Genomic DNA, 56685 nt, shown 5'->3' on the forward strand with positions numbered 1-56685 from the left:
CACCCGTTCCCATACCGAACACGGAAGTTAAGCTCTCTAGCGCCGATGGTAGTTGGGACCTTGTCCCTGTGAGAGTAGGACGTTGCCAGGCAAAATGGAGGATTAGCTCAGCTGGGAGAGCACCTGCCTTACAAGCAGGGGGTCGGCGGTTCGATCCCGTCATCCTCCACCATATATGTCGGAGGGGTAGCGAAGTGGCTAAACGCGGCGGACTGTAAATCCGCTCCTTCGGGTTCGGCAGTTCGAATCTGCCCCCCTCCACCATTCTTAATTAATGGGCTATAGCCAAGCGGTAAGGCAACGGACTTTGACTCCGTCATGCGCTGGTTCGAATCCAGCTAGCCCAGCCATTAAGAGCCATTAGCTCAGTTGGTAGAGCATCTGACTTTTAATCAGAGGGTCGAAGGTTCGAGTCCTTCATGGCTCACCATTTTAATGAAATATGCGGGTGTGGCGGAATTGGCAGACGCACTAGACTTAGGATCTAGCGCCTTTGGCGTGGGGGTTCGACTCCCTTAACCTGCACTTTTAATAAAATAACTCATACATGTCTTGCGGAAGTAGTTCAGTGGTAGAATACAACCTTGCCAAGGTTGGGGTCGCGGGTTCGAATCCCGTCTTCCGCTCCAATTTTCAATATGACATGCCGGGGTGGCGGAACAGGCAGACGCACAGGACTTAAAATCCTGCGGTGGGTGACCACCGTGCGGGTTCGACCCCCGCCCTCGGCACCATATGCGCCCGTAGCTCAATTGGATAGAGCGTTTGACTACGGATCAAGAGGTTAGGGGTTCGACTCCTCTCGGGCGCGCTTTTATTAACGGGAAGTGGCTCAGCTTGGTAGAGCACCTGGTTTGGGACCAGGGGGTCGCAGGTTCAAATCCTGTCTTCCCGATATTCCCAAAAAGCATGGGGCCTTAGCTCAGCTGGGAGAGCGCCTGCCTTGCACGCAGGAGGTCAGCGGTTCGATCCCGCTAGGCTCCACTTTATTTAATATATGTCTCGGAGGTATACCCAAGTTCGGCTGAAGGGATCGGTCTTGAAAACCGACAGGCGGCGAGAGTCGCGCGGGGGTTCGAATCCCTCTACCTCCTCCATTTTTTAAAAATTTATATTGTCGCGGGGTGGAGCAGCACGGTAGCTCGTCGGGCTCATAACCCGAAGGTCGCAGGTTCAAATCCTGTCCCCGCAACCAAATGGTCCCGTGGTGTAGTGGTTAACATGCCTGCCTGTCACGCAGGAGATCGCCGGTTCGACCCCGGTCGGGACCGCCATTTATGTTGGCTCGGTAGCTCAGTCGGTAGAGCAGAGGACTGAAAATCCTCGTGTCGGCGGTTCGATTCCGTCCCGAGCCACCATTTTTTTATGCCGGCTTAGCTCAATTGGTAGAGCAACTGACTTGTAATCAGTAGGTTGGGGGTTCAAGTCCTCTAGCCGGCATCATTTAGGGGCATAGTTTAAAGGTAGAACTGAGGTCTCCAAAACCTCCAGTGTGGGTTCGATTCCTACTGCCCCTGTAAAGTATATGGGCCTATAGCTCAGCTGGTTAGAGCGCACGCCTGATAAGCGTGAGGTCGATGGTTCGAGTCCATTTAGGCCCACCATATATTATTCCGCAGTAGCTCAGTGGTAGAGCTATCGGCTGTTAACCGATCGGTCGTAGGTTCGAGTCCTACCTGCGGAGCCATGGCCCGTTGGTCAAGTGGTTAAGACACCGCCCTTTCACGGCGGTAACACGGGTTCGAATCCCGTACGGGTCATACAAAAAAGAGTCAGCATTATGCTGACTCTTTTTTATTTTGTTAATCCTTTTTATTACGTTACTTTCCAGAAATAAATAAAGGAATTTTGGAAAAGCTATGGTATGTATAAAAAGGAGGAAATCATAATGACACGAGTTAGAGACTTAATGAGTACCCATATTGTACATTGTACACCGCTAGACAATGTATATGAGGCAGCTGTTAAAATGAAGGAAGAATCAGTTGGATTAATTCCTGTTGTTGAAAATGAGCAAGTTGTTGGGCTTGTTACTGATCGTGATTTAGTCGTTCGAGGGATTGCTGAAAAACATCCTGGATCTAATAAAATTACAAATGTAATGACAACAAATATTATCTCAGTTTCTCCAAATGATTCTATTGAAAAAGCTACAGAGCTAATGGCACAGCATCAAATTAGACGATTACCAGTAGTTGATAGTGGTCAACTTATTGGCATGTTAGCACTAGGAGATTTAGCTATAAGGGAATCAGCAGATGATCAAGCTGGATTTGCCTTGAGCGAAATCTCAGAGCATACAGAGTAAATTGAAACTTTAATTAACCGAGAGTCTAATGGTCACTCATAAAGAGCTAAATTATATATAAAGTTCAGATACATTATTCTAGCATATATGGATTAAACTAATATGTTAGCGTGATGTATCTGAGACATTATATAATAAGGATACGGTTAATAATTTCGACAGTTTTTTTTAATTTGTTATTCTTCATTTTTAATAAGAGAAAAGATGATATACTGATAGATATAAGTATTATGAGGGATTTTGAATATAACAATATTAATTTTTAGTGGTGCGATAATAAATTAATATTTCCTACATAGATGAAAAGGGAAGGGGAATTATATGAAGGCTGTACAGGGCGATCCAAATTGGAATTTGGTTACAGATACATATATAGAACCAAATAATTTCGCTGAATTATTTTCTTTGCTTGTACCTTGTCACCCAAAAGGTGAGGGGAAAGAACGAACTATATTAGTATGGAAAGAAAAAGAATTTTATAAAGAAGAAAATTTAGCGGCATTTATCGTATATGGCATGAATAAAGCAAAGAAATTACCGCAGTTTCATAAAGATGAAATTCCAACTTTAGTGCGTATTCTTCGCTTATGTCAAGAGATTGGTTGGTATGAAGAGGCAAATGATTTTATGATAGCGCAAGGATTAGCTGAGTTTGTTCATACTTCATTGGAATATGAAACATGGGATCTTTTGACACAATCAGTTGCTTTAAATTATTTAATTATTAAATATCGTATAGGTGAATTGACAGATAGGGATATTGAAATTTGGGATAGAGTTAAATTTAATGAGAAGTGTATAACCGATTGTAAACATTTATTATCTCATAAAGAAGTATTGGAATTTACATTCTTTTATATGTGCAAGAGAGCGAAATCATTATCAAAAGAGCAATTAAATAGTGATATGATGAGTTTAGCAATGTATTGTAATACTTTTGTATATGATTTGTATACACATGATTTATTACGGAAATATCGTAAGTGTACAGATTTCCTATCATATTATGGACCTAGTCAGGCAGTTTTAGCATGTCAAAGAGCTGTATTATCTCAAATTTCCGATCGCTTAGACCCATTAAAGACAACGCATGTAGATGATTATTTATATGTGATGAAAGAAATGATGGAGCATATGACGATAGGAGTAATGGATCGATACGGTCATTTTATTGGAAAGCTACTATCTTATGTGCCATTTTTCGAAATGATACAAGTTCCACAGCATGCATATTATTGTGAAGAATTACTGTATATTTGTAAGGGCATTGAATATAAAGAAGAAATACTACGCAATTATATATTTATACAATTACATGATTGTTTACCATCATTCTTTAGGCTATTTCTTAAAAATAAGCGTTACGCAACGATTCATGATATTCTTTTCTATTGGTGCGATGACGAACAAAGAATGAGCTTAGAGAAAAAATATAATCTGAGCTTTATTTATGAAAAATATGCTTGTGGATAAACAATATTTCCGATATGAAAAATTAATATAAATTAAAAAGGATCTCCAGTTTATGTGAGATCCTTTTTTGTTAGTAAAACAAGGAGAAAGTGATTAAGACAAGAAACAACATTCCATATAGGAGAAGTTGTTCAGTATAACTTCCTTGTATACCAAAAAAAGTATTGGCTTTCTTATACAAATTCAATATGTATTTTATTGGAGTATCTTTGAAAGATTGGTACACAGTGTCTCCTCTTTCTAAGCTTCTTGTTCTTGTTTTTGTTTATAAGGGACATTAATATATCTAGCTACAAATAATAAAACAGCCATAAAGAATACTGGAAATACAGTAGATAAATAAAAGCCATTACTAATTATATTTGTTATGAGAGCACTCAAAAGAAAAATAGCATTATAAATATGGGCAATTTTTTGTTTTAGTTGCACTTGAAATGATTCCATCATAATTTCTAATGCAACAAAAGCAATAATAATAGATAAAAATACAATGTTTGTATTGTAAATGATTAAACAGCAGATTAAACCTAAAAAGGCTACGTATTCAATTATAAGAGGTATATTGCGTGGCATACAATTTACCTAACTAAATATGGCAGTGGATTTACTGCATTTGTTTTTTCAAAATTCCATTCTCCATTATGTAATTCAAAATGAAGATGTTGCCCGTATGTATGACCTGTGTTTCCCATATGACCTATTAATTGTCCAGTTTGTACTTGATCACCAGCTTGTACAGTGCGATCCTTCATATGAGCATAAACAGTTGTATATAATTTCCCATTGATTTGATGCGCAATGAAAACAACATTGCCATAGCTAGCTGAATAATAAGATTTCACAACTTTACCTGCAGCAGCAGCTTGGATAGAGACGTTTCCTGGAGCGGCAATATCTATACCATAATGCATTTGTTCCCAGCGTATATCAAAGGTTGAGCTAATTCTTCCTTGAGCAGGGAATTTGAAAGCAGCTGGAATTGATGAAGGTTGATCTGTTTTAGCTTGTGGTTGATTTTGTACTACATAGTGTTTTGCTACATATCCGTATCCTGTGCCAAAACGAATTTTATACCAAGTTCCTACAGTTTCTACTACTTGTACTTGTGTACCGTTTTGTAATGAACCGAGTAGAGCGCTACTTGTACTAGCGTTGCTACGTACATTTAGATTAGGTGTTGCAACAGTATATTTTGTATTATTTTGAACGGTGATTCCTTTTATTAAGGGTTGTGAACCATTAGAGATGAATGCTTTTTGTACGTAACCTGTTTGGCCATTATGCGATATTTTATACCATTCGCCTTGATCTTCTTGAACGGTAATAAACTTGCCATTTGGTAATACATCTAAAATGGAAGATTCTAAATTAGGTTCAGAGCGAACGTTTAATGCATTAGCATTAACGATGTATTGATCATTAGAATGAAGTTTGTTTTTTAGTAAAATAGCATCTTTTTGTACATAACCTACTTTATTATGAACAGATACTTTATACCACTCATTAGTTGTTTCAAGGATGTTCACTTTTGTATTAAAGCGAATTGTATCAATTGATGTGCTTTTTACGTTATCTTCTGTATGTAATGCTACTTGATCGACTTTGACATACCCAGTTTTAATATTAGATAATTGTTCAGCGTTTGCTTTTTGTACATTTGTTTCACCCATAGAAGGAAGTAAAGAAGCAATCGCTACAGTAGTTGCTGTTAAAGCAGCAGCTTTCATATTCATGGAATAGAGACCTCCTCTAGTTGTAATTTTATTATAGTATAAAGATATAATATAGTGGGTGTATTCACATAAATGTAATATGAAATCAATATAAAAATAAATTTTTTGAGGATAATGATTCCTTTTTATACAATTAATTGGGGTTTTATTTTCTAAAATAGAATGTATGTATTGTATAACTTTGATATTTTGTTAATAATTAAGAAAATTAAAAAAGTTGATGATGTCTTATTAGGGTGTTATACTGACAGTGATAATTTTATAGTTTGCTAGGAGAGCTGGTGTTGCCAGCTGAGAGTAGGCCGTAAGCCTTTGATCCTTTTTATTACCTGATCTAGATTATGCTAGCGTAGGGAAGCAATTCGGACACTAACAATGAGTCCCCGTTTCTTTGCGTATAGAAACGGGGCTTTTTTATTTGAAAATTTCATATTGAAACCACTAGGGGTGCTTGATTTGCTGAGAGAGGAATAATCCTTAACCCTTACAACACCTGATCTAGGTAATACTAGCGAAGGGAAGTGGAACATCGAATAAATGTATAACTTTATTTGCTGTAACCACTTCTTATATATAGAAGTGGTTTTTTATTTAGATACATATATTGAAAGGGGATAGAGAAATGAAATTTTGCGATAGATTATTAGAAACTGTGCAACCGGTTTGGGAGATGAGTCATAATCATCCGTTTGTAGTGGGTATGGGAGATGGCACGTTAGAAAAAGATAAATTCCAGTATTATATTATTCAAGATTATTTATATCTGCTAGATTATGCAAAGTTATATGCGATTGGTGTTGTAAAAGCAACGAATCCACAAGTAATGGGAAAGTTCGCTGAACAAATTGATGGAATATTAAATGGCGAAATGACAATCCATAAACAATATGCAAAAAGACTTGGAATTTCTATAGAGGAGATAGAGTCTGCGAAACCATCTGCTAAAAATTTAGCTTATACAAATTACATGATGTCTGTATCTCAAAATGGCACACTTGCGGAATTAATAGCAGCGCTTCTTCCATGTATGTGGAGCTATTGGGAAATTGGAAAGCGTTTAAATGATATTCCTGGAGCAAGAGATCATGAGTTTTTTGGTGAGTGGATTCAAGGATATAGTTCGGAAGAATACGGTAATCTTTGTATTTGGTTAATAGATTTATTAAATAAAATGGCAGTTGGAAAGTCTGAGACAGAACTAGAAAGATTAGAGGAGATTTTCTTATATTCCAGTCGATTTGAATATTTATTCTGGGATATGTCCTATCGTAAGGAGATGTGGGGATTTGAGGAGCAAGAACATACTACAGTTTCATAATGTTTCTTTTCATTACGATGAGAAACCAATCATCCATGAATTAAATGCTTCTATACATGAGAAAGAGTTTGTCAGTATTATCGGACCGAGTGGATGTGGGAAAAGTACTTTATTTCGCCTTATTACAGGTCTAGAAAAGGTAAGTACTGGACAGATAGAACTGACAGAAACAAAGCACCATCCTGTAGGATATATGCCGCAAAAAGATATGCTTTTGCCGTGGAGAACAATTATTGAGAATGCTGCCCTGCCGCTAGAGTGCCAAGGTGTACAGAAGAAAGAAGCACAAGTAAAGGCAAAGGAACTGTTACATAAATTTGGTTTGCAAGGGTATGAGAAAAAATATCCGAAAGATTTATCTGGTGGTATGAGACAACGTGTATCTTTTATTCGAACTTTATTAACAGGCGGGGAAATATTGCTGTTAGATGAACCATTTAGTGCGTTGGATGCTTTAACGAAGACCTCTTTGCAAGAATGGTTGTTTGAACAATGGCAAGAGTGGGAAAAAACAATTTTATTCATTACTCATGATGTTGAAGAAGCGTTATTTCTTTCAAACCGAGTTTTAGTAGTGGAACAGCAGCCGATAACGACTTTGACTGAGCGGACTGTACCGCTTGATCATAACAGAACACGAAAAGATTTATATAAACCGGAAGTATTAGCGCTGAAAGATGAGCTTCTTAGTATGTTACAAAGGCAGGTACTTGTGTGATGAACCGATTGAAAGAATTAGTTCCTGCTATTACACTTTCTAGTATTTTACTAGCTGTGTGGGAAATAGGAGCAAGAATTGTAGATGAGATGTACATTTTACCGTCACCTTCTGCGATTGTAATGAAGATATGGAAACTAAAAGACATATTATTTACAGTTCATTTACCTGCAACGTTATACGTCGTTTTAATAGGTGTTGTTATCTCTATCGTATTAGGTGTAGGGCTAGCGATGTTAATGAATGCGAGTACATGGATGGAGAGAGCATTTTATCCAGTATTAGTTGCTTCACAAACGATTCCGATTACTGCGCTTGCTCCGCTATTTGTTTTATGGTTTGGATACACAATTTGGAGTAAGGTTGTTGTCACAGTTTTAATTACGTTTTTCCCAATTGCGGTCAATACGTATGATGGACTGCGTAGTACGAAAAAAGAATGGGAGGAGCTCTTAGTTACATATGGAGCAACAAAAAGAGATATTTTTCTTAAATTAAAGTTGCCGTCTGCTCTTCCTTATTTTTTCTCAGCTTTAAAAATTGCAGTTCCGCTTAGTGTTATCGGAGCAGCAATTGGAGAATGGCTCGGTGCACAAGCTGGGCTTGGATATTTCAGTAAGAGAATGATGACGCAGTTAGATGGAGCTGGCGTATTTGCACCTATTGTATTGTTATCATTATTAGCTATTTTCTTCGTCGTAATTATTTCCATATTAGAAAAGAAATTCATTAGTTGGAGGAAGTATTCATGAAATTTTTAAAGCGCATCTTTGTGTTTACATTATTAATTGCAATAATTGCAGGATGTTCGAGTAATTCAGCATCAGACAAAAGTAAAAAAGAGAAAGAAATAACAGTCATGTTAGATTGGTATCCAAATGCGGTACATAGCTTTATCTATGCAGCAATTGAAAAAGGATACTTTAAAGAAGAAGGTGTAAAGGTAAATATTAAATTCCCTTCTAATCCGACTGATCCATTAACGCTGGCAGCAGCAGGGAAGGTGACAGTTGGCTTGTATTATCAGCCAGATGTTGTTATGGCGAGAGCGAATGAGCAAATTCCAGTGAAATCAATTGGAGCTGTCGTACGTTCACCATTAAATCATGTTGTATCACTGAAATCAGCGGGCATTCAATCACCGAAAGATTTAGAAGGAAAAACAGTAGGATACTCTGGAACACCTTTAAGTGAGATGTATTTAAAAACGATGGTAAAAGAAGCTGGTGGTAATCCTGATACAGTGAAAGTAGTTGATGTTGGCTTTGATTTAGTACCAGCATTAATTACGAAGAAAGTAGATGCGGTGACAGGGGCATATATTAACCATGAAGTACCTGTTATGCGTCATGAAGGCCATGAACCAGCGTACTTTAATCCAGCTGATTACGGAGTACCAAACTACCATGAGCTTGTGTTTGTAACAGGTGATAAAACGTTGAAAAAAGATAAAGAAGCGTTGCAAGCTTTCTTACGTGGTACGAAAAAAGGCTATGATTTGATGAAGAAAAACCCAGATGAAGCATTGAATATTTTATTAAATCATCAAGAAAAAGAAAACTTCCCACTTGTGCCAGAAGTTGAAAAGGAAAGTATGAAAATTTTATTAGAGAAGATGGAAACGAAAGATGAGCCATTTTTATCAGATTCAAAAGAATCTTGGGAGAAACAAAATAAGTGGCTGAAGGACAAAGGAATGACGAAAGAAACCGTCCCAGCCGATGAACTATTCGAAAATATTTTAAAGTAGGCGAATGAATATGAAAAATGAGCTCCACGTAATCTCAAATGGCCATATGCCATTCGAAGAGTTAGTGAATGTAGCGATGCAAATTGAGAGTGAGATTGATTATTTGCATATTCGTGAGCGTGAGAAGAGTACAAAGGAATTGTATGAAGGTGTGGAAAGTCTTTTGAGGAAAGGCTTTCCAGCATCGAAAATAGTGATAAATGACCGAATTGATATTGCTATTTTATTAAACATTCCGCGCGTGCAGCTAGGATATCGAAGCGCAGATGTAAGGTCAGTGAAAGAAAAGTTTTCTTATTTGCATGTCGGTTATTCTGTGCATTCTTTAGAAGAGGCGATCGATGCATTTAAGAATGGGGCGGATTCACTTGTCTATGGCCATGTATTTCCGACAGATTGTAAAAAAGGTGTGCCAGCGAGAGGGCTTGAAGAAATTTCAGACATTGCAAGGTGTTTATCTATACCGATTACAGCAATTGGAGGAATTACCCCAGAAAACACAGTGGATGTTCTTACTAACGGTGTAAGTGGTATAGCAGTTATGTCTGGAATTGTAAGTAGTAGTAACCCGTATAGCAAAGCGAAATCTTATAAGGAATCAATAAGAAAGTGGGCGGAAAAACATGTGTGAGAAGTATGATGTAGCGATTATTGGTGGTGGTGTAATTGGCAGTTCAGTTGCACATTTTCTAGCAGAAAGAGGACATAAAGTAGCGATTGTGGAGAAGCAAAGTATTGCATCGGAAGCTTCCAAAGCAGCTGCTGGTTTACTTGGTGTTCAGGCAGAATGGGATGTGTATGATCCGCTATTTGAACTTGCTAGAGAAAGCCGAGCTATATTTCCACAACTTGCAGCAGTTTTACGTGAAAAGACGGGTATTGATATTGGATATGAAGAAAAAGGAATTTATCGTATTGCTCAAAATGAAGATGAGAAGGAAAGAATTCTTCACATTATGGATTGGCAGCAGAAAACAGGTGAAGATTCTTATTTTCTAACGGGAGACCATGTGCGGGAAAAAGAGCCATATCTATCCGAATCTATTATAGGAGCAGTATATTATCCGAAAGACGGTCATGTTATTGCACCAGAGCTTACGAAAGCATTCGCACATTCTGCGGCAATTTCCGGTGCTGATATATATGAACAGGCAGAAGTATTTGATATCCGTATTGAAAATAATAAAGTGACTGGAGTTATTACAAGTGAAGGTATTGTCACATGTGAGAAAGTCGTTATTGCAGGAGGTTCATGGAGCACGAAGTTACTCAGTTATTTTCACCGTGATTGGGGTACATATCCAGTTAAAGGAGAAGTGGTTGCGGTAAGAAGTAGAAAACAACTTTTAAAAGCACCTATTTTTCAAGAAAGATTTTACATTACTCCAAAGCGCGGTGGACGTTATGTAATTGGGGCAACAATGAAGCCACATACGTTCAATAAAACTGTGCAGCCAGAAAGTATAACTTCTATATTAGAGCGTGCTTATACAATATTGCCAGCTTTAAAAGAAGCAGAATGGGAAAGCACGTGGGCAGGATTACGACCACAATCGAATCATGAAGCTCCTTATATGGGAGAGCATGAAGAAATAAAAGGTTTATATGCTTGCACGGGCCATTATCGAAACGGTATTTTATTAAGTCCTATTTCTGGCCAATATATGGCTGATTTAATAGAAGGAAAGCAAGAGAATCATTTGCTAGATTCATTGCTTTCTAGAAGAGTTTAGAAAGGGGATGGAAGTTTGAATTTAAAAATTAATGGTAACCAAATTGAAGTGCCAGCGAGTGTAAAAACAGTAGCTGAGCTACTTACACATTTAGAGTTAGATAACAGAATTGTTGTAGTAGAGCGTAATAAAGATATTTTACAAAAAGATGATCATACAGATACATCTGTTTTTGATGGAGACCAAATTGAGATTGTAACTTTCGTAGGAGGCGGTTGATTATGTTAAACATTGGACCATTTTCATTTCATTCTAGACTTTTATTAGGAACAGGTAAATTCCCTGATTTTGACGTACAGCAAAAGGCAATTGACGTTTCTGAAGCTGAAATTTTAACGTTTGCAGTACGTCGTATGGATATCTTTGATGCAAAGCAACCTAATTTATTAGAGAAACTTGATGTGAAAAAATATACGTTATTACCAAATACAGCAGGAGCAAAAAATGCTGAAGAGGCTGTTCGTATTGCAAAATTAGCAAAAGCTTCTGGGCTTTGTGACATGATAAAGGTAGAAGTTATTGGTGATGATAGAACGTTATTACCTGATCCGGTAGAAACGTTAAAGGCATCTGAAATGTTACTGGAAGAAGGATTTATCGTACTTCCGTATACATCTGATGATGTTGTATTAGCACGTAAATTACAAGAGCTTGGCGTGCATGCGATTATGCCAGGAGCATCTCCAATCGGATCAGGACTTGGTATTGTAAATCCATTAAATTTGGGCTTCATTATTGAACAAGCGACAGTACCAGTTATCGTTGATGCCGGTATTGGTAGCCCAGCTGATGCGGCATTTGCAATGGAATTAGGAGCAGATGGCGTGTTATTAAATACAGCTGTATCAGGAGCAAAAGATCCTATTAAAATGGGCAAAAGCAATGAAATTAAGTATTGAAGCAGGCCGTTTAGGATTTGAAGCAGGTCGTATTGCACGTAAGCGTTGTGCAACTGCAAGTAGTCCTTTAGAAGGAATGAGCGTAGTTGAATAATCGATATTCTCGCCAAGAACTATTTTCTCCAATTGGAGAAGAAGGACAGCAAAAGATAAGAGAAAAGCATGTGCTTATTATCGGTGCAGGTGCATTAGGTAGTGCAAATGCAGAGATGTTTGTAAGAGCAGGTGTTGGCAAGATAACAATTGTTGACCGTGATTATGTAGATTGGAGTAATTTACAAAGACAACAATTGTATGCAGAGAGCGACGTAAAGAATAATCTTCCAAAAGCTATAGCGGCTAAAAAACGTTTAGAAGAGATTAATAGTGATGTAACAATAGAAGCTCTCGTTCAAGATGTAACAGCTGAAGAGCTAGAAGAACTTGTTACAAATGTTGATGTAATTATTGATGCGACTGATAATTTTGAAACACGCTTTATTGTGAATGATATAGCACAAAAATATTCTATTCCATGGATTTACGGTGCATGTGTAGGTAGTTACGGTCTTTCTTACACAATCCTTCCTAGTAAAACACCATGTTTATCATGTTTATTACAGTCGATTCCGCTTGGCGGGGCAACATGTGATACAGCGGGTATTATATCACCTGCTGTATCTCTTGTCGTTTCTCATCAAGTAACAGAAGCTCTTAAACTGTTAGTAGAAGATTACGAATCACTTCGAGATGGGCTTGTATCGTTTGATATGTGGAAGAATGAGTATTCATGTATGAATGTGCAAAAACTTCGCCAGCATAATTGTCCTTCATGCGGAGAGAATGCATTATATCCGTATTTAAATAAAGAGAACACATCAAAAACAGCAGTTTTATGCGGGCGAAATACAGTTCAAATTAGACCACCTTATAAAGATGAAATGAATTTTGAACAATATAAAGAGTTGCTGGAAGGTCGCGTGAATGATTTAAATATAAATCTATATTTATTATCATTTTCTGTTGAAGACAAGAGGTTAGTAGCCTTTAAAGATGGCCGTGTGCTCGTACATGGAACGAAAGATATAAGCGAAGCAAAAACGATTTATCATCGCTATTTTGGATAGAAAAGGATGAGTGGGATGAAAGTGAATAAAGCTTTAACAATTGCAGGGTCTGATAGCGGCGGCGGTGCTGGAATTCAGGCAGATTTAAAAACATTCCAAGAGCTTGGTGTATACGGAATGACGGCTATTACGGCAATTACTGCTCAAAACACGCTTGGCGTTCAAGGGGGATATCCTGTTCCGTTAGAAGGTATTACAGAACAGCTGAATTCAATTGGTACGGATTTAACACCAGATGCAGTGAAACTAGGAATGTTATTTAGTAGTGAAATAATTCAAATTGTTGCAGAACAAATTAAAAAGTTTGGCTGGAATAATATTGTGCTAGATCCCGTTATGATTGCAAAAGGCGGTGCATCATTATTACAGCAAGAAGCAGTTCAAGCATTAAAAGAATATTTATTACCAGTAGCAACTGTTATAACACCGAATGTCCCAGAAGCAGAAGTGTTAACTGGGATGGAGATTCATAATGTTGAAGATAGTAAGGAAGCTGCAAAAGTATTGCATGAATTAGGTGCTAAATATGTGCTTATGAAGGGCGGACATGCAGAATATCAAGGGAATGAAGTAATTGATTTCATCTTTGATGGAGAAAAATTTATTGAGTTTAGAAGCGAGCGAATTCCTTCAAAGCAAACGCATGGAAGTGGGTGTACATTTGCTTCAGCGGTTACAGCAGGACTTGCGAAAGGATACTCAATTGAAGATGCTGTTCAAGAAGCAAAACGATTTATTAGTATAGCAATTGAAGAGCCATTGAATATTGGTAGTGGTCATGGACCGACGAATCATTTTGCATATAAAGTGAATAGAACGCGTGCATAGGTAAGTGAAAAGCCAGTTTTATAACTGGCTTTTTTTCTGTTTACTTTTTCAAAATACAGGAGTAATATATCAGCCAGAATACATTTTTTGTAAACGCTGAGTCCAATTATATGGAGCGGAGGAACCAATTTGTGCGTAGGCACTAGGGGTGAATCTTTCAAGTTTGAAAGTAGGGCTACTCTCAAAGTCCGAATCCGACAGCTAACTTCGTAAGCGTCTTGAGAGAGGACGGTGCCATGATGGATACATCACTTCATCGATCTGATTAGTATAGGGGAATATCAATCTATGTTTGATTTCTTTTATACTAAGGAGGATGAGGTACATGGAACTAACACTTATTTGTGTTGGAGAAGAAAGTAAGGTAGATAGTTTAAGAGATCTAGTACCATTTCAACATAAGTTAATTATTTTTACAGCAAATGAAGAGATAGCGGCTGAAGTTAGGAATTGTGGGTTTGATTGGACTTATAGCTGCAGTAAGGAGCAGGACTTTACTAGTATTTGTGAGTGTATTAAGAAGGTGATTTTACTAGGGGATGAGCTTCCAATCGTTAGTTTTTTCACAGAACACATTCGCTTTTCTTTTCAAGCACCTATTACTGTTGTTACAAGGAATAAACGATATCCAGCGAGGCTCTATGAAACAATTGGAGCTAAGTTTGTCGTGTTTACAAATTGTGATAATATTTCTTTTTTATTTTTTGAATAGGGCGGGGGAAGAAATGATGAAGGTATTATTACTTGGAGATATAGCAAATCGTTGGGCAGTATCGGTAGAGCGAGTTCAAGAATTGGTTCAGATCGATCCCTTTTTTCCAGGGCCGTATATTATATTACCATCAAAAGATGCTTTGTATTTAGAGGTGGATATTACCGAGTATGAGCAGCTACATGCAGAATTGACACAAGTTTATATTCGCGGGAGAAATTTACGTGCATTTTTACGAGGAGAATAAAGGTTGAATAAAAAAGAGCGAATGCTGAGTGCAACAAGCTATGCACTTCATCTCATTCGCTCTTTTTATTTCATATTTAAAAGGTCATTTTTAAGAAAAGAGAAGAGAAATAAAGAAAATAGATGAAATAATAGTAATAATCTTCAATGTGAGCGTTTAAATGAATGTAAATATTATTATTTTCAGTAATTTAACCCTTTACAAGTGAAATATAGAGGAGTATATTTACTCTCATAAATCATTCATAAAATTTCCAAAAAAACCTAAAATCGCTGAGTTCCAGAAATGGAGCGGGGGAACCAATTTTGTGCATCGTCACTTGGGGTGAATCTTTCAGTTTTGAAAGTAGGGCTACTCTTTAGGCCCGAATCCGACAGCTAACCTCGTAAGCGTTTAGAGAGGAGGTTTACTTTTTGTTGTTCTTTTTTAATATTTATATGGTAAATTTTAACAAAAACAAAGCGAGGGATAGCTATGTTAGATGTTGTAATGGTCGGGATTTTTATTTTATTAGTTGCATCAATGGCAAGTCTTGCAAGTTGGTCAGATAAAGTTGTGAAAGAAGGAAAGCAATCATGATGATTGTCTTATCGGTTATTGTCGCAGCAATTACAGTGTATTTAGTGTATGCATTATTAAATCCAGAGAAGTTTTAATTAGGGGGAATCATTCATTATGATTTGGGTTGCAGTCATTATTACAATGCTCTTGTTTATTTTAGTAGCAAAGCCAATGGGGATTTATTTAGAAAAAGCTTTTCAAGGTAGCAAAATGCTAGATAAAGTATTCGGGCCTTTTGAAAAACTTATTTTTAAAATTATGGGTGTAAAAGAATACAATCAAACGTGGAAACAGTACGCATTATCATTAGTTTTACTCAACGGATTTATGATTGTTATTGTATATTTCATTTTCAGATTACAAGGTGTGTTGCCGCTAAATCCAGCGCATATTGAAGGGATGGAGCCTACGCTCGCTTTTAATACAGCGATTAGTTTTATGGCTGATACAAACTTACAGCATCATAGCGGTGAAAATGGTTTATCCTATTTATCACAATTAATCGGGATTACATTTTTAATGTTTGCGGCACCAGCAACGACATTGGCGCTCGTTATGGCTTTTATAAGAGGACTTGCTGGAAAAGAACTTGGTAACTTTTTCGTTGATTTTACGAGAGCGTTAACGAGAGTGTTTCTTCCTATCGCATTTATTGCGGCACTAGTTTTTGTTGCACTTGGCGTACCGCAAACGTTAGATGGGGCGGTTACAGCACAAACGATTGATGGGGCAAAGCAAAGTATATTACGTGGCCCTGTTGCATCATTCGTTTCTATTAAGGAACTTGGAAATAACGGCGGTGGATTTTTCGGAGCAAACTCTACGCATCCTTTTGAAAATCCAGGACAAATGAGTAATATTTTGCAAATGATGCTTATGATGTTATTACCAACAGCACTTCCATTTACGTACGGACGAATGGTAGGAAATAAAAAACAAGGTCGCATCCTTTTCGTGTCACTATTTATGGTATTTTTACTAGGGTTTATAACGATTACGACATCTGAACTAAACGGGAACCCGGCATTAAATGGAATGGGTATCGAACATGTACAAGGAAGTACAGAAGGGAAAGAAGTATGATTTGGAACAGTATTTTCTTCACTATACGCAACGGTAACGACAGCTGCTGAAACTGGGGCTGTTAATACGATGCATGATACGTTAACACCAATTGGCGGTCTAGTTCCACTTGTAAATATGATGTTAAATACAGTGTATGGCGGCGTTGGAGCAGGCTTTGTAAACATTATTATGTATGCAATTATTGCAGTGTTTATATCTGGGTTAATGGTTGGACGGACACCAGAGTTTTTAGGTAAAAAGATTGAAGGTAAGGAAATGAAATTAATTGCGGTCACGATTTTATTTCATCCATTGCTCATTTTAGGCTTTTCGGCATTAGCTCTTTCAACAAATTTAGGGACGGATGCTATTTCTCATTCTGGTTTCCACGGTTTAACGCAAGTTGTATATGAATATACATCGTCAGCTGCAAATAACGGATCTGGATTTGAAGGATTAGGAGATAATACACCGTTTTGGAATATTACGACTGGTTTAGTTATGTTTTTAGGACGCTACTTCAGTTTAATTACGATGTTAGCTGTGGCAGCTTCGCTGAAAGAAAAAACGGTAGTGCCAGAAACAGTTGGAACGTTCCGTACAGATAATAGTTTATTTGGTGGCATCTTCATCGGAACAATTGTAATTGTCGGTGCATTAACATTCTTCCCGATGTTAGTACTCGGTCCAATTGCAGAATTTCTTACATTGAAGTAATGGAGGGTAAATGATGAGACCGGTAGTAGTAAAAGAAAAACAATTAAATGAGTCACAAATACATGCTGTAGAAGATGAAGTTAGACAAGCGAAAACGATGGATCGTGATATCGTAACACATGCGATGAAGCAATCCGTTGCGAAATTGAATCCGAAAGTCATGATAAAGAATCCGATTATGTTCGTTGTGGAGATTGGATTTATCATTACGTTCATTTTATCTTTTCTTCCAAGTAGTTCTAGTAGTATACCAGATTGGTTTAATATAACAGTTTCTCTCATTCTATTATTTACAGTTTTATTTGCGAATTTTGCAGAAGCATTAGCAGAAGGTCGTGGTAAAGCGCAAGCCGATTCTTTAAAGCAGTCGAAGAAAGATGTGTTTGCAAATGTAGTAAAAGAAAATGGAGACATTGTCCAAGTTTCAGCAACTGATCTTAGAAAAGGTGACGTTGTTATCGTAAAACAAGGAGAAATGATTCCGAATGATGGCGAAGTAATCAAAGGATTAGCATCTGTAGATGAATCTGCAATTACAGGGGAATCAGCTCCTGTTATAAAAGAAGCAGGCGGTGATTTTTGTTCCGTAACAGGTGGAACGATGGTCGTAAGTGATGAAATTACAATTGTCATTACGAGTAATCCTGGTGAATCATTTATCGACAAAATGATTTCTTTAGTAGAAGGAGCTGCTCGTCAAAAAACGCCGAATGAGATTGCTTTAAATACAGTATTAACGAGCTTAACTCTTATTTTCTTGATCGTTGTTGTGACGTTGCCGATTTTTACAAATTATTTAGGGTTTCAAATTGATACTGCTGTGCTAGTTGCATTATTAGTTTGTTTAATTCCAACGACAATTGGTGGGCTATTATCGGCAATTGGTATTGCTGGGATGGACCGTGTGACAAAGTTTAACGTGTTAGCGATGTCGGGGAAAGCAGTAGAAGCTGCTGGCGATATTAATACAATTATTTTAGATAAAACAGGTACAATTACTTTTGGGAACCGGATGGCTCATACATTATTGCCTGTAGGAAATGAAACGATTGAGCAAGTTGGAAAGTGGGCCGCTATTAGTTCTGTTTTAGATGAAACACCAGAAGGTCGATCTGTTATCGAGTATGTGCAGGGAAAATCTATATCATACAATAGGGAACTTGCAGAACAAGGTGAGTTTGTTCCGTTTAAAGCAGAAACGAGAATGAGTGGTGTTGATTTACAAGACGGAACAAAAGTGAGAAAAGGTGCTGTAGGTGCCGTTATTGAATGGGTTGAGTCACAAGGCGGAATAATTCCGAAAGATGTAAATCAAAAAGCAGACTTAATTTCAAAAGAGGGTGGAACACCACTTGTAGTTGCAGTAGATAATCGTATTTATGGTTTAATTTATTTAAAGGATACAGTAAAACCGGGTATGCGTGAGCGTTTTGAACAGTTACGCCAAATGGGGATTAAAACGGTTATGTGTACAGGTGATAATCCGTTAACGGCAGCAACGATTGCAAAAGAAGCTGGAGTAGATGAATTCGTTGCCGAGTGTAAACCGGAAGATAAAATTGCTGTTATTAAAGCAGAGCAAGATAAAGGGAAACTTGTAGCAATGACAGGTGATGGTACAAATGATGCTCCAGCATTGGCACAGGCGGACGTTGGATTAGCGATGAACAGTGGTACGACAGCAGCGAAAGAAGCGGCCAACATGATTGATCTAGACTCGAATCCAACGAAAATTATTGAGGTTGTAGGAATCGGTAAGCAATTGTTAATGACGCGAGGTGCTTTAACGACGTTTAGTATTGCGAATGATATAGCGAAATATTTTGCAATCATTCCAGCAATGTTTACACTTGCGATTCCGCAAATGGAAGCATTGAACATTATGAAATTAACATCACCACTGTCAGCGATTTTATCAGCATTAATATTTAACGCTGTTATTATTCCATTACTCATTCCGTTAGCGATGAAAGGTATTGCATATAAACCGATGAGTTCTAATGCATTGCTTAGCCGAAACTTACTTATTTATGGGCTTGGTGGAGTTATCGTTCCGTTCATTGGAATTAAGGTAATTGATATGATTGTCGGCTTGTTTATATAAGGAAGAGGGGAAAAAGATGGAGAAGAAACAAAGTATACTATCACCAATTATCCGTATTACTTTTACATTTCTAGTATTGTGTGGACTTGTATACCCACTTATTGTTACTGGTATTGCACAAGCAGTGATGAAGGATAATGCGGATGGAAGTCTAATATATAATGATAAAAATGAAGTGATTGGTTCTAAATTAATTGGTCAAAACTTCACGGATCCACGTTATTTTCAAGGGCGTGTTTCTAGTATTGAATATAAGGCTGAAGCATCTGGTTCAAATAACTATGCACCATCTAATCCAGATTTAGCAAAGCGAGTAGAGAAAAGTATTGCGGACTGGAAGGAAAAAAATCCAGCTGTTTCAGTTACAGAAGTACCGATAGATTTAGTGACAAATTCAGGTTCAGGGCTTGATCCTGATATTAGTCCAAAGGCGGCCTCGGTGCAGGTGAATCGCATCTCAAAATTAACGAATATTCCGAAAGAAAAACTTAATAAATTGATTAAAGATCAAACAGAAGGTGCTGCGCTTGGTTTATTTGGAGAAGATCGAGTGAACGTCTTAAAGCTAAATTTGGCATTACAGAAATTAATGAAATAGTAACAGTGCTACCTCAATCTAATGGATTGAGGTAGCGTTGTTTCGAATGAAAGGTAGTGTTTATTTTGTATGCAGATGATTATGAACCGAAGTTTCAAAGGCGAACGCCAGAGGAATATTTAGAATATATTCGTCAGCAAAATCACGGAAAGTTAAAGCTATATGTCGGAGCAGCTCCAGGCGTAGGAAAAAGTTATAAAATGCTCTTTGATGCAAGAGAAATGAAAAAAGATGGAATTGATATTGTAATTGGTTTAATTGAAACGCATGGAAGAAAAGAGACGGAAGAAGCAATTGCTGATTTAGAAAAAGTTCCTTTAAAAGAAATACAGTATAAAGGAAAGGTATTTTATGAGCTTGATGTGGAAGGAATAAAAAAACGCGCGCCGCAAGTAGTCGTAGTGGATGAACTTGCTCATAGTAATGTTCCTGGTTCTAAATATAAGAAACGTTATATGGATGTGCAGGAATTGTTAGAGGCTGGTATATCGGTATTATCAGCTTTTAATATTCAACATTTAGAAAGTGTTCATGATATTGTAGCTCAAATTACGAATGTAAAAGTAAGAGAACGAATTCCAGATTTTATTTTACAAAAAGCAAATGAAATTCAGCTCGTTGATGCAACGCCTGAGGTATTAAGGAAGAGACTAATAGACGGAAAGATATATAAAGAAGAAAAAATTCAGCAAAGCTTACAAAACTTCTTTACACTTAATAATTTAGGAGCACTTAGGGAATTATCACTTCGTGAAGTTGCTGATGATATGGACGAGAAAATTAGCCAAACAGTAATAGAACCAATTGGCGTAAAAGAAAAAATTCTCGTTTGTGTACAATACAGTTCAACAGCGGAGAAATTAATAAGACGGGGATGGCGCATGGCTGATCGATTAAATGCTGAATTGTACGTATTAAACGTTGAGAGGGAAAATATAGATTCTCTTTCAGCAGGTAAAAAACAAACAATTGAAGAGTGGAAATCGTTAACGAATCAATTTGATGCGAGTTTTGTATTAGAAGAGGCAAAAGGAAGAAAGCCAGCAGATGTTATTATTGAAGTCGCAAAAAGATTACAAGTAACGCAAATTTTACTTGGACAATCGGCTAGAACAAGATGGGAAGAAATACGAAAAGGCTCTATTGTAAATGAAATTATGAGACAAACAAAGTATATTGATATTCATATTGTTGCGGATCAAAGAGGGTAAAATAGAGCCGACCTTTTTGGGGGCTCTATTTTACTTTTTGTACAGAATGAAAACTTAGCATTTTCATTGCATATAAGATTACAAGTAAAAACATAATTGCGCCTAGGAAGAAAATCCAAAAGTAATTTTGGTTAAATAAAAGAAATCCACCTATAAGTGGCCCTGTACCCATACCAAGATAGCGGATGAAGTTGTACATACCGATAGCTGTTGCACGTTCTTGTACGAATTCTTCTGTTAATAAAGTAGTGTGAGTTGGCATAGAAAGTCCCATACTAAAACCGTACAAAGATGTAACGATAATGATGAAGGGGATATTGATGCTATATGTGAAAGAGAATAAAACGACACATATAATATTGAAGAAACTCGTAATAAATAAAGCTTGCTTTGTTGTGAGGCGTTTTTGCAAAAACTTGTAGCAAAAACTTCCTAGCATGATAGAAAGAGACATTGGTACAAACATAAGACCAATTTTATTTACAGTTAAATGAAATGAATTTGTTAAAATACTCGGTAAAAAAACGAGAAAGCAAAAGTAAATACAAAATTGAATGAAGCCAATAAGAGTAATAGAAAATCCAGTTTTATTTTTTAAGATAAGAGAGTAATTCTTTTGTGCTTTAGACTGCTTAATTACATTTGGCTTTGTTTCTGGAAGTAGTGAAATGTTTATCATTAATAAGATAATGCCAAGTGTAGATAAAAAGAGAAATACAGATAAGTGACCATTTATACTGCCAAGATAACCACCTATGAGAGGAGCCATTGCAGGTGCGAGGGCAAGTAACATTTGGTATAGGCTCATCGCTTCTCCGCGTTCTTTTCCTTCAAATAAATCGCCGATAATCGTTGCTGAAACTACAGGTATAGCCGCTATTCCTATAGCTTGAACAGCTCTAAAAAAGAGAAATAAATAAATGTTTGCCGAAAAAGCACATCCGATTGAAGCAATCGTACTAATAATTAAACTAGGAATAAGGACAGATTTTCTCCCTTTTGTATCAATTAAAGGGCCATATATGAGCTGCATAATCGCAAGAACGAATGTAAAAAGTGAAACTGTTACATTTACAAGATAAAGAGAAGTATGAAAAGAATTTTGAATCATCGGTAAGATAGGTGTGTAAATATTTTGAGCGAAGGAACCGAATAAGGCACTAATACAGATAACATATAAAATGAAATTTAGTTTAGATTTTTTCATCTTGTTAACCCCCTTGCAATTTAGTTTCCTGGGAAACTAAATTTATTTTAAAATTATTTTCTCACTTGTAAAGATGAAAAAATAATTTTAAAATGGTATATAGTTAAATTGTTTCTTCGGAAACTTAGGAGGCGAACGGATTGAAGCATGCAACGAAGCAAATGGAAATACTGTCGGACATTCGTACACTTTTGCATAAAAAAGAAGAACATTTAAAACGACAAAATGAGAAGTTTCTTCGTGAGACAGGTGTAAGTAGTATGTCTTTATCTGAGTTACATGTAATCGAATGTATCGGAAAAAATGGTTTGATAAATGTAACGGCAATTACGACAGAAATGGGCATGACGAAGGGAGCAATCTCTAAAATTTGTACAAAGTTGTTTCAAAAGCAATTCGTTGAGAAGATGCAAATGTTAGATAATCAAAAAGAAATCTTCTTCCGCTTAACGGAAAGTGGGAATAAAATATATAAAGCTCATGAAAAATTGCATAAGCAAGCTGAAGAAAAGTGGTTGTTACTTTTAGATGGATATACGAAAGAAGAGCAAGATTTTATTCAAAGGTTTATAAAGGATGTCTCCGGTCATTTGGAAATATAATTGGAAGAAAAAACTCCTTTTTCTCAAGTCTTTTAAATATAATTTCTGAAAGAACTCATATATAATAGAAAAAGATACTTAACATGGTGAATAATTAAAGAGTCAATATATATAGAGGAGAGAGTAACATGCTTGAAAATACGGGGTTAGTATTAGAAGGCGGCGGTATGCGTGGTGTGTACACGGGCGGGATATTAGAATACTTTATGGAACAAGATTTATATTTTCCATATGTAATTGGTGTATCAGCTGGTGCTTGTCATGCAGCGTCGTATCTTTCCAGACAAAGAAATAGAAATAAAACGGTCAATATTGATTATGCATCACATCCGAAATATTTATCGTATAAAAACTTATGGAGAAAACGGCAGTTATTTGATATGGATTTCATTTTTCATGAAATTCCAGAAAAGCATGTGCCGTTTGATTTTGAAACATACTTTAATAGCCCAGAACGTTTCCTTGTAGGAACGACGGATTGTGAAACTGGGCAATCTGTTTATTTTGAAAAAGAAGGAACGAATGATGATGCGCTAAATTTATTACAAGCGTCTAGTTCATTGCCTTTCATTGCACCAGTAGTAAATTACCGTGGTAAGCAATTATTAGATGGTGGGATTTCAGATCCGATTCCAGTTCGTAAAGCACAGGAAGATGGATTTAAAAAATCAGTCGTAATTTTAACGAGAAATCATGGCTACGCGAAGAAAAAATCAAAGTTTGGATGGGTTGCTGCGAAAGCTTATAAAAAATATCCGAATCTTGTTAACACGATGCTAAATCGTTATGAAGTGTATAATGAAACACTTCACTACATCGAAAAAGAAGAACAAGCGGGTAATTTATTTGTTATTCGCCCAGAAGTGCCGCTTCAAGTAGATCGTATGGAAAAAGATACAGCAAAACTACAAAATTTATATGAGCAAGGCTATGAAGATGCAAAGAGACAGTTTGCAGATTTGCAGGCGTTTTTGCAAAAATAAGTACTAGGCTGCGGAGATGGAGTTCTCTGCAGCCTTTTTTTGTATTGCTTGCTTATTCCGTTACTTTTTAAAAATGTATGAATGTTTAAGTGTTTAAAGAGTTTGTAAAACATCGGGGTTTCTTGTTGAGGAGAATTTATTTGAAGGATATTATGATGATGTAGCGCTACTAAACTATTAAATTTATGAGGTGATTGTTAATGAAAGGAAAAGTTTTTTCAATTACGACTTTAGTATTATTAGCAACATCAATCTCAACAAGTGCATTCTATCCAACTCTAAGCGGTCACAAAAGCGGTAACCTACTATCTTACAGAGCTCAAACTACTACGAATCAAAATGCATCTCGTTGTTCAGTAGCAATTTCTTTTATTAAATCAAATGGAAATAATTCATATATTGAAAGCGCTTCAGACAAATTAGGATCCCATGAATCTGGAAGAGCATTAAACGCAACTGTGAGTAATGGTGCATATAACGCCTTTGGTGCAAAAGGACTATACTCGGAGCATTATGCAAATGAGAATAATGACTATCAAGAAGATACACACAAAGGTACTTTTGATAGTAATGGTAACTTACGATTACAGTGGTAAAAAGCATTAAACAGTTGTCTTTATAAATATTTAGATAAGGAGAAGGGGATGTTCATCATCTCCTTCTTATTTAAAAGGAGCACAGACATGTACCTAGCTTTTAAAAATATAAAAAGCAATAAACTGTTTTTCTTAATTCTCCTTATGTCATTTTTTATTTCTTTTCTTTCTATATCAATAGCCGCACTTTTAACAGAGTCTAAACGAAACTTTATATCGGCTTTTCAAATCGGTTTTCCAGAGAAGAACCAAGTTTTAACTGTTCCGATAGCGAATGCAACTGAATTGGAAGAGATAATTCCTTTCATACAAGATACTTTTGTTAAAAGTGATATTTATGTAGAGCATTTAAAAGCATTAAATAGTTCAGGGGCAACAAAGATCATAGCTGTGAATTTAAAAGATGATTATTATTGGAAGCCATATATTTCTGAAGGACAATATTTTCATCGTGAAAATGTAAACGATATGGTTGTTGGCGATCAAACGAATGTAGAGGAGTTATATGAATTTGATGATACATATAAAAAAATAGGAACTATATCAAGAAAAGACAGTGACGTCGGTGTAGCAGGCATATACGTTCCACTTCAAAACTTACCTACTATATCTAAAAAAGGTATTATCGAGAGTAAACAATTACAATTAACAGTTGTTAATCCTACATCATCTATTCATAACGAAATAAAAAAGTTTATGGGTAGGAGTAAAGAAGTGCTTTCGGGAGATGTTCAAATGCTGAATGAACGAGATCTTCAAGAACTACATGTGACACATATAGATCCAGCAAATAAGTATTATTATAAATTTATTCTTGTTGCAATTGTTTCTGGCATTTCTGCGGTTTTATTTTGGATTTATAAAAAAGAAAGAGAGATTTCATTAAAAAAAGCAGTAGGTGCTTCTAATATATCTATCTACTGCGAACTATATATTCAAATTTTGTTTATTTCTCTAGCAGCGATGTTCTTAGTTTTTATTATGTTAGAAATATTTTCGGGAACAATTCATACTTATTTTCAGACATACTTAGTAAAACCGTTAACACTATATGTATTGATATGCAATGTTATTTTTATAATTTTTCTTACAATTTTTGTTACTGTAATTCCAATCAAGCACATTATAAATATATATCCCGGAAAACATTTAAGAACGTAGGAGGTCGTCATGTTTTTTATATTTGATTCTATACGGTCTGTGAAAAAACGGTTGTTACCAAGTTTGATTATAGTAATTTCTTTAATTATTGCATTTTCTTCAGCAATAGAATTTGTTAGTAATCTTTCGGGATATCGAAAAATGATGACGGTAGCAAATAATTTATCGACTCATAAAAATTTCTATGAACTTTATGCGACGCAAGATATAACCTTGTTTAGCGAAGAAAAAGCGAAAAATGATTATCAACATTTCATGCAAGGGTTATCTAATATGATACCAATAACAAATAAAACTAATTATCTGTTCCGTAACTATTCACTTAGTTTAAAAAAAGAAAATGGAACGATAAAGACTCTTATTGTTGATAAAGATATTAATAAGTACTTTCGTATACGAATTTCACAAGGAAGATATTTTGAGGAATCGGAATTTCATAAATCAGTATTTGATATTAGACCTGTTATATTAGGGGCTAATTATATAGAAAAGGTATCTATTGGTGATGTTATACCATCTGGAAAAATGAAGCTAAAAGTAATTGGTTTTTTAGAAAAAAATTCACCATTTACATATCCTCGAAGTGGTGAAATATCGGATAATCGTATTACATTATTAGATGACATGGCGATTTTACCAATTGGAACAGAAGAAATAGAGTTCTATAGTGTAGAACTTTTATACAATGGGTTAATTATAGAAACAAATGATAAGATAAATATAAATGAACTTCAAAAGAAAGTATTAAAGGTAACAGAAGGTAAGGGTTATTCGTATTATGTTACAAATCCGAATAAATTGTTAGAAAACGAAAAACAAGGTATTGATAATATGTCATACCCCTTATTATTAAGCGGTACAGTCTTATTTTTTTCATTTCTATCTATTGTATTAACATCAATGGCAGCACTTTATATGGAGCGTAAAAATATTTCTATTAGATCAGCGTTAGGTGCAAGCACTTTTCAAATATGTCTTCCATTTATTATTGAGTATATGTTGCTATTCGTTTTAGCGATATGTATAGGCATAATGTATTTTCAATGGGAGAATAGCGGAGTAATTGAAATTCAGAAAGGGCTAGAAAATAGTATAGTATCTTTCTTTGGAACGTTAAAAGTCTCTATAGAATCATTGGTTGTTATAGGTGCTTTATCAATTGTAATGATCCTCGTTATATATGCAATCATTTATTTCAATGTACTAAAAATAAAAAATACATATATGAAAGAGGTGTTATAGATGATTCAGCTCGCAAATGTGGCTAAGGGATACGGAAAGAGTAATTTTAGTGCTTTACAAGATATTAATCTTACAATAGAAAAAGGCGAAATGATAGCCATTATGGGACCATCTGGTTTTGGGAAATCAACCTTGCTTAACATTATTTGCTTAATTGATAGCCCCTCTACTGGAAAGTATTTTTTAGATGGAATGGATACGAGTACATTCAAGTCAAATTATCATAAGTATAGAAACACGGAAGTTGGATTTGTGTTTCAGAACTTTTCGCTATTAGATGATTATACAGTTGTTGAAAATGTAATGCTTCCGCTTATATATAGAAGAATTTCTCATAAGAAACGTATGCAAATATCAAAAGAAATGCTGAAAATGGTAGGGCTTGAGAGGCATATTAACAAATATCCTTACGAGTTATCAGGAGGAGAACAGCAAAGAACAGCAATAGCAAGGGCTTTAGCACAAGATACAAAAATTATACTTGCTGATGAACCGACTGGTGCTCTTGATCAAGAAAATGGGGAGAAAATTATGAGTATTTTACAAGAGATTAATAAAGAAGGAAAAACAGTGTTAGTTGTTACACATGATCAAAAGGTAGCTGCATATTGTCAGAGGACGATACGGTTACTTGATGGTTGTATGGTATAATATGGATAATGTTATGTGAAGAGGTGATACATATGGAAAATGTCTATAAAGGACTTAGGCATACTGGGTTTATTATGATGTTTATTTTTGGTAGCGTATTTTTACTTCGCTGGTTTATTCATGATGAAATGTTAATAGATCAACTTATTGGTTTTAGTGTGGGCATAGTAATGGTTATTTCATCAGTTTTCATTCAAAAGTATAGTAAAGAATTAAAGGTAGAAGAGAAGTATTAAAAGGTTATAACCTTCTTCGTATTTTGGAGGGGCCTTTATAGTTTGAATGATTGTTGTAAAAGAAAAGTAGAGCATCGGATTTCGATGCTCTACTTTTTTAATGTGGTAAGAATATCAATTGATAAGCAAACAAAATTCCAAATACATATACAAGTGGGTGAACAGCACGGAATTTACCTTTTGCCACTTTCATAAGTGGATATGAAATAAATCCAAGTGCGATACCTGTTGCGATACTTGATGTAAGAGGCATGCTTAAGATTACTAAAAATGCTGGGAATGCTTCATCAAATGTGTCCCAATCGATGTGGCGAACTGAACCCATCATAAGACTACCAACGATAATTAATGATGGAGCAGTAATAGCTGATACACCAGAGACAGCACTTACTAATGGTCCGAAGAATGCTGCTAGTGCGAATAGAACAGCTACTGTAACAGTTGTTAAACCAGTACGACCACCAGCTGCAACACCAGCAGATGATTCAATGTAAGCTGTTGATGGTGTCGTTCCGAACATAGAACCAATAGTTGCTGAGAATGAGTCAGATAGAAGAGCTCGTCCAGCTTTTGGGAGTTTTCCGTCTTTCATAAATCCACCTTGTTGAGCTACCCCAAGTAATGTACCTGTTGTATCAAATAATGTAACAAGGAAGAATGAAAATACAACGCCGTATAATCCGTAGTTAATTACGTCAGATACAGCAGTAATTGGATTTGAAACGATAATTCCTTCTGGTAATCCAGGCATTGATGTAACACCGTTTGAGAATGTTAATTGTCCTGTGAAGAAAGCGATAATACCAGTTAATAGCATACCGATAAATAGTGCGCCATTTACATTTAAAGACATAAGGATAATAGTAATTCCAAGTCCAGCTAATGCTAGTAGAACTGGAGCAGAGTGAAGATCACCAAGTCCAACTAAGTTTGCATCATTTTTTGTAACGATACCTGTTAAACGTAAACCGATAAAGGCGATAAATAGCCCGATACCAGCAGTAATTGCGTGTTTTAAGTTTTCAGGAATTGCTTCCATTAATTTTGTACGGAAAGATGTAAATGATAGCAAAATTAAAATCATACCTGCTACGAATACAGCAGAGAATGCAATTGCGAAAGTCATGCCTTCATGCGCTTTTACAACAGAGTAAGAGAAGTAAGCATTTAATCCCATACCTGGCGCGATTGCGATTGGTAAGTTTGTAAAGATTGCCATAAATAATGTTCCGACAACAGCAGCAATAATTGTTGCTGTAAATGCTTGTTCAAATGGAACACCTGCATCTCCAAGGATAACAGGGTTTACGACAATGATATATGCCATTGTTAAGAAGGTAATAATACCTGCCATAATTTCAATTTTAATAGAAGTTTTATGTTTTGAAAGGTTAAACATATAAACATCCTTTCTGTTTACGAATAATTTTCACAACAGTTATATATAATATTCGTTTTTTATCTATTTTGCAATAGTTTTGCATAAAAAGTTTATAACAATTCATATTTTGTGTCTTAAATTCGAATATTAATCGTAAACCGATGTGTGAATTTCAGCTTTTTATTGTGCACATGCTAAGGAAAAGGAGTTGAAAGCAGCTATGCCACAGCAAAAAAACTTTATAACAATGCCTGCGCAACATCAAAATAAGCAGCCTGGTATTGAATCATTAATGAGCCCCCTTCCGCAGTTTGAAGATCCAAATTATCAAGGAAGTGAAAAGTTAAAAGGGAAGAATGTGTTAATTACGGGAGGAGATAGCGGAATCGGACGAGCAGTTTCCATCGCTTTTGCAAAAGAAGGAGCAAATGTTGCGATTGCTTATTTAGATGAGGAAGAAGATGCAAAAGAGACGAAACAACGTGTTGAAAAAGAAGGTGTAAAGTGTGTATTGTTGCCGGGGGATTTGAGTAATGAACAGCATTGTAAAGATATTGTGGAAGAGACCGCCCGGCAGTTAGGTAGTTTAAATATTTTAGTGAATAACGTTGCACAGCAATATCCGCAGCAAGGGCTAGAGTATATTACAGCAGAACAGCTAGAAAAAACATTTCGTATTAATATTTTTTCTTATTTTCACGTTACGAAAGCAGCCCTTTCTCATTTGAAGAAAGGGGATGTCATTATAAATACGGCATCTATCGTTGCATATGAAGGAAATGAAACGTTAATTGATTATTCCGCAACGAAAGGAGCAATCGTAGCTTTTACAAGATCACTTTCTCAATCGTTAGTGCAAAAAGGGATTCGGGTAAATGGTGTTGCACCAGGACCGATTTGGACACCGCTTATTCCATCGAGCTTTGATGAGAAGAAAGTCTCTCAGTTTGGGAGCAATGTCCCAATGCAAAGGCCTGGTCAACCATATGAGTTAGCGCCGGCATACGTATATTTAGCGTCTGGTGATTCTTCTTATGTTACTGGACAAATGATACATGTAAATGGGGGCGTTATTGTAAATGGATAGTTTTCATTTATAAGAGCAAAGTAATGTTAATTCCACTTATTATAGTGAGCGCTAGGGGGGATATAGCTGAAAAAGTTATGTTTCGTCATACTATTATTTTTCATCCTACCGGTTAGTGCTTTTGCTAATACAGATCATTTAATATTAGTGAATCTTACGACAAATCAGTTGTCTTTTTTTGAGAATGGAAATTATACAAAAACATTTCCAGTAACGACTGGAAGAGATCGTACACCTACGCCTGAAGGTAACTTTTGTATTATAACTAAATTTAAAAATAAAGAATACCATCGAAAAAAAATACCTGGGGGTGCACCGAATAACCCTCTCGGTACGAGGTGGCTTGGACTAGATAAGAATGAATATGCGATTCACGGGACGAACCGGGAATGGACGATTGGAAGTAGGGAATCAAATGGTTGTATTCGCATGCATGACAGGGATATACAATGGTTATATGACAGAGTACAATTACAAACAAAAGTAATCATTTCTCGTTTTCATACGAGCCCCGAATATGAAGCGAATAAGCTTGGTTATCGCGTTGTGAGCTGGAATGGTCGAAAAATAGAAGAAGAACAAATTGGAGTACTAACGCTAGTAGACCGCGCGGATATATATTGGCAAGAACCAAATGGACAGTTAACGAAAGTGAAAACGGTATTGCCAAATGAAAGATATCCAGTGTACTCAAAACGAAAAGATGGAATATATTATATAGGAAACAATTCGTATATTATAGATGAAACAGGAGAGAAAATTCGTTACGAGCAAATTCCTTCTTCGATTTTAAGTAATATATATAAACGGAAATACAATGTTCCGTAATGGCTACCGTATTATAGACGGTAGCTTATTTATACTTGGAGTTTAACTGCAACTATTGTATTTTGCTGAATATAATACAGTACAGATAGGGGGCGGTTATATTATGAAAAGTGAATTTGCGTTTAAAGTTTTTTTAGTAACGACCTGTTTATTTATCGTGTATTTATATGCGTTTTTCGTCTTTTCTTTTTATGTTCCATATGTTGATTTAATATTGTTCTTCGGATTTATTTGGGCGTTTGTGAAAGCGAGGGAAGGAGAGAAGAGTATATATCGGCGCATTACCTTATGCGGGACGGCCGTTCTCGTTATTTTGTACTTTTTTATTATGCATGATTTTTGGAGGGGAATGTAAAAAAGCATACGATTAATCGTATGCTTTTATATCTGTTAATGATGGAAGAGAGGCAATTGCACCGTAATTTGTACATGTGATAGCGCCTACTTTATTTGCAAAGGAGATAAACGCTGTTAAGTCTTTGAAATGATACGAAAGTGTATGTTCACTTTGGGCAATCTGATATAACATTGCTCCAACGAAAGCATCACCAGCACCAGTTGTATCGACTTGTTGAATGGAAATAGAAGAGACAATGGTTTGACCTTCATTTGTCGCAAGAAGTGTACCGTCTTTTCCAAGTGTAATAGCTACTACTTTTGCGCCATAATTTAATAATTTGAGTGCAGCTTGTTGTAAATCACTCTCTTTAGAGAGCATAGTAGCTTCCTCTTGACTTACTTTTACGAAGTGTGCATGTTTTATAAAGGTTAGACAATCTTGAGAGAATTGTTCTGTATTTGTAATGAGTGCACTTCGATAATTTGGATCAAAAGAAATAAAATGGCCGTTATCTTTCGCATATTGTAACAACTGAAAATACGTTTCTTTTAATGGGCTTGATAGTAAAGCTGTCGCTGAACCGAAATGTATTAAATCATTCGTTTGTATTTTTGATAAATCAATGCTATTGAATTGATATTCACCATCTGCACCACGCATAAAAGTAAAATCACGTTCGCCATCTTGATCGATGGATACGAATGCAAGTGTTGTTTGTTTATCTTTTATGAGCATGGATGTATCGACTTGCGCACGCTGTAAAGTTTGTTCAAGAAACTCACCAAATGGGTCATTTCCTACTTGCCCCATAAATGTAGCGTGTCCACCTAATTTTGTAATCGCAGCAGCAACGTTAGCGGGTGCTCCACCAGCTTTTTTTTCGAAATCTGAACCGTTTACTAAAGAAACGTTAGTATTTCGGCACACAAAATCAATTAATAGTTCACCTATACAAAAGACATTTCTCATACAATCCCTCTTTTCAGCTTATATTGTGTGATGATAAAGTTTAGTTTTGCATCTGAAAAGATTGCGATATGATGTTTCATGTCTTTTCGAGGAAAAACTCGGGACGTAAAGACTGTTGAACCATCGTATAAGAAAATTTCCACGATGCTTTTATCTACAAATATTTGTAGTTCTATCGTATCTTGAATATCGATTTTTTTACAGCGTTCAAATCCATATTCTCCGCCAAATTGATGGTAGAAGTTGCCCCTGTCTATAGAAATAGTACCTTGTTCCCGATTAAATGTAAGGGGGAAACATTCCTCCTCATGTGGAAGAGAGAAAGCCCAAAACGCTTTGCATCTTCTGTTTTAAGTGTAACAATTAATTCATAGGAGCCTTTATCATCAAGCGTTGATAATACATTTAATCCAGCTGTTATATTTCCTGAAATTTCTTTTTTTGTTGTTCGTAGTTTTGTTAATTCTGAAACTGGTTTTTGTTTTAAGATGTTATCTTCTAATGTTAATTCACGTGGAAGTGTTAGGCAATGAGCCCACATATAATCATCAGAAGGATATGTGATTTCACTTGATCCTGCCCAAGCAAACAATAGGCGACGACTAGTAGAGTCTTCTAAAGTTTGAGGGGCATAAAAATCGAATCCTTTATCAGCTTCGTAATAGGAATCAACATGGAAATATAAATTTTTAATATCGAAATGGCCTATGGCATAAACGACATTGTATATATTGTGAAAGTTTTCGCCGTCTTTTTCAATTCCTTGCGGTGAAAAGAGAAGTACATCTTTCCCTGATAATTGGAAGTAATCGGGGCATTCCCACATAAATCCGAATTCTTTTAAATTTGTTGTAATTTCGCCTTGGAAATGCCAATTGTATAGGTCTTGTGATTTGTATAGTAATAGAGTTCCTGTTTTATTTTCACGTTGGGCACCGAGCAACATATAGTACATATCATTATGTTTCCAGACTTTTGGATCACGTACATGTTTTGTATATCCGTCAGGAATTATATCAATAACAGGATTATTACTATATTTCGTCATCGTATATTGTGAATCCATTGTTGCCATACATTGTTTTGCATCACGGGAATCATCAGGCTTTTTTATATTCCCTGTATAAAGTAAATGAAGAAGGCCATCTTTTACGATAGCACTACCAGAATATGCACCGTGTGATTCATAGCTTTCAGTAGGGATGATGGCTACAGGCATACGCTCCCAGTTAATAAGGTCTTTTGACTTCACATGCCCCCAATGCTTCATTCCATGAATGGGACCAAATGGATACCACTGATAAAAAACGTGATATTCATCATTGTAGTAGGATACACCGTTAGGATCATTCATTAATCCAAATGGTGGGTGGATATGATAAATTGGTTTCCATGAATCTTGGTTTGCAATTTCATATAAAGAATGTAATTCGTCTTTATTAGATTGCAGTATTGTTTTATATTTTGACATAGGTTTTCACCCCGTTATTATTTACTTTCTTTATATAAAATGAATGTGGCAACAAAAGCAGTGATAACTGCAATAGCGAAACCAATTATATAGTGAATCATGTTCATCATGCCAAGAGGTGCAACAATTGTAAGCATCGGAATACCTGTTAAACCGTATGCGTTAGCCGCCACTTGCATCCAAACAACGTAAGCGCCTCCAATTGCGCCGCCAATAGCTGCTGCAATAAATGGTTTACCAAGTTTTAAATTGACACCAAAAATAGCTGGTTCTGTAATTCCTAAAAATGCTGAAGCTGCGGCCGGAATTGCAATTTCTTTCGTTTTTTTGTTTTTTGTTTTGAAATAGACAGCTAAAGTAGCACCGCCCTGTGCAACGTTCGCCATTGACCAAATAGGGAGTAAGAAATTGACACCGATATCTTTATTTGCGAGTAAGCCTGCTTCAATAGCGTGGAAGCTATGGTGTAAGCCAGTAAGAACGATTGTTGAATACAATCCGCCGAATATAAGTCCAGCTACTGGTCCTGCAAATTGATAGATTGTATTTAAAAGGTACGTAATGCCGTCACCGATTTTATATCCAATTGGTCCGATAATAATAAGTGATAAAAAGCCAGTTATAATAATTGTTAAGAATGGTGTAACTAATAAATCTAAAGAGTTCGGAACACGTTTTCGAAGTTCTTTTTCAATTGTACTCATAACATATACGCATAATAAAATAGGTAAAACAGTACCTTGATAGCCAATCATATCAATATCCATACCAAAGAAATGTAAAACAGTTGGTTTTGCATTTGAAAGAGTCCAAGGATTTGTTAAGCTTGGGTGAGTTAATATACCACCAACAACTGCACCTAAGAAAATGTTTCCACCAAATTCTTTAGCGGCACTAACTCCAATTAAAATAGGTAAAATAATGAAAGCTGCACTTGAGAACATATCAAGTAATTGGATAAGTGAGTGATCTCCAGGAACTAATTTAAACGCTTTCAACATTCCGAGTAGACCCATAAGTAAACCGCTTGCGACGATAGCTGGAATAATTGGAACAAAAATATTAGATAGTGTCTTTGCTAGGCGGGCGATAGGATTCATTTTTTTCTTAGGTATATCGTTTGATGTTGTAGAATCTAGTTCGGCTATTCCAATTAGTTTTGAGAATTCATCATATACTTTGTTTACTATGCCAGTTCCAAAAATAATTTGATATTGCTCGGTCGTTGCGAAAGCACCTTTTACTCCATCGATGTTTTCGATTTCTGCAGCGTTTATTTTCGTATCATCCTTTAATATAAGACGAAGGCGAGTCGCGCAATGTGTGGCACGGACAATGTTTTCCTTTCCACCAATGTTCTGTATTACTTGAGTTGCAATTTGTTTCATATCCATAAAAATTCCCCCTTACTATAAATTTTCTTATATGGAACCGGTTCCTTAAGGAACTAAAATAAAAAACAGGGAAATGATGTTGAAAATCCTGTTTTTAAAATGTGGAACCGGTTTTAATTTTATTATAGAGCGCCTTTATATTTTGTCAACGCTTTCTTGGATTTTTAATGTATAACGAGAGTGTAATATTTTTGGTATAGTTTTGTTTTCAACAAGCTGTGAAAGAGAAGTGGCAGCAAGCTTTCCAGCATACTCATAGTCAAACGCAATTGTCGTTAAACTAGGGTGTACCATTTCTGAAATATCATATCCACCGAATCCTGTTACAGAAATATCACCTGGTACAGAAAGGGAGTGGGAGTGAATGACTTTCATTGCGCCAAGAGCGATGTTATCTGTAGCACATACGATAAGAGTTGGGCGATTATTATCTAAAATATGTTGTACTTGTTTCATGGCATCTTCTATGCGGAAAGTTGTTTCGTAATATGAAACGTTGCAAGTTGGTTCTAAATTTTCAATTGCTTTTTGAAAACCATTTTTTCGATTTATTCCAACAGAAATATCATCTTTTCCTATCCCTAAATAGGCAATATGTCGATGGCCTTGTGATAAAACGTATGCCCCTAACTCATACGCTGCATCATAATCATCGTGAACGAGGCAATATTGATTTTTATATTCTTGCCCGACGAATAAAATAGGGATGTTTGAATTAGCCATAATTTTTTGATGTTCATTCGTTAATGTTTTTGTTAATAAAATAATGCCAGCTACCTTTTGTTTTATAAAGTTTTCAATTGCTTGTATTTCAGTTTCGGTTGTTTGATTTGCATTTGCTACAAGCATTTGATAGTTATTTTCCTGTAATGTTTTATCGATCCCGATAAGTGTTTTCATTGTAGCGAAGGAGTCTAATCGGGGGATGATGACACCAATTAAATTTGTTGTTTTTGCTTTTAAACTTTGAGCGAATGTATTGGGAGAGAAATTTGTTTCCTGAATAATACCTTCGATTTTAAGTTTTGTTTTATCACTTACATATCCGCCGTTTAAGTAACGAGAGACTGTGCTTTTTGCAACTCCAGCCAATTTGGCGATATCTGCAATTGTTTTAGCCATAGTATTTCACCTTCGTATTCATAAAAATGTTAACTTTATTATAGGGAGAATTAGAGATGACGTAAACAAGAAGAGGGAAAGAAAAAACCACCTCACGTATATGAGGTGGAATAATTGTTAATATTTAGGCTTAAATGTATGACAACAAGTCTCTACACTCGTTGCTACAGAACTTTCTAGTGTCTCGTTTGTTAAAACAGCAGCTGTATATGAATCATTTTCAGTTTGACCAGTTTCATCTGCATCAGGCTGAACGATGATCGCACTTGCTTGACAAAAGTTACCTTGTCCCCAAAAAGAACAGTTGGAAACAGAACATCTTACTTCTGGCATAAAACCCCCTCCTTATACATTAGTGTGGGATTTTACACCCATTTCATGTGTAGAAGGAGTTTCCTTTTCTCGTTACTTTTTCGTTTGCTCAAGCCATTCTTTTAATTTATCTTTCGGCTGTTCACCGCTAATACGGCTCACTTCTTTGCCATCTTTAAAATGAATGATTGTTGGTGTTCCTTGAATTTTATATTCATCCCAAGGAGCATCTAATTTTTCAATATCCATAACTTTCATATCAACGTTTAAGTCTTTAGCCATTGGCACTAGGACAGGAGATAATTTTTGGCAATGAACGCAGGATGTTTGATAAAAGTATACTGTTTCTTCTTTTTTCTCTTTTAAGTTCTTTTGAAGATCTGAAAGAGAAATTTTATTTGTGTAGTAGTCAGGACCGTTTGTCTTACTTTCAGTAGGATTATCAATCTTTTGGCTAGTAGCATTTTTTTCTTCCATTTGTGTGACCGCGAAAATTGCTACGAACAAGGCGATAATAATACCACCAAATATAAGCATTTTTTTCATTCTTTCATCTCCTTATTTGTTTTTGATGACAATAAAGCTACAAACAGCGATTGTAATAAAGCCGATAAGTGCTAAAAACGGGATTGTAATAAAACCAAACCAGTTTATAAATTCTCCGGTGCAGGGTACACGACCGCAAGCTGCTCCAGCAGCTGAAAACGCTGGGACTTTTTGAATTGCATAGTGATATAAAGAAATACAAGCACCAATACTTGCAATTGGTAAAGAATAACTTGCGATGCGATAATCTTTTTTTGCTACAGCGATACCGAGCCATAAAACGAATGGATACATAAAAATACGTTGATACCAACAAAGAACACAAGGCTCAAATTTCATGATTTCGGAAAAGTACAGACTTCCTAGTGTAGCGATAAAAGAAGCTCCCCATGCGGTAAGTAAAGCATATTCTTGCTTTTTTTCTCGTCCCATATTTTATACCTCTCTTATAATAGTTACATACTAAATTATAGTATGAAGTGGTATGGAAAAGAAAGAAAAAATATGTTTATCAATAAAAGTTTTATAAGAGGGAACTTTTATTAGTATTAATATTAATAAAAGCGCTACCCTCCTAAAGAGAATAGCGCTATATTTTACATTTGAATTTGTTCTACTTCTTCTACATGCGACTTTTGGGATGCGTGGTCAATATATTGAAATAGGAGCTGCAATTGTTTATCAACTTCTGGTAGTTCTTTACTGTATTGATAAGCGTGTAAAAAATGCTCAATACGCTTAGAAAATAATTGATCGTTCGTTTGAACCATGAGAACGAGTAATTTATCCCAATTACAGCAATACGTGTAATAGAGAGCTTTATCATAGTCGTTATATGTTTGCACTGTATACCCTCCTTACCGAGAGTTATATATAGTGTGTGATAAGTAAGGGGAAATACACTTGAAAGAATTTGTTAAGAAAAAAAGTGAATGAAAAGAAAAAACGAGGAGTTTCCTCGTTTTTTAAGCTTTTGGCATTGGCGTAGGTGTTGGTTTGCCATAGCCTTCCTTGTATTTATTATCGATATAGTTGCGAATTTCAAGCGTTGATTTTCCTTTTTGTTTCATGGAAGCAGATTCAACTGCGATTTCTAGGCAATTGACGCAAGTCGTTGCGTGGGAATCCCAAACAACTTCACCATTCTTTTTAATTTCACGGATAAAGCAGTTTTTATTATTTTTTATGTCCTACACTTTCACCGCAACCACAATAGCATGGAATCCAATCTAATAGCTCTGCATTTTGTCCAGCGACGGTGTAGATATCTTTCATTTGTGGATCAAGCTTATCTAGGAAGGTTGGAAGTGTGTCGATTCCTTTTGTTTTCTCTTGAATGTCAGCTTGCTGAGTGTGCGATGCGTGGTCATGTTCTTCTTGTTTTGATTCAGAAGATTTTTGGTCATTTGTACCTGTACTTCCGCATCCAGCAAGAATTAAGCTTAGTACTGCAAGTAAAGAAAATACATACTTTTTCATTCGCTTGTCCCCTTTACAAATGTATTAATCAAATTGTATCAGACTAAGGGATACCTAGGGAGAAGTTTTTTTTGAACGATTTTTGAAGTGCCATCTTAGTGAATGAAACAAAAATAAAATCGGGATATAAGCGTATACAATATATAAACCCGCTTGAGATAGTACGGTATTTAATGTATTGATACTTTCACGGTTTGTGAAAAACAGAGAAGCTGAAAATATGATGAAAATAAAAAACGGTAATGTAAATTTAAATGAAATATGAAAGGAACGCTTCATCGTTTGACATGATGACCAAATGGTTAAGCAAAGGTTTGGTAAAATAATTAAAAACCAAACGAAAATAATAATATATTCAAAGCGCTGAATAAAAGGAACTTTAATTATTTTTAACATCGTTAAAGTAGGCCAAATAGTACGGTGTAATTGTCCCTCGCTATAATACATAAAAGATACGATAGCTAAAATCACATAAATTAAAGTGCTAAAAGCAATTCCAGCATGGGCCCATCGCTTTAAAGATTTTCCTTTTTCAATAAAGGGATAAAAGATAAGAATTGTTTCAAATCCCAGAAATTCCAATGCGGAGTGTTTTGCAGATATAAGCATGTCAAAAGGTGAATGCGTAAAAATAGGTAAAATATTACGAAAATGTGCATACTTCATCGGATAGATTAAAAAGAACACAACGAAAATAGGCAGCACAATACCCCAAAAGCATATCCCTGTCACAGAGCGAAAGCCGCCTTTTATAATGTAGTAAGTGACTAATAAAAACATAAGCGTAAGTTTCCATAACTTAATGGTAGGGAAAATCCAAACTTGTATTACTTCCATATATGTCCGAAGAACAGTAAGGCAAAATAATAAGCAATAAAGAGTGAAAATTACAGAAAATATAGAGCCAACCCATTTTCCAAAAGTTGTTGTATGAATGCTAATTAAATCTCCGTCTTTTTCAAGCATTTTTAACATACAAAATAGTACAATATGAGTTGCAATCCCCGCAATAATAAGAGAAATCCAAGCATCATAACCTGCATTTTTCAAAATTACACGTTGATATCCGAGAATTCCTATGCCGATTTGGAGAGAATGCAATAAAATAAATGCAAAATATGGAGAGACAGTTTTTGTCTTATTCATTGTATTCATTGCTCATTTCACCTCACTATTCTCCGATTCCAGATTGTACAATATTAAGATCTAAATTTATATCTACCGCTACATTTTTATACATATTTCGAATTTGTTTTATATTCCATTTTCTCGTATGGCTTCTAATTTCATCTCGTATTCCTAACGGATCAATTTCCTTTTCTTGAAATTGTTTTATTAAATCTTCACAGTCTTTTTCGACATTTCGTTCAATTTGTTTTTTTATATAATTGATATTTGTTTTTTTTCTTAGATCAATCCAATTAGGAGAGTTTTTAATTAATCCATTTAATTTTAAATTGATTTTTACTTTTGGTATGTCGCCAGTTTGATCTATATCATACTTATTTTCTCCGGCTAAGTTTTGTATAACAACCATACCTTTATGCTTATCCTTTTTTATTGCTGCTTCGTAACGTCCATTTTTCGTAGGATTAATAAGTAATTTTGCTAAAACAGAATGTCTTTTATCCGTATACATGACGACTTTATCGCCTTTTAAAAAGGCAAGTCCTTTGACAGCGACGGAATGATTATCGTCCATTTTAATATAAGGAACATAGGCATCACATACAGAAGAGTAATAATTATATAAAAAAATGTTTAATTCAGTTTGTGGAATGTTCTCATTTCTTATATTTTGCTCGAGTAAATCAGCAATATATAAAGACCCATTTTTTTTTCCGTAATTTAAAAGCTCTTCAGCCGATCCATCTACAATTGCTAGTTGTACATCACGCCCGATATTTGGGTCACGTTGTAAGTTAGTAATAATCTCTCCCATTCCGCGTTCTCCTAGAGCCTTTCCAAATAGGACGACACGCATTTGACCTACAACAACATTGTGAGGAGATTTCGCATTCAATCGTGAAGCAATTGTTTCAAGTGAACGGGCAGATGTTGTTTGAGTCTCTGGCTTAGACTTTACACCATGTGTGTACTCTGGGAACAGAATAGTTCCTTGGAATCCTTTGTTTTTTGTGATGTCAAATCCAGCAATATGAATAATACGCTGTGCATCCACTATATACGTTTGTGTACAGCCAGTTTGTAAAACGAAGAAGATAATGATAAGGTGCAATAAAATTTTCTTCATTCATTCTCACCATCACGTTTTTGCTTCGATTTGTTTGGATTGTAGCGCCATTTTGATTTTGGTCTAAGAAAAGAAGGTCTTTGAGCCGTTTGGCTAAATGGTAATCGAAGAAAACCTTCTGCTGTACCTAAACCACGAAATGGATATAAAGGTAATAAATAAGGTGATCCAAGTGATTTTAATTTAATTAAATGAGCTAAAATAAATACAAATCCGACAGCGAGGCCTAATCCTCCGAATGCACCAGCTAAAAGAATAAGCGGAAAGCGTAACAACCGGATAGTAGAAGACATCTTTACAGTCGGTGTTGTGAAAGATGCAAGGGCGGATAAAGCAACTGCAATTAATAAAATTGTACTTGTTAAAGCTGCTTCAACAGATGCTTGTCCAATTACAATCCCCCCAACAATCCCAATCGTTTGTCCGACTTTTGTCGGTAAACGCGCTCCAGCTTCACGAAGCAATTCAATTGTAATTTCTAAAAAGAGTGCTTCTAGAATAGGAGGGAAAGGTACGTTAGCTCTCGAGAAAATAATAGGACCTAGTAAATCGGCAGGAATCATTTGATAATGATATGTTAAAGCCGCTGTATAAATAGCGGAGGAAAAAAGAGAAAATATAGCTCCGAAAAAACGAATAATACGAAAGAACGATCCAATCATCCACGGTAAATAATAATCTTCTGGTGAAATGAAAAAATCCAGTAACGTTGTTGGTCCTGATAAAGCATATGGAGAGCCATCTGTTAAAATTAAAACTTCCCCGTTAATTAATGCAAATACAGCTCGATCTAATCGTTCTGTAGGTAATAGAACAGGAAAAGGTGAATTGCTATTATCACTAATAAATTGCTCAATCATAGTTGAATCAAATGGGACATCAAAGTCAATGTCTTCTAGCCGTTGAAGTGCGGTGTTGACAAATTGTTCATTTGTAATTCCTTCTATATAAGCAACTGCTACTTTCGTTTTTGATATAGATCCGACGGTAACTTCTTTAAAAATGAGTTGCTCCGTTACGATATTTCGGCGTAATAAGTGGATATTTGTATCAAGGTTTTCAACGAAACCGATTTTAGGCCCGATTACGCTATACTCATTTTCTGTATCGTTATATAATCGTTTTCCTAAAACAGTACTTTCGGCACGAATTAAAGCATATTGATCAGGATTCGAATTGTTTTTTAAGCGTATTAAAATATATCCACCTAATAATTTTTCACGAATATCATCAATAGAAGGGGAGGTAATAATGTCTTCAATAGAGACGATATTACATAAATCAGAGATGTTTTGGATTTGTTCCGATTCCTTTTTTATAGGAGTTAAAATGAATTGTTTAATAATAAGTGCTTCCACGACAGATTTATAATAAAATAAGCACAACGTTTCATCTTTAAGTATGTTATAAGAGACAAAATCGCTTGATTCTTTCATGGTTTGTATAAATTCTGGGATAGAACAAAGTGTTTTTGTATTAGTCTTTTTTGATTTCTTAGATGATAAACCGAACATTTTCTCACCCCTAACTTACATCATTTACTTGTGTTAGTTTTTGGGAAAGACGGGAATTTATACTTAAAAATTGAAAGTTCATAAAGAAAAGGAAGAGTGGTGAATGGCTCTTCCTTTTTAGCATTTTAATTTGTTTTTTGTTCTTTAATAGACTTCACTAATTTCATCATTTCCGCTCGTATATCTTCTCTTTTTACATTTAATTTTTCGGCAATTTGTTTAATGTCCATTCCATCTTTTTTCATTTTTAATACATCATCAAGAGGGGTATTGCTTTTTTGAGAGATGATTGTTAACACAGTAAGATGACGCAATTTGATGTTATATTCTTTCATTTTTTGCTTTAGCTGATCCGGTGTGGATTTTTGCATAGTTGCTAACTGTTGTAGCAGTGCTTGCTTTGTTTCTTTACTCATATGATGCTTTTTCAGCTTACTTGGATCTACACCGAAATGCTCGGCTGTTTTCTCCCAAGATTTATTTTGCTTATAGTAAGATAAAACATCTTTTATTTCTTGTTTACTGATTCTTGCAATGTGAGCAGCTTTCCAAATTTCATGTTTGTTATAGCCGAGCTTTTCTAGCGACTGCATTTCTTCTTCTGAAATTGGTTTATGGTGATGCATTGTTACTTCTTTCGGTGTGGCAGCGGAAGCCGGGAAGATAATTGCTCCGCATAATAATGCTGTCATAGTCATACTTACCGCGATTTTTTTGTACATGTAAACTCCTCCTAGATGGATAGTGTGGAAAACTGTACACATATCATTTCCATAAAATGTTAAATACTTGTGAACAAGTTAAGTTTTTTTATTCACAGCATGGAATGACGTTTTTAGGAGTTTTCCAACATAAAACATTGATTAATAGTAAAAAACTAAGGTATAATCGAAATTGAAAATCAATATCAATAATGAAGATAAAATTATACATATAGATAAAAATAAGGGAGAGATAAATATGACTACATATACTTCCATCGCTAATGTGATTAAAGAAAGGCGCTCTGTTCGTACATTTACAGACAAAGCAGTAGAAAAAGATCTATTAATTGAACTATTAAACGATGCAACATGGGCACCAAATCATAAGCACCGTGAACCATGGAATTGTAAACTATACATCGGAGAAGGCCGCAAGAAATTAGTAGATGCAGTATTAAACTCTTTCACAGAAGAAGAAAGAGCGAAACGCGGTAAAATTTTATCAGATCGTTTCTTAAACACGCCTGCACAAATCGTTGTATATATAAATGAAGATCCGCGTCAAATTCAACGTGATGAAGATTACGCTGCAACATGTGCATTTATGCAAAACTTCCAACTTCTTGCTTGGGAACGCGGATTAGGTTGCGTTTGGAAATCAGGCGGATTAAACTACAATCCATTATTTATAGAAGGAATCGGTTTAACAAGAGGTCAACGTATCGTTGGAATTCTTCACCTGGGCTATTTCGATAAAGCGCCAGAAGGAAAAGTTCGTACTCCGATTACGGAGAAGATGGAGATTATTGAAGGTTAATAGATGAGACATTCTCGTTTTTGCGGGGGTGTCTTTTTATTATGCAATCAATCCTCATGAAAGCTTGTTCTTCATCATACACTTTCTTAAGGGAAAGTGTAAGGAGGGAAAATAATGAGAGCAAGTGACGATAAAGCACTGCAATATGCGATTGCGGAAATTACGGAAATTGCGACTGGATTTGGGCTTGATTTTTATCCGATGCGTTATGAAGTATGTCCAGCGGAAATTATTTATACATTCGGTGCATATGGGATGCCGACGAGGTTTTCACATTGGAGTTTTGGAAAACAGTTTTTCAGAATGAAATTACAATACGATTTAGGTCTTAGTAAAATATACGAACTCGTTATTAACTCTGATCCATGTTACGCCTTTTTATTAGATACGAATTCTTTAATTCAAAATAAATTAATTGTAGCGCACGTTTTAGCGCACTGTGATTTCTTCAAAAATAATATTCGTTTCTCTAATACGAAACGCGATATGGTGGAGAGTATGGCAGCGACAGCAGATCGTGTGAAGGCGTATGAACATAAGTATGGAAGAGAAGAGGTAGAAACGTTCTTGGATGCAGTACTTGCCATTCAAGAACATATTGATCCATCGCTTATGCGTCCGAAACTTGCTTGGAGTATTGGAGATTTAGAAGAGGATGTAGAAAAGAAGAAGATATCACAGTACGATGATTTATGGAATTTAGATGATCGAAACAAAAAGAGGGAACGACCTAATATGCATAAAAAGAAGAAAATCCCACCGCAGCCAGAAAAAGATTTACTCCTCTTTATTGAAGAATATAGCCGTGAGCTAGAAGAGTGGCAGCGCGACATATTAACGATGATGCGCGAGGAAATGTTATATTTCTGGCCACAGCTTGAAACGAAGATTATGAATGAAGGCTGGGCTTCCTTCTGGCATCAACGCATACTCCGTGAAATGGACTTAACATCTTCTGAAGCGATTGAATTTGCAAAGCTTAATGCAGGTGTAGTTCAACCATCAAAAACAAGCATTAACCCATACTACCTCGGTATTAAAATGTTTGAAGATATAGAGGAGCGCTACAACAACCCGACAGAAGAAATGAAACGACGCGGTGTAAAACCAGGATCTGGTCGAGACAAAATTTTTGAAGTACGTGAAATTGAGTGGGACGTATCGTTCTTAAGAAACTACTTAAATAAAGACCTCGTAATGAGAGAAGATATGTACTTATTCCAGCGCCAAGGAAAAGAATATAAAGTAATAGATAAAGAGTGGGAACATGTACGCGATCAGCTTGTAAATATGCGTACAAATGGCGGATTCCCGTACTTAGTAGTAGAAGATGGAGACTACTTAAAGAACGGAGAATTGTACATTAAACATAGTTACGAAGGAATCGAGCTCGATTTAAAATACTTAGAAAAAGTACTGCCATATCTTCATCAATTATGGGGAAGAACGGTGCATATGGAGTCCATTGTGGAGAGTAAGGGCGTTGTGTTTTCTTATGATGGGAAGATGGTGCATCGGAAGTATGTGTGAGGGGAAGAACGGACATAGGATACTGTGTCCGTTCTTTTTTATTTAAAATAGGAAAAATATGCTATTCTTGAAAAAAGGGAGTTATATAGAGAAATGGAGCGATTAAAATGAGAAAAGTAGGGGTATGCAAGGTTGATATTACGCCGCCTGTAGGTATTGATTTTGTCGGATATCATAGAGAGACAGGAATAAATAATATTGAAGAGCGTATTTATGGGACAGTTTTTGTATTTGAAAAAGATGAAATGAAAACTGTGTTTATAAGTATTGATAATATTGGAATGTTAGTAGAAGATACGAATATGATTCGTGAGCGAGTAGCAAGTAGGCTTCATGTTCCATTTGAGCGAATAACAGTTGTTTATACACATACCCACTCTGGTCCAGAAACGGTCGGTGATAATTCGCTCGTACAGTCGTATAAAACGATTTTAGTAAATAATGTGGTGCAAGGTGCTGTTACTGCTAATAAAAACTTGAAGCGATGTGAAGTTGGCTGGAGTGTTACGACAGGTGATATTGGGGTCAATCGAAGAGAGAGAACATCTGATGGAAAAGCGAAGATGGGAACAAATATAGATGGTGTTGTAGATAAACGAATTGGTATGTTAGCAATAAGAGATGCTGAAACGAAGGAGTTATCTGGGGTTTTAGTATTTTGTACTGCGCATCCGAATGTTTTAAAAGGTGATAGCGATGTATTATCAGCAGATTATCCTGGAATGACGAGAGAGATTCTTGAGAAAATCGTAAACTGTCCTGTTATTATTGTGCAAGGAGCTGCTGGTAATGTAAATGCAAAGTATCGCGGTTCAAGTGAAGCGTTAAAACAAATGGCTTACATACTTAGTGGACATATATTAACGATGTTGCCAGCAGTTACATATAGCCCAATTTTAAATTTAAGGACAGTTTCAAGTACGGTGCAAATGAAGTTGAATGATATTCCTGAAATTGATGAGATACGAAGCATGGCTCGATTAGCTGAGAAGCAGTGGGGCGTAAATACGGAAGAATGGCTTACTATCGTTTTAGAGAAATATAGGCAAGGTATTCGGCGGTTAAGTATTGATTTAGAAGTGCAACTGTTTCAAGTTAATGATGGTATGTTTTCAGGTATACCGATGGAACCTTTTTCAGAAACTGCCTTAGAAATGAAAGAGAGCCTTCAAAATGAATTGGCTTTCTTTGGTGGATATATGAACGGATATCTTGGTTATTTACCGACAAAAGACGAATATGCATATGGCGGATATGAAGTAGAATTAAGTCCTATTGTGTATGGAACAGTTACAAATTTGTTAATGCCACCGGGAGAGAATACTGCGGAGTTGATTGTGAAAAAGGTTATGGATTTATGTAATATGGTGAAACTTTAATGAGACAGATTTTTGAACGCAGAGTAAAGAATATGACTAATTGTGTGACTTTTAAAAAAAGAAAAACTAGAATTTATAAAGGGATCTTCAATTGTTCGCTATCATTTGTATAGGAGGTAAGTTATGTTGTATAGCTTTATTTCTATAAGATGTAGGTTGGCTCTTTATAGTTTTGGTGTTCTTTTTATCTTTTTTTGTATAGTATTTTTGGTGAATCAGAAGGTGTATGCAGAAGATGTACCGTGGACATCAGTTTCAAATGAGGGAGAACGTGTACTTTTTCAAGAACAATCTTTGTATAGTAATGATCGAAGGGGAGAAGATCTTGTTTCACCTTCATTTGAAGGGCGTAAACATGGTGGGGAAGATTGGGGATACTTATTAAGAGACAGTAATTTTAATTATCCATCTAATATCCTTACACATTCTATAATAGGAAGAGATGATCGAATTAGAGTTACTGATACAACTTTGTATCCTTATAGGGCTATAGTACACATAGTAATTCAATTTAATGGACAAGAGGTTTATGGGTGTACAGGAGCGCTAATTAGTAAAGATACAGTATTTACAGCTGGGCACTGTGTTTACAATAAAAAGCTTGGTGGATGGGCAAAAAATGTTATTGTGACTCCTGGTAGAAATGGAAACCAAGCACCGTATTTGCCTTATAGTTGGACAAAGCTTTATTCAGTAAGTGGATGGACTGATGATGGAGATTCGGAATTTGATTATGGAGCCATTAAATTAAATGGATCTCCTGGAGATTATACAGGGTGGTTAGGATATAGAACTACTAATGTAGAGTCTCCAAAGGGGTTACTCGCAGTAGTTCCAGGGTATCCGTGTGATAAAGTAGGAAATGAAAAATATACTATGTGGACAGATTATGGACCAATTGAAGGCACTAGTCCTAGAATTTTAACATATAGGATGGACACTTATGGATGTCAAAGTGGAGCACCCGTATATCATGACTATTCTCGCACGGGTGTAACAATAATAGCTACCCATACAGTAGGAAGTAATTCTTGGAATTCTGGAAACCGGGTGACAGACGATGTTTTTAATAATCTTAAAAAATGGTCTGAATAAATATAATAAGCTTTTATGGATTTTATGTTGTGTACTGGTCATAATCATAATGTCTAGTTCTATAGCAAATAATGAAAAGAAGTTTAGTAAGGTTGTTAATTCTGTAACTTTTCACGTAAAAAATAAAGAAAAACAGCCAATAAAAGATTTTGAAATTATACTTATGAAAGACGAATCACCTGAACCCAGTAAAGAAATTGGGATCTCAATAGGGAAAACAGACGAAGAAGGAAAAGTTATTTGGAGGAATGTGAGAACGGGAAAATATATCGTATTTTTGCCAAATAACGAGATACAGATGGTTATGATTAATGATAGAGGTGCAACGAAAAAAATAAATATATCATTGTAGAAAAAGAGTCCATTGGGATTCGTTTTCTCAGGTTGTGGCATTAAAGAATTTTACGTGGAATGGATCTAACCTTATGTGAAGAAGCTATTGATTTTGAAAATTTAAATACAGGTGTATTTAAATTTTCAAAACACGTATTTATACATTGGTTTAATCGTACAGAAAGTTATAGAACTATACGTAAAAGAACTTGGAGATATCTAAGTTCTTTTTTATCTCGCTATTTGCCGGGCAGTAAGACCCCCACCTCAAAATTCAGCGGAAGCAAAGAAGTTAGGTGGGGGATTAACTGTCCGTAAAAGCCCGATTGGTGAGGGATGATTAAAGTTTCACTTTATTTGTTTCAAATTTGTGAAAGAAAGCCATATTGATTGAAATTAAATTTTTTATACTCTATCATATACCCATACAGGTATAGGTTTTTGTTTAATGCATGAGGAAATCAAATAATAAATAACATGGAGGTTTGAAATATGTCTAGAAAAATTGTTGTAGTAGGCGGAGTTGCTGGCGGGGCATCAGTAGCTGCAAGGCTTCGTCGTTTAAGTGAAGAAGATGAAATTATTATGGTGGAGCGCGGTGAATATATTTCATTTGCAAATTGTGGCTTACCATACTATATTGGCGGTGTTATTACAGAAAGACAAAAGTTATTAGTACAAACTGTTGAAAGAATGTCAAAGCGCTTTAATCTAGATATACGTGTATTGAGTGAAGTAGTAAAGATTAATAAAGAAGAGAAAACAATTACGATAAAGAATGTAACTACAAATGAAACATACAACGAGGAATATGATATTTTAATTCTTTCACCAGGGGCAAAACCAATTGTTCCACCTATTCCGGGTATTGAAGAAGCGAAGGCGATGTTTACGTTACGAAATGTACCTGATACAGATTGTATAAAAGCGTATATTGATGAGAAGAAACCACGTCATGCGACGGTTATTGGTGGCGGATTTATTGGAGTGGAAATGGTTGAAAACTTAAGAGAACGAGGAATTGATGTTACTCTTGTAGAGATGGCGAATCAAGTAATGCCACCAATCGATTATGAAATGGCAGCATACGTACATGAACATATGAGAAATCACAATGTTGAGCTTGTTTTAGAAGACGGTGTAGATGCGTTAGAAGAGCACGGGACTGTTGTACGTTTAAAAAGTGGTTCAATCATAAAGACAGATATGATTATTTTAGCAATTGGTGTGCAACCAGAGAGTAGTTTAGCGAAGGATGCAGGGTTAGCACTAGGAGTTAAAGGAACGATAAAGGTAGATGAGCGTTTTCAAACGTCGGACCCGCACATATATGCAATTGGTGATGCGATTGAAGTGAAAGATTTTGTTACAGAAACAGAGACAATGATTCCTTTAGCGTGGCCAGCTAATCGTCAAGGTCGCATGTTAGCAGATATTATTCATGGCCATACAGATTCTTTATATAAAGGTACGATGGGAACTTCTGTAGCTAAAGTTTTTGATTTAACAGTTGCTTCGACTGGAGTAAATGAGAAAATATTAAAACGATTAAATATACCCTATGAGGTAGTACATGTACAGGCGAATTCGCATGCAGGATATTATCCGAATGCTACGCCAGTGCTAATAAAATTAATTTTTAATAAAGAAAGCGGAAAAATGTATGGGGCGCAGGCGTTAGGGCGTGACGGTGTAGATAAACGTATTGATGTTATCGCAACGGCAATGAAGGCAAACTTAACTGTAATCGATTTGCCGGATTTAGAATTATCATATGCCCCGCCCTATTCTTCTGCAAAAGACCCAGTAAACATGGTGGGGTATGCAGCAAGTAATATAGTAGATGGTTTCGTGGACACAGTACAATGGCATGAAATAGATCGTATTGTTGAAAATGGTGGGTATCTTATTGATGTTCGAGAGCCGAATGAACTCAAACAAGGAATGATGAAAGGTTCTATTAATATTCCGTTAGATGAATTACGTGATCGATTGGATGAAGTGCCAATGGACAAAGAAATATATATCACTTGCCAACTTGGTATGAGAGGGTATGTTGCAGCGCGCATGTTAATGGAAAAAGGATATAAGGTAAAGAACTTAGATGGTGGCTTTAAATTATACGGAACAGTAGTACCAGAACGTGTTGTATATTAATATTTTTTCATCTTCCACTTCAAAATTTGGTGGAAGATGAAAGCCTATATAGTAAGGTTTCACTTCTTGTTTTGTGAACATATAAGATAAATATTAAAAATAGGGGTTTACAAAATACCCTATAGGGTATAATATATTGTCATAGGTTATAAATAGTGACATAATGGTAATGAGGTGATTATAGGATGGAATATAATCAAGATATGAAAAATAGATTGAAACGTATTGAAGGTCAAGTTCGTGGTGTACTTCGTATGATGGAAGAAGGAAAAGATTGCCGAGAGGTTATTACACAGTTAACGGCATCTCGTTCTGCACTTGATCGTACAATTGGACTTGTTGTTGGGACAAATTTAGAGCAATGTTTGCGTGAGCAGTTTGAAAGCGGTAATGCTTCAAATGAAGAGTTAATTAAAGAAGCTGTTCAATTACTTGTAAAAAGCCGATAATCTGTCAGACATAATTGTTGACAGATTTTCAAAAACATTTCAATATACCCCTACAGGTATATGTATATAAATTATGGAGGAATCGACTATGAATATAAAAGTGGATATGAGTTTAGATTGTAAAGGGTTGGCTTGTCCGATGCCGATTGTGAAAACGAAGAAGGCGATAGAAGGATTAGCACCAGGGCAAGTGATTGAAGTTCAGGCAACAGATAAAGGATCTACGGTAGATATAAAAAGTTGGGCGGGTAAAGTAGGACATCAATATATCGGGACGAAACACGAGGATAATGTATTGGTGCATTATGTTAGGAAAGCAAACGAGCATGAAGTGAATGAAATTGTGAAATATCCTCATACAATTACGAATGCTGAATTGGAAGAGATAGTATTAAGTGGTGAAGAGTGTATTATAGTAGATGTTCGTGAAGCGGCGGAATTCGCTTTTGGTCATATTCCATCGGCTATTTCAGTTCCATTAGGCGAACTTGGTAGTGCGGAATTAGATCAGACGAAGCAAATTTACGTCGTTTGTCGAACTGGTAACCGTAGTGATGTAGCTTGTCACATGTTGAAAGAGAAAGGTTATGCAAATGTGAAAAATGTCATCCCAGGCATGTTAGAGTGGAAAGGGAATGTGGAAAAATAAAATTTTTTAAATAAAAATATACCTACGGGGGTAATGAGATGAATGTTAAAGCATTACAAGCAAAAGATGTTGCAGAGAAAGTTTTATTCGGAGAGTTGTTTATTTTAGATGTTCGTAATGAGGCGGATTATGAAGGTTGGAAAATTGAAGGAAAAGAAGTTACTTCAATGAATGTGCCGTACTTTGATTTATTAGAGGGTGTAGATCGTATTGTCAGTGAACTACCTAAAGATAAAGATGTTTTAGTAGTATGTGCAAAAGAAGGGTCTTCTATATTTGTAGCAGAGCAATTAACAGAGGCTGGATTAGAAAATATTTACTATTTATCTGGTGGTATGAAGGCTTGGAGTGAATATGTAAAGCCTATAAAAGTGGGAGATTTAAAAGATGGCGGAAGTATGTATCAGTTTAACCGTCTTGGAAAAGGTTGCTTATCATATATGGTTATTTCAAACGGTGAAGCAGCAGTTATTGATGCAGTAAGAACAGTTGAAGCGTACGAAGAGTTTGCGAAAGAGCATGGCGTTACGATTACGAATGTAATGGATACACATTTACATGCAGACCATATTTCTGGCGGACGTAAGTTAGCGGAAAAAGTAGGTGGTACGTATTGGTTACCGCCAAAAGATGCAGAGGAAGTTGTGTTCTCATATAAACCACTTGTTGAAGGATCTGTTATTACGGTGGGGGGTACTGAAATTGAAATTGATGCATTATACTCACCGGGGCATACGATTGGAAGTACGTCATTTATTGTAGATGATTCCTATTTATTATCAGGTGATATTTTATTTGTAGATTCAATTGGACGTCCAGACCTTGCTGGGAAAGCTGAAGATTGGGTAAGTGATTTACGTACTACTTTGTATAGCAGATATAAAGAACTATCTCAAAACTTAGTTGTGTTACCGGCTCATTATTCAAAAATAAGTGAAATGGACGAGAGTGGTATTGTTAGTACTAAATTAAAAGATTTATTTGCGTATAATGCAGGATTAAATATTGAGGATGAGGGAGAGTTTCGTAAAGTTGTAACGGAGAATTTACCACCTCAACCGAATGCATATCAAGAAATTCGTCAAACAAATATGGGGCGATTAAATCCAAGTCAAGACGAAGAGCGTGAAATGGAGATTGGTCCAAACCGTTGTGCTGTTCATAATTAATTCGATTTCAAATGTAATAAAAATAGGAGGTATATAAGATGAAAGTGAAAGAAGTATTAGATGTAAAAGGATTAGCATGTCCAATGCCAATTGTAAGAACGAAGAAGGCAATGGAAGCATTACAATCGGGGGAAGTGTTAAAGTACACTTAACAGATAAAGGTGCGATTAAAGATATTCCAGCATGGTCACAAAAAGGCGGTCATGAGGTGTTAAAGCATACAGAAGAAGAAGGCGAATTAAAGTTCTGGATTAAGAAAGCTTAATTATAAAAATAGGAGGCAAACAAGATGAAAGTGAAAGAAGTATTAGATGTAAAAGGATTAGCATGTCCAATGCCAATTGTAAAAACAAAGAAAGCAATGGAAGCATTACAATCGGGGGGAAGTGTTAGAAGTACACTTAACAGATAAAGGTGCGATTAAAGATATTCCAGCATGGTCACAAAAAGGCGGTCATGAAGTGTTAAAACACACGGAAGAATCTGGTGAATTAAAGTTCTGGATCAAGAAAGCATAGCGGTTCAATAATAAGTGGAAGATTACATCCTCTGCTTATTATTGAAAGTAAAGAGGATAATCATATATGTCTTATATAGTTATATCTCTAATAGTATCGATGCTAGGAAGTTTAGTAAAACGTTACATTCCGGTTTTAAATGTTGCATATATTTCGTTAGAACAAGTAAGGAAAATGGAAAGTGTTGTTGTAGATGTACGCAATTATACAGAGAGTCACAGTGATAACACTTCTAGAATTATGTGTATACCGTATGCGTATTTAAAACGGTATTATCATGAAATACCAAATAAGCCTTTGCATCTTATTGTTCATAATAAAGTGGATCGGAATTTAAGTGTTCGTTTTTTAAGAAAGAAAGGGTTCCATATTCAAAGCTATAGTATATATTTGGACGGGAAAAAGGCATAGAAGGAGTTTAAATAGTTTTATGGATGTAAAGACAATATTGAATGTAATCTTAATTGTACTTGTATCGTGGTTTATTATTTCTCGCTTCTTACCAGTTAGAGGAGTAAAAAATATTTCAGGAAAAGATTTAAAACGTATGATGGGGCAAAAGAATAAACAATTTATCGATGTACGTACAGTAGGTGAGTATAGAGGGAATCATATGAAAGGGTTTCAAAATATCCCACTAAATGAGTTAGCGAGTAAGGCAAATCAGTTAGATAAAAATAAGGAAGTAATTGTTATTTGTCAGAGCGGGATGAGAAGTAAGCAAGCAGCAAAGGTATTAAAGAAATTAGGATTTCAGCACGTTATCAATGTTTCAGGCGGTATGAATGGTTTGTGAGGAGGGAATTTAAAATGAAAGAAATGACAGTAAAAGAATTGGAAGAAAAATTGTTACGTAAAGAAGCAGTAAATATCGTGGACGTACGTGAAGTAGAAGAAGTAGCCGAAGGGAAAATTCCAGAAGCGTGTAATATTCCACTAGGACTATTAGAGTTTCGTATGCATGAGTTGGATAAAAAGAAAGAGTATATTATCGTTTGTCGTTCTGGCGGAAGAAGTGCACGAGCAGTTCAGTTTTTAGAGAGCTACGGTTTTCAAGCAATTAATATGGTAGGTGGTATGTTAGCATGGGAAGGTAAAGTCGTATAGTACAGAGATACATGATTTGAACCTTTTTATAAATGATGAAATACCCCTATAGGTAATCGGAGGGAGAACAACATGGAACAACAGAAGAAAACAACAATCGTTTTATTTAGCGGAGATTATGATAAAGCAATGGCTGCTTATATTATTGCAAATGGTGCAGCGGCGTATGATCAAGAGGTAACTATTTTTCATACTTTTTGGGGATTAAATGCTTTAAGGAAAGATGAGCATGTGAAGGTAAAGAAACCTTTTATAGAAAAATTGTTTGGAAAAATGATGCCACGCGGTGCGGATAAGATGGGATTATCAAAAATGAATTTTGCAGGTATGGGACCAAAGATGATTAAAGGTATTATGAAAAAACATAATGCGATGCCTTTACCAGATTTAATCGATTTGGCGAAAGAACAGGGGATTAAACTTGTCGCTTGTCAAATGACAGTAGATTTATTAGGGTTAAAAGAGGAAGAGATTATGGAAGGGGTAGAGTTTGCAGGAGTAGGAGCTTATTTAGCAGATGCTTCGGATGGAAATGTAAACTTATTCATTTAATTCATCTTCTTTCTAGAAGGGAGGGGATGTAAGATGAGCTTAGTCGTATTACTTTTTATAATTGGATTTATAGGATCGTTTATATCAGGAATGGTTGGAATTGGCGGTGCGATTATTAATTATCCGATGATCTTATACATTCCGGTATTGCTAGGATTTTCTGGCTATACATCACATGAAGTGAGCGGTATTACAGCGGTGCAAGTATTCTTTGCAACTTTTGCAGGGGCATGGGCCTATCGGAAAAGTAATGATATGGATAAAACGCTAGTTGTATATATGGGAGCTAGTATATTAATAGGAAGTTTCATAGGGAGTTTTGGTGCTAACGTATTAGCGGAACATACGGTCAATGTTGTTTATGCAGCTTTAGCCACAATTGCTGCTATTATGATGTTTGTACCGAAGAAAAATAATAGCGGAGCAGTTCATTATAATAAATGGTTAGCAAGTTTGTTAGCATTTATTGTAGGAGGTGTTTCCGGTATTATTGGGGCTGGCGGTGCATTTCTTTTAGTTCCTATTATGCTAGTTATTTTAAAATTGCCGTTACGTACAACAATAGCAACATCTATCGCTATTACGTTTATTTCCTCAATAGGGATTACGACTGGAAAAGTGATAACTGGGCAAGTAGTTGTAATTCCAGCTCTTATTATTGCGATTGCAAGTATCTTTGCTGCGCCGCTTGGAGCGCGAGTTGGGAAGAAAATCAATCAAAAAGCGCTGCAATATATGTTATCGATTTTGATTGTAGGTACAGCTATTAAGATGTGGATTGATATGATATCGAAGTAAAAGGATGGCGCTGCTTGCAGCCCATCCTTTTATTTACGCCCAAATCACTTTCATTAAGTTTTTATATTCGTCATTCGCTAATTTATATAGCATTCTCGTATGTTCAAAGACAAGTGCTGGATTAAAGTTTGGTTCTGAGAATGCAAGAGATGTTGAAATATCAATTGCATTTTGCTTATTTAATGTGAATTTTGCAAAGCGATAAGATGTATTTAATTCATTAATGAGATGTAAAATATCATTTGTTGATGTTGCATCAGGCACGTGAGCAACATTGAAGCAGTATATATCCACCGTAGGATGTTCGTTTTGGAAAGCAGCGATAAGTTGAATTTTTGCGCCAGCTTCTGTCTCTAATCCTACTGAAAAATGAACAGAGCCATCATTTTCATCTATATTTTCTTCCATGTATATATCGTTGGATTTTAAGTAGTCTTTAAAATCTGAGATGTTATGTTTTACTGCAGCTTTCATATGTATGAGCCCCCTGATAATTGGAATAGATTGCTACTATTTATTATAATTTAAAAATATTGAAAAAGATAGTTAGAAAGTTCTGATTTTTGATTCTGACGAAATAAAAAGAAGCAGTACTCTACCTCCATAGAGTACTGCTTCTTTACTATTCATTGTCGTTAGACGATGTTTCTGTATCTTCACTGCTATTTTTGTTCTTATTTTTCACTTCATTGTTACTTGATTCGCGCTCACTTGAATTTTCAGACTTAGATTCTTTTGTCTTTTTCGAATCAGAGTCTGAGCCAGACTTTGTATATGCAGGTAGCCCAAGATGAGTACGAAGTTCATTTGTAACATTAGCTAATTCTTTTTTATCTGGATTGTAGTAGTAAGTTCGACCACCACCAGCAGATTTGCTACAAGTATCGTCACCTTTTGCCATATAGCAATCATCACCTTGGATTTGTAATTTCTCAATTTCCGAATCCGATCCATATTTATAGAATGAAAGCA

Annotated in this window: 60 protein-coding genes, 19 tRNA genes, 1 rRNA gene, 6 pseudogenes and 4 riboswitches (1 of these 90 only partly in view); of the genes and pseudogenes, 67 read left to right on the plus strand and 19 right to left on the minus strand. The window is 35.7% G+C overall.

Features of this window, described 5'->3' with window-relative positions; all coding sequences use genetic code 11:
- The 22 genes from rrf to MR169_RS15565 all read left to right on the plus strand — a co-directional run.
- Positions 1-91 (plus strand): 5S ribosomal RNA (gene rrf, locus MR169_RS15460); the annotation flags it as partial.
- 5 nt (positions 92-96) lie between these two features.
- Positions 97-172, plus strand: a tRNA-Val gene (locus MR169_RS15465).
- Positions 173-180: 8 nt separating this feature from the next.
- Positions 181-264 (plus strand) — tRNA-Tyr (locus tag MR169_RS15470).
- 11 nt (positions 265-275) lie between these two features.
- Positions 276-350, plus strand: a tRNA-Gln gene (locus tag MR169_RS15475).
- Between the two features lie 4 nt (positions 351-354).
- A tRNA-Lys gene (locus MR169_RS15480) sits at positions 355-430 on the plus strand.
- 14 nt (positions 431-444) lie between these two features.
- Positions 445-525 (plus strand) — tRNA-Leu (locus tag MR169_RS15485).
- A 29-nt stretch (positions 526-554) separates the two neighbouring features.
- Positions 555-629: transfer RNA gene (locus tag MR169_RS15490), tRNA-Gly, on the plus strand.
- Positions 630-645: 16 nt separating this feature from the next.
- A tRNA-Leu gene (locus MR169_RS15495) sits at positions 646-734 on the plus strand.
- Between the two features lie 3 nt (positions 735-737).
- Positions 738-811: transfer RNA gene (locus MR169_RS15500), tRNA-Arg, on the plus strand.
- 10 nt (positions 812-821) lie between these two features.
- Positions 822-895: transfer RNA gene (locus tag MR169_RS15505), tRNA-Pro, on the plus strand.
- Between the two features lie 16 nt (positions 896-911).
- Positions 912-984: transfer RNA gene (locus MR169_RS15510), tRNA-Ala, on the plus strand.
- 20 nt (positions 985-1004) lie between these two features.
- Positions 1005-1097, plus strand: a tRNA-Ser gene (locus MR169_RS15515).
- Positions 1098-1118: 21 nt separating this feature from the next.
- Positions 1119-1195: transfer RNA gene (locus MR169_RS15520), tRNA-Met, on the plus strand.
- A gap of 3 nt (positions 1196-1198) precedes the next feature.
- A tRNA-Asp gene (locus tag MR169_RS15525) sits at positions 1199-1274 on the plus strand.
- An 8-nt stretch (positions 1275-1282) separates the two neighbouring features.
- A tRNA-Phe gene (locus tag MR169_RS15530) sits at positions 1283-1358 on the plus strand.
- Positions 1359-1367: 9 nt separating this feature from the next.
- Positions 1368-1440: transfer RNA gene (locus MR169_RS15535), tRNA-Thr, on the plus strand.
- 6 nt (positions 1441-1446) lie between these two features.
- A tRNA-Trp gene (locus MR169_RS15540) sits at positions 1447-1517 on the plus strand.
- Positions 1518-1527: 10 nt separating this feature from the next.
- Positions 1528-1604: transfer RNA gene (locus MR169_RS15545), tRNA-Ile, on the plus strand.
- A gap of 8 nt (positions 1605-1612) precedes the next feature.
- A tRNA-Asn gene (locus MR169_RS15550) sits at positions 1613-1687 on the plus strand.
- 1 nt (position 1688) lies between these two features.
- A tRNA-Glu gene (locus MR169_RS15555) sits at positions 1689-1760 on the plus strand.
- Between the two features lie 128 nt (positions 1761-1888).
- Positions 1889-2308 carry a CBS domain-containing protein gene (locus MR169_RS15560; RefSeq protein WP_000199010.1) on the plus strand — a complete coding sequence of 140 codons (420 nt, stop codon included), beginning with the start codon at positions 1889-1891 and terminating at the stop codon, positions 2306-2308.
- A 321-nt stretch (positions 2309-2629) separates the two neighbouring features.
- Positions 2630-3781: a DUF3965 domain-containing protein gene (locus MR169_RS15565; protein WP_000648911.1), complete on the plus strand. Its 1152-nt coding sequence runs from the start codon at positions 2630-2632 to the stop codon at positions 3779-3781.
- Between the two features lie 240 nt (positions 3782-4021).
- On the opposite strand, the gene MR169_RS15570 is transcribed toward MR169_RS15565, so the two are convergent.
- Positions 4022-4354 carry a hypothetical protein gene (locus MR169_RS15570; protein WP_001137821.1) on the minus strand — a complete coding sequence of 111 codons (333 nt, stop codon included), beginning with the start codon at positions 4352-4354 and terminating at the stop codon, positions 4022-4024.
- Between the two features lie 5 nt (positions 4355-4359).
- Complete coding sequence (locus MR169_RS15575; protein ID WP_242319632.1) at positions 4360-5514, minus strand: SH3 domain-containing protein; 1155 nt, start codon at positions 5512-5514, stop codon at positions 4360-4362.
- 261 nt (positions 5515-5775) lie between these two features.
- Positions 5776-5887: riboswitch (TPP riboswitch) on the plus strand.
- A 60-nt stretch (positions 5888-5947) separates the two neighbouring features.
- A riboswitch (TPP riboswitch) is annotated at positions 5948-6051 on the plus strand.
- Positions 6052-6136: 85 nt separating this feature from the next.
- Here MR169_RS15575 and tenA point away from each other — a divergent pair.
- The 19 genes and pseudogenes from tenA (at position 6137) to kdpDN (ending at position 21081) form a co-directional block, all read left to right on the plus strand.
- Positions 6137-6832, plus strand: coding sequence for a thiaminase II (gene tenA, locus MR169_RS15580; RefSeq protein ID WP_000666830.1), 696 nt, complete (start codon positions 6137-6139; stop codon positions 6830-6832).
- Entirely contained in the window at positions 6801-7550 is a 750-nt protein-coding gene (locus MR169_RS15585; protein ID WP_001256793.1) for an ABC transporter ATP-binding protein, read from the plus strand. The genes tenA and MR169_RS15585 overlap by 32 nt, the downstream gene beginning before the upstream one ends.
- The gene (locus MR169_RS15590; RefSeq protein WP_206905542.1) at positions 7550-8302 is read left to right on the plus strand and encodes an ABC transporter permease; all 753 of its coding nucleotides are present in this window, start codon (positions 7550-7552) and stop codon (positions 8300-8302) included. Before MR169_RS15585 ends, MR169_RS15590 begins: the two co-directional genes overlap by 1 nt.
- Complete coding sequence (locus MR169_RS15595; protein ID WP_242319633.1) at positions 8299-9300, plus strand: ABC transporter substrate-binding protein; 1002 nt, start codon at positions 8299-8301, stop codon at positions 9298-9300. Before MR169_RS15590 ends, MR169_RS15595 begins: the two co-directional genes overlap by 4 nt.
- 10 nt (positions 9301-9310) lie before the next feature.
- Positions 9311-9931: a thiazole tautomerase TenI gene (tenI, locus tag MR169_RS15600; RefSeq protein WP_016117180.1), complete on the plus strand. Its 621-nt coding sequence runs from the start codon at positions 9311-9313 to the stop codon at positions 9929-9931.
- Positions 9924-11033 carry a glycine oxidase ThiO gene (gene thiO / locus MR169_RS15605; RefSeq protein ID WP_000333315.1) on the plus strand — a complete coding sequence of 370 codons (1110 nt, stop codon included), beginning with the start codon at positions 9924-9926 and terminating at the stop codon, positions 11031-11033. The genes tenI and thiO overlap by 8 nt, the downstream gene beginning before the upstream one ends.
- Before the next feature lie 15 nt (positions 11034-11048).
- Positions 11049-11252 (plus strand): sulfur carrier protein ThiS, encoded by a 204-nt coding sequence (gene thiS, locus MR169_RS15610; RefSeq protein WP_001049502.1) that lies wholly within the window; start codon positions 11049-11051, stop codon positions 11250-11252.
- 2 nt (positions 11253-11254) lie between these two features.
- Positions 11255-12026 (plus strand): annotated as a pseudogene (gene thiG / locus MR169_RS15615) (thiazole synthase).
- The gene (gene thiF, locus MR169_RS15620) at positions 12019-13038 is read left to right on the plus strand and encodes a thiazole biosynthesis adenylyltransferase ThiF (protein ID WP_001065423.1); all 1020 of its coding nucleotides are present in this window, start codon (positions 12019-12021) and stop codon (positions 13036-13038) included. Before thiG ends, thiF begins: the two are co-directional and overlap by 8 nt.
- Positions 13039-13053: 15 nt before the next feature.
- Positions 13054-13866, plus strand: coding sequence for a bifunctional hydroxymethylpyrimidine kinase/phosphomethylpyrimidine kinase (gene thiD / locus MR169_RS15625; RefSeq protein ID WP_242319634.1), 813 nt, complete (start codon positions 13054-13056; stop codon positions 13864-13866).
- An 84-nt stretch (positions 13867-13950) separates the two neighbouring features.
- Positions 13951-14098: riboswitch (cyclic di-AMP (ydaO/yuaA leader) on the plus strand.
- Between the two features lie 93 nt (positions 14099-14191).
- Positions 14192-14578 (plus strand): hypothetical protein, encoded by a 387-nt coding sequence (locus tag MR169_RS15630; RefSeq protein ID WP_000424066.1) that lies wholly within the window; start codon positions 14192-14194, stop codon positions 14576-14578.
- A 13-nt stretch (positions 14579-14591) separates the two neighbouring features.
- Entirely contained in the window at positions 14592-14825 is a 234-nt protein-coding gene (locus tag MR169_RS15635) for a hypothetical protein (protein WP_242319635.1), read from the plus strand.
- A 3-nt stretch (positions 14826-14828) separates the two neighbouring features.
- Complete coding sequence (locus MR169_RS28230) at positions 14829-14951, plus strand: hypothetical protein (protein ID WP_001999105.1); 123 nt, start codon at positions 14829-14831, stop codon at positions 14949-14951.
- A 134-nt stretch (positions 14952-15085) separates the two neighbouring features.
- Positions 15086-15231: riboswitch (cyclic di-AMP (ydaO/yuaA leader) on the plus strand.
- 68 nt (positions 15232-15299) lie between these two features.
- The gene (locus tag MR169_RS15640) at positions 15300-15404 is read left to right on the plus strand and encodes a SipW-dependent-type signal peptide-containing protein (RefSeq protein ID WP_000887894.1); all 105 of its coding nucleotides are present in this window, start codon (positions 15300-15302) and stop codon (positions 15402-15404) included.
- Positions 15404-15481 carry a K(+)-transporting ATPase subunit F gene (gene kdpF, locus MR169_RS15645; protein WP_223153441.1) on the plus strand — a complete coding sequence of 26 codons (78 nt, stop codon included), beginning with the start codon at positions 15404-15406 and terminating at the stop codon, positions 15479-15481. The genes MR169_RS15640 and kdpF overlap by 1 nt, the downstream gene beginning before the upstream one ends.
- A gap of 19 nt (positions 15482-15500) precedes the next feature.
- Positions 15501-17168, plus strand: a pseudogene (kdpA, locus tag MR169_RS15650) (potassium-transporting ATPase subunit KdpA).
- A 13-nt stretch (positions 17169-17181) separates the two neighbouring features.
- Positions 17182-19272 (plus strand): potassium-transporting ATPase subunit KdpB, encoded by a 2091-nt coding sequence (kdpB, locus tag MR169_RS15655; RefSeq protein ID WP_001247997.1) that lies wholly within the window; start codon positions 17182-17184, stop codon positions 19270-19272.
- A gap of 16 nt (positions 19273-19288) precedes the next feature.
- Entirely contained in the window at positions 19289-19870 is a 582-nt protein-coding gene (gene kdpC / locus MR169_RS15660; RefSeq protein WP_242319636.1) for a K(+)-transporting ATPase subunit C, read from the plus strand.
- A 56-nt stretch (positions 19871-19926) separates the two neighbouring features.
- Complete coding sequence (gene kdpDN / locus MR169_RS15665) at positions 19927-21081, plus strand: KdpD-like non-kinase potassium sensor (RefSeq protein ID WP_242319637.1); 1155 nt, start codon at positions 19927-19929, stop codon at positions 21079-21081.
- A gap of 25 nt (positions 21082-21106) precedes the next feature.
- Here kdpDN and MR169_RS15670 read toward each other — a convergent pair whose 3' ends face one another.
- A complete protein-coding gene (locus MR169_RS15670) occupies positions 21107-22288 on the minus strand; it encodes an MFS transporter (protein WP_242319638.1) in 1182 nt (393 codons plus the stop codon).
- A 140-nt stretch (positions 22289-22428) separates the two neighbouring features.
- Between MR169_RS15670 and MR169_RS15675 the strand changes: the two genes are divergently transcribed.
- The 7 genes from MR169_RS15675 to MR169_RS15705 all read left to right on the plus strand — a co-directional run bounded on the left by MR169_RS15675 (position 22429) and on the right by MR169_RS15705 (position 27759).
- The gene (locus MR169_RS15675) at positions 22429-22890 is read left to right on the plus strand and encodes a MarR family transcriptional regulator (protein WP_000679676.1); all 462 of its coding nucleotides are present in this window, start codon (positions 22429-22431) and stop codon (positions 22888-22890) included.
- A 128-nt stretch (positions 22891-23018) separates the two neighbouring features.
- Positions 23019-23873, plus strand: coding sequence for a patatin-like phospholipase family protein (locus tag MR169_RS15680; protein ID WP_000892677.1), 855 nt, complete (start codon positions 23019-23021; stop codon positions 23871-23873).
- Positions 23874-24073: 200 nt separating this feature from the next.
- Positions 24074-24469, plus strand: a complete 396-nt coding sequence (locus tag MR169_RS15685) for a hypothetical protein (protein ID WP_000676983.1) — start codon at positions 24074-24076, stop codon at positions 24467-24469.
- 87 nt (positions 24470-24556) lie between these two features.
- Complete coding sequence (locus MR169_RS15690) at positions 24557-25630, plus strand: ABC transporter permease (RefSeq protein ID WP_242319639.1); 1074 nt, start codon at positions 24557-24559, stop codon at positions 25628-25630.
- A gap of 9 nt (positions 25631-25639) precedes the next feature.
- A complete protein-coding gene (locus MR169_RS15695) occupies positions 25640-26872 on the plus strand; it encodes an ABC transporter permease (protein ID WP_016117188.1) in 1233 nt (410 codons plus the stop codon).
- A complete protein-coding gene (locus MR169_RS15700) occupies positions 26873-27523 on the plus strand; it encodes an ABC transporter ATP-binding protein (protein WP_242319640.1) in 651 nt (216 codons plus the stop codon).
- A 32-nt stretch (positions 27524-27555) separates the two neighbouring features.
- On the plus strand, positions 27556-27759 hold the full coding sequence (locus MR169_RS15705) for a hypothetical protein (RefSeq protein WP_000432806.1): 204 nt from the start codon (positions 27556-27558) through the stop codon (positions 27757-27759).
- Positions 27760-27856: 97 nt separating this feature from the next.
- Here MR169_RS15705 and MR169_RS15710 read toward each other — a convergent pair whose 3' ends face one another.
- The gene (locus MR169_RS15710; RefSeq protein ID WP_242319641.1) at positions 27857-29158 is read right to left on the minus strand and encodes an NCS2 family permease; all 1302 of its coding nucleotides are present in this window, start codon (positions 29156-29158) and stop codon (positions 27857-27859) included.
- A 202-nt stretch (positions 29159-29360) separates the two neighbouring features.
- On the opposite strand from MR169_RS15710, the gene MR169_RS15715 reads away from it, so the two are divergent.
- The 3 genes from MR169_RS15715 (at position 29361) to MR169_RS15725 (ending at position 31410) form a co-directional block, all read left to right on the plus strand.
- Positions 29361-30227, plus strand: coding sequence for an SDR family oxidoreductase (locus MR169_RS15715; RefSeq protein ID WP_001136266.1), 867 nt, complete (start codon positions 29361-29363; stop codon positions 30225-30227).
- Positions 30228-30293: 66 nt separating this feature from the next.
- On the plus strand, positions 30294-31055 hold the full coding sequence (locus MR169_RS15720; RefSeq protein ID WP_033682769.1) for a L,D-transpeptidase: 762 nt from the start codon (positions 30294-30296) through the stop codon (positions 31053-31055).
- Positions 31056-31158: 103 nt separating this feature from the next.
- Positions 31159-31410, plus strand: a complete 252-nt coding sequence (locus MR169_RS15725) for a hypothetical protein (protein ID WP_071737549.1) — start codon at positions 31159-31161, stop codon at positions 31408-31410.
- A gap of 12 nt (positions 31411-31422) precedes the next feature.
- Here MR169_RS15725 and MR169_RS15730 read toward each other — a convergent pair whose 3' ends face one another.
- The 13 genes and pseudogenes from MR169_RS15730 to MR169_RS15790 all read right to left on the minus strand — a co-directional run bounded on the left by MR169_RS15730 (position 31423) and on the right by MR169_RS15790 (position 43178).
- Entirely contained in the window at positions 31423-32364 is a 942-nt protein-coding gene (locus tag MR169_RS15730) for a carbohydrate kinase family protein (RefSeq protein WP_001246642.1), read from the minus strand.
- Positions 32361-33835: pseudogene (scrB, locus tag MR169_RS15735) on the minus strand (beta-fructofuranosidase). Before scrB ends, MR169_RS15730 begins: the two are co-directional and overlap by 4 nt.
- Positions 33836-33852: 17 nt before the next feature.
- The gene (locus MR169_RS15740; protein ID WP_000367319.1) at positions 33853-35229 is read right to left on the minus strand and encodes a sucrose-specific PTS transporter subunit IIBC; all 1377 of its coding nucleotides are present in this window, start codon (positions 35227-35229) and stop codon (positions 33853-33855) included.
- Between the two features lie 135 nt (positions 35230-35364).
- Positions 35365-36351 (minus strand): LacI family DNA-binding transcriptional regulator, encoded by a 987-nt coding sequence (locus MR169_RS15745; protein ID WP_001140398.1) that lies wholly within the window; start codon positions 36349-36351, stop codon positions 35365-35367.
- Between the two features lie 117 nt (positions 36352-36468).
- Positions 36469-36684 carry a DUF1540 domain-containing protein gene (locus MR169_RS15750; RefSeq protein ID WP_001115481.1) on the minus strand — a complete coding sequence of 72 codons (216 nt, stop codon included), beginning with the start codon at positions 36682-36684 and terminating at the stop codon, positions 36469-36471.
- A gap of 72 nt (positions 36685-36756) precedes the next feature.
- Positions 36757-37209, minus strand: a complete 453-nt coding sequence (locus MR169_RS15755; RefSeq protein ID WP_000738450.1) for a thioredoxin family protein — start codon at positions 37207-37209, stop codon at positions 36757-36759.
- A gap of 12 nt (positions 37210-37221) precedes the next feature.
- The gene (locus MR169_RS15760) at positions 37222-37641 is read right to left on the minus strand and encodes a disulfide formation protein C (RefSeq protein WP_000532264.1); all 420 of its coding nucleotides are present in this window, start codon (positions 37639-37641) and stop codon (positions 37222-37224) included.
- A gap of 164 nt (positions 37642-37805) precedes the next feature.
- Positions 37806-38054, minus strand: a complete 249-nt coding sequence (locus MR169_RS15765) for a YhdB family protein (protein ID WP_001195459.1) — start codon at positions 38052-38054, stop codon at positions 37806-37808.
- A 120-nt stretch (positions 38055-38174) separates the two neighbouring features.
- A pseudogene (locus MR169_RS15770) lies at positions 38175-38688 on the minus strand (PCYCGC domain-containing protein).
- Between the two features lie 54 nt (positions 38689-38742).
- A complete protein-coding gene (locus MR169_RS15775) occupies positions 38743-39843 on the minus strand; it encodes a GerAB/ArcD/ProY family transporter (RefSeq protein ID WP_086423992.1) in 1101 nt (366 codons plus the stop codon).
- A gap of 16 nt (positions 39844-39859) precedes the next feature.
- The gene (locus MR169_RS15780; RefSeq protein WP_000722243.1) at positions 39860-40942 is read right to left on the minus strand and encodes a Ger(x)C family spore germination protein; all 1083 of its coding nucleotides are present in this window, start codon (positions 40940-40942) and stop codon (positions 39860-39862) included.
- Complete coding sequence (locus tag MR169_RS15785) at positions 40939-42456, minus strand: spore germination protein (RefSeq protein WP_242319642.1); 1518 nt, start codon at positions 42454-42456, stop codon at positions 40939-40941. Before MR169_RS15785 ends, MR169_RS15780 begins: the two co-directional genes overlap by 4 nt.
- Positions 42457-42581: 125 nt before the next feature.
- Positions 42582-43178 carry a hypothetical protein gene (locus MR169_RS15790; RefSeq protein ID WP_000276998.1) on the minus strand — a complete coding sequence of 199 codons (597 nt, stop codon included), beginning with the start codon at positions 43176-43178 and terminating at the stop codon, positions 42582-42584.
- Between the two features lie 238 nt (positions 43179-43416).
- Between MR169_RS15790 and MR169_RS15795 the strand changes: the two genes are divergently transcribed.
- The 16 genes and pseudogenes from MR169_RS15795 (at position 43417) to MR169_RS15875 (ending at position 55713) form a co-directional block, all read left to right on the plus strand.
- Positions 43417-43977 carry a nitroreductase family protein gene (locus MR169_RS15795; RefSeq protein ID WP_242319643.1) on the plus strand — a complete coding sequence of 187 codons (561 nt, stop codon included), beginning with the start codon at positions 43417-43419 and terminating at the stop codon, positions 43975-43977.
- Between the two features lie 114 nt (positions 43978-44091).
- Positions 44092-45507 (plus strand): stage V sporulation protein SpoVR, encoded by a 1416-nt coding sequence (gene spoVR, locus MR169_RS15800; RefSeq protein ID WP_016117191.1) that lies wholly within the window; start codon positions 44092-44094, stop codon positions 45505-45507.
- A gap of 107 nt (positions 45508-45614) precedes the next feature.
- A complete protein-coding gene (locus MR169_RS15805; RefSeq protein ID WP_242319644.1) occupies positions 45615-46886 on the plus strand; it encodes a neutral/alkaline non-lysosomal ceramidase N-terminal domain-containing protein in 1272 nt (423 codons plus the stop codon).
- A 123-nt stretch (positions 46887-47009) separates the two neighbouring features.
- Positions 47010-47981, plus strand: coding sequence for a trypsin-like serine peptidase (locus MR169_RS15810; protein ID WP_000966972.1), 972 nt, complete (start codon positions 47010-47012; stop codon positions 47979-47981).
- Positions 47947-48333, plus strand: coding sequence for a DUF2606 family protein (locus tag MR169_RS15815; RefSeq protein WP_000478585.1), 387 nt, complete (start codon positions 47947-47949; stop codon positions 48331-48333). The genes MR169_RS15810 and MR169_RS15815 overlap by 35 nt, the downstream gene beginning before the upstream one ends.
- 473 nt (positions 48334-48806) lie before the next feature.
- Positions 48807-50471: a CoA-disulfide reductase gene (cdr, locus tag MR169_RS15820; RefSeq protein ID WP_242319645.1), complete on the plus strand. Its 1665-nt coding sequence runs from the start codon at positions 48807-48809 to the stop codon at positions 50469-50471.
- 185 nt (positions 50472-50656) lie between these two features.
- Positions 50657-50920: a metal-sensitive transcriptional regulator gene (locus MR169_RS15825; protein WP_000456205.1), complete on the plus strand. Its 264-nt coding sequence runs from the start codon at positions 50657-50659 to the stop codon at positions 50918-50920.
- Positions 50921-50993: 73 nt separating this feature from the next.
- A complete protein-coding gene (locus MR169_RS15830) occupies positions 50994-51569 on the plus strand; it encodes a sulfurtransferase TusA family protein (RefSeq protein WP_001999122.1) in 576 nt (191 codons plus the stop codon).
- Positions 51570-51607: 38 nt separating this feature from the next.
- Positions 51608-52738, plus strand: coding sequence for an MBL fold metallo-hydrolase (locus MR169_RS15835; protein WP_242319646.1), 1131 nt, complete (start codon positions 51608-51610; stop codon positions 52736-52738).
- Between the two features lie 110 nt (positions 52739-52848).
- Positions 52849-53003, plus strand: a pseudogene (locus MR169_RS15840) (sulfurtransferase TusA family protein).
- A gap of 24 nt (positions 53004-53027) precedes the next feature.
- Positions 53028-53256, plus strand: a pseudogene (locus tag MR169_RS15850) (sulfurtransferase TusA family protein).
- 66 nt (positions 53257-53322) lie between these two features.
- On the plus strand, positions 53323-53667 hold the full coding sequence (locus tag MR169_RS15855; protein WP_000120509.1) for a hypothetical protein: 345 nt from the start codon (positions 53323-53325) through the stop codon (positions 53665-53667).
- Between the two features lie 19 nt (positions 53668-53686).
- Complete coding sequence (locus MR169_RS15860; protein ID WP_000382694.1) at positions 53687-54052, plus strand: rhodanese-like domain-containing protein; 366 nt, start codon at positions 53687-53689, stop codon at positions 54050-54052.
- Positions 54053-54066: 14 nt separating this feature from the next.
- Complete coding sequence (locus tag MR169_RS15865) at positions 54067-54363, plus strand: rhodanese-like domain-containing protein (RefSeq protein ID WP_000661816.1); 297 nt, start codon at positions 54067-54069, stop codon at positions 54361-54363.
- Positions 54364-54435: 72 nt separating this feature from the next.
- Complete coding sequence (locus MR169_RS15870) at positions 54436-54915, plus strand: DsrE/DsrF/DrsH-like family protein (RefSeq protein ID WP_242319648.1); 480 nt, start codon at positions 54436-54438, stop codon at positions 54913-54915.
- 33 nt (positions 54916-54948) lie between these two features.
- Positions 54949-55713, plus strand: coding sequence for a sulfite exporter TauE/SafE family protein (locus MR169_RS15875; RefSeq protein ID WP_000060713.1), 765 nt, complete (start codon positions 54949-54951; stop codon positions 55711-55713).
- 33 nt (positions 55714-55746) lie between these two features.
- Here MR169_RS15875 and MR169_RS15880 read toward each other — a convergent pair whose 3' ends face one another.
- Both MR169_RS15880 and MR169_RS15885 read right to left on the minus strand, forming a co-directional pair.
- A complete protein-coding gene (locus MR169_RS15880; protein ID WP_000642360.1) occupies positions 55747-56187 on the minus strand; it encodes a YbjN domain-containing protein in 441 nt (146 codons plus the stop codon).
- A gap of 148 nt (positions 56188-56335) precedes the next feature.
- Positions 56336-56685, minus strand: the 3' portion of a protein-coding gene (locus tag MR169_RS15885) for an LCP family protein (RefSeq protein ID WP_000437393.1). It continues 850 nt past the right edge of the window; only the last 350 of its 1200 coding nucleotides appear in the window; its start codon lies beyond the right edge, outside the window — the gene reads right to left on this strand; the stop codon is at positions 56336-56338.

The sequence above is a fragment of the Bacillus cereus group sp. BfR-BA-01349 genome, assembly GCF_022663795.1.
Lineage (GTDB): Bacteria > Bacillota > Bacilli > Bacillales > Bacillaceae_G > Bacillus_A > Bacillus_A cereus.

Bases quoted from the DNA above. Each gene is read 5' to 3' on its own strand.
- MR169_RS15560 (WP_000199010.1), top strand. From the start codon at position 1,889: ATGACACGAGTTAGAGACTTAATGAGTACCCATATTGTACATTGTACA.
- MR169_RS15565 (WP_000648911.1), top strand. From the start codon at position 2,630: ATGAAGGCTGTACAGGGCGATCCAAATTGGAATTTGGTTACAGATACA.
- MR169_RS15570 (WP_001137821.1), bottom strand. From the start codon at position 4,354: ATGCCACGCAATATACCTCTTATAATTGAATACGTAGCCTTTTTAGGT.
- MR169_RS15575 (WP_242319632.1), bottom strand. From the start codon at position 5,514: ATGAATATGAAAGCTGCTGCTTTAACAGCAACTACTGTAGCGATTGCT.
- tenA (WP_000666830.1), top strand. From the start codon at position 6,137: ATGAAATTTTGCGATAGATTATTAGAAACTGTGCAACCGGTTTGGGAG.
- MR169_RS15590 (WP_206905542.1), top strand. From the start codon at position 7,550: ATGAACCGATTGAAAGAATTAGTTCCTGCTATTACACTTTCTAGTATT.
- MR169_RS15595 (WP_242319633.1), top strand. From the start codon at position 8,299: ATGAAATTTTTAAAGCGCATCTTTGTGTTTACATTATTAATTGCAATA.
- tenI (WP_016117180.1), top strand. From the start codon at position 9,311: ATGAAAAATGAGCTCCACGTAATCTCAAATGGCCATATGCCATTCGAA.
- thiO (WP_000333315.1), top strand. From the start codon at position 9,924: ATGTGTGAGAAGTATGATGTAGCGATTATTGGTGGTGGTGTAATTGGC.
- thiD (WP_242319634.1), top strand. From the start codon at position 13,054: ATGAAAGTGAATAAAGCTTTAACAATTGCAGGGTCTGATAGCGGCGGC.
- MR169_RS15630 (WP_000424066.1), top strand. From the start codon at position 14,192: ATGGAACTAACACTTATTTGTGTTGGAGAAGAAAGTAAGGTAGATAGT.
- MR169_RS15635 (WP_242319635.1), top strand. From the start codon at position 14,592: ATGATGAAGGTATTATTACTTGGAGATATAGCAAATCGTTGGGCAGTA.
- MR169_RS15640 (WP_000887894.1), top strand. From the start codon at position 15,300: ATGTTAGATGTTGTAATGGTCGGGATTTTTATTTTATTAGTTGCATCA.
- kdpF (WP_223153441.1), top strand. From the start codon at position 15,404: ATGATTGTCTTATCGGTTATTGTCGCAGCAATTACAGTGTATTTAGTG.
- kdpB (WP_001247997.1), top strand. From the start codon at position 17,182: ATGAGACCGGTAGTAGTAAAAGAAAAACAATTAAATGAGTCACAAATA.
- kdpC (WP_242319636.1), top strand. From the start codon at position 19,289: ATGGAGAAGAAACAAAGTATACTATCACCAATTATCCGTATTACTTTT.
- MR169_RS15670 (WP_242319638.1), bottom strand. From the start codon at position 22,288: ATGAAAAAATCTAAACTAAATTTCATTTTATATGTTATCTGTATTAGT.
- MR169_RS15680 (WP_000892677.1), top strand. From the start codon at position 23,019: ATGCTTGAAAATACGGGGTTAGTATTAGAAGGCGGCGGTATGCGTGGT.
- MR169_RS15685 (WP_000676983.1), top strand. From the start codon at position 24,074: ATGAAAGGAAAAGTTTTTTCAATTACGACTTTAGTATTATTAGCAACA.
- MR169_RS15690 (WP_242319639.1), top strand. From the start codon at position 24,557: ATGTACCTAGCTTTTAAAAATATAAAAAGCAATAAACTGTTTTTCTTA.
- MR169_RS15695 (WP_016117188.1), top strand. From the start codon at position 25,640: ATGTTTTTTATATTTGATTCTATACGGTCTGTGAAAAAACGGTTGTTA.
- MR169_RS15700 (WP_242319640.1), top strand. From the start codon at position 26,873: ATGATTCAGCTCGCAAATGTGGCTAAGGGATACGGAAAGAGTAATTTT.
- MR169_RS15705 (WP_000432806.1), top strand. From the start codon at position 27,556: ATGGAAAATGTCTATAAAGGACTTAGGCATACTGGGTTTATTATGATG.
- MR169_RS15710 (WP_242319641.1), bottom strand. From the start codon at position 29,158: ATGTTTAACCTTTCAAAACATAAAACTTCTATTAAAATTGAAATTATG.
- MR169_RS15715 (WP_001136266.1), top strand. From the start codon at position 29,361: ATGCCACAGCAAAAAAACTTTATAACAATGCCTGCGCAACATCAAAAT.
- MR169_RS15725 (WP_071737549.1), top strand. From the start codon at position 31,159: ATGAAAAGTGAATTTGCGTTTAAAGTTTTTTTAGTAACGACCTGTTTA.
- MR169_RS15730 (WP_001246642.1), bottom strand. From the start codon at position 32,364: ATGAGAAATGTCTTTTGTATAGGTGAACTATTAATTGATTTTGTGTGC.
- MR169_RS15740 (WP_000367319.1), bottom strand. From the start codon at position 35,229: ATGGATATGAAACAAATTGCAACTCAAGTAATACAGAACATTGGTGGA.
- MR169_RS15745 (WP_001140398.1), bottom strand. From the start codon at position 36,351: ATGGCTAAAACAATTGCAGATATCGCCAAATTGGCTGGAGTTGCAAAA.
- MR169_RS15750 (WP_001115481.1), bottom strand. From the start codon at position 36,684: ATGCCAGAAGTAAGATGTTCTGTTTCCAACTGTTCTTTTTGGGGACAA.
- MR169_RS15755 (WP_000738450.1), bottom strand. From the start codon at position 37,209: ATGAAAAAAATGCTTATATTTGGTGGTATTATTATCGCCTTGTTCGTA.
- MR169_RS15760 (WP_000532264.1), bottom strand. From the start codon at position 37,641: ATGGGACGAGAAAAAAAGCAAGAATATGCTTTACTTACCGCATGGGGA.
- MR169_RS15775 (WP_086423992.1), bottom strand. From the start codon at position 39,843: ATGAATACAATGAATAAGACAAAAACTGTCTCTCCATATTTTGCATTT.
- MR169_RS15780 (WP_000722243.1), bottom strand. From the start codon at position 40,942: ATGAAGAAAATTTTATTGCACCTTATCATTATCTTCTTCGTTTTACAA.
- MR169_RS15785 (WP_242319642.1), bottom strand. From the start codon at position 42,456: ATGTTCGGTTTATCATCTAAGAAATCAAAAAAGACTAATACAAAAACA.
- MR169_RS15790 (WP_000276998.1), bottom strand. From the start codon at position 43,178: ATGTACAAAAAAATCGCGGTAAGTATGACTATGACAGCATTATTATGC.
- MR169_RS15795 (WP_242319643.1), top strand. From the start codon at position 43,417: ATGACTACATATACTTCCATCGCTAATGTGATTAAAGAAAGGCGCTCT.
- spoVR (WP_016117191.1), top strand. From the start codon at position 44,092: ATGAGAGCAAGTGACGATAAAGCACTGCAATATGCGATTGCGGAAATT.
- MR169_RS15805 (WP_242319644.1), top strand. From the start codon at position 45,615: ATGAGAAAAGTAGGGGTATGCAAGGTTGATATTACGCCGCCTGTAGGT.
- MR169_RS15810 (WP_000966972.1), top strand. From the start codon at position 47,010: ATGTTGTATAGCTTTATTTCTATAAGATGTAGGTTGGCTCTTTATAGT.
- MR169_RS15815 (WP_000478585.1), top strand. From the start codon at position 47,947: ATGTTTTTAATAATCTTAAAAAATGGTCTGAATAAATATAATAAGCTT.
- cdr (WP_242319645.1), top strand. From the start codon at position 48,807: ATGTCTAGAAAAATTGTTGTAGTAGGCGGAGTTGCTGGCGGGGCATCA.
- MR169_RS15825 (WP_000456205.1), top strand. From the start codon at position 50,657: ATGGAATATAATCAAGATATGAAAAATAGATTGAAACGTATTGAAGGT.
- MR169_RS15830 (WP_001999122.1), top strand. From the start codon at position 50,994: ATGGAGGAATCGACTATGAATATAAAAGTGGATATGAGTTTAGATTGT.
- MR169_RS15835 (WP_242319646.1), top strand. From the start codon at position 51,608: ATGAATGTTAAAGCATTACAAGCAAAAGATGTTGCAGAGAAAGTTTTA.
- MR169_RS15855 (WP_000120509.1), top strand. From the start codon at position 53,323: ATGTCTTATATAGTTATATCTCTAATAGTATCGATGCTAGGAAGTTTA.
- MR169_RS15860 (WP_000382694.1), top strand. From the start codon at position 53,687: ATGGATGTAAAGACAATATTGAATGTAATCTTAATTGTACTTGTATCG.
- MR169_RS15865 (WP_000661816.1), top strand. From the start codon at position 54,067: ATGAAAGAAATGACAGTAAAAGAATTGGAAGAAAAATTGTTACGTAAA.
- MR169_RS15870 (WP_242319648.1), top strand. From the start codon at position 54,436: ATGGAACAACAGAAGAAAACAACAATCGTTTTATTTAGCGGAGATTAT.
- MR169_RS15875 (WP_000060713.1), top strand. From the start codon at position 54,949: ATGAGCTTAGTCGTATTACTTTTTATAATTGGATTTATAGGATCGTTT.
- MR169_RS15880 (WP_000642360.1), bottom strand. From the start codon at position 56,187: ATGAAAGCTGCAGTAAAACATAACATCTCAGATTTTAAAGACTACTTA.